Raw genomic sequence first — 57487 nt, 5'->3', positions numbered from 1 at the left:
GCACGTGGACGTGAACATCGTGGAGAACGATGTGCTCGACGTGGAAGCCTTCAAAAACTGGCGCGAGGAGTACGCCACGGCTGAGTTCATCCTCGAAGACAACGGCACCTACGTGGTGGGTGTGGAAGTCGAGAAGATGTCGAAGTCGAAGTACAACGTGGTGAACCCCGACACGCTGATTGAGCGGTACGGGGCCGATGCGCTGCGTCTGTATGAAATGTTCCTCGGGCCGCTGGAGCAGTTCAAGCCCTGGAACACCAACGGCATGAGCGGCGTGGCGGGCTTCCTCAAGAAGCTCTGGCGCCTCTACCACCCCCAGGACGGCACCTTTGCCGTCACCGAAGCTGCTGCTGCTCCCGCCGAATTGAAGGCGCTGCACAAGGCCATCCGCAAGGTGGAAGAGGACATCGAGAAGTTCTCGTTCAACACCACCGTCAGCGCCCTGATGATTACGGTGAACGAGCTGACGGCCCTCGACTGCCACAAGCGCGCCATTCTGGAGCCGCTGGTGCTGCTGCTTTCCCCCTACGCCCCGCACCTGGCGGAGGAGCTGTGGCAGCAGCTCGGCCACCCGGCCGGCAGCATCAGCCACGCCCAGTACCCCGAGTTCCGGGAGGAGTATCTGGTGGAAGACACCATGAACTACCCCGTGGCCATCAACGGCAAGGTGCGCGAGACGCTGCAGTTCCCCGCCACCGCCACCCCCGCCGACATCGAAGCCGCCGTGCGCGCCTCCGACTTCCTGCCCCGCTTCGCCGAAGGCAAGGAGCCCAAGAAGTTCATCGTCGTGCCCGGCCGCATGGTGAACGTGGTGGTGTAGGTTTGGCTGTTAGCTGATGGCTATTGGCTATTAGCGAAAAAGGCCCGCCGGATTCTCCGGCGGGCCTTTTTCGCTTTATAAGAACGTCATGCTGAGCGAAGGCGCAGCCGCAGTCGAAGCATCTCTACCGCTGGCTAATCAACCTGATTATCCTGATTACCGCTCCATAGCCCAGGGTTTAAACCCTGGGCTAATGAACCGTGCAACGAAGCGGTAGAGATGCTTCGACAAGCTCAGCATGACGTTCGTGTTAGCTGTACCAACCCTAATACGCCGCCGTGAACCGCTGGCGGCTGTGCTTGGGCTGCTCTACTTCATCGAGGACTACTACGGCCAGGTCTTCGCCCGAGAGGATGCTGCGGCCTTCGGCGTTGAAGACCGGACTTTCGGTGCCGAGGCGGTAGTGGCCGGTGCGGCCGGTGTCGATGCCGGGGTGCATTTCGATGGCGGGGCTCAAGAACGTCCAGTCGAGTGTATCGTTCGATTTCAGCTCGTTGTGGTAGTCGCGGGCGGCCTGAGCGCCGGGCTTGATGTCGGCGGGGAAGTCCGGGCTGTCAACCAGCTGCTGGCCGTTTATGTAGAGGCTGCCGGCCCCACCAATGGCCACCAGCCGCGCCACGCCCGACTGTACGGTGGCGGCTTCGATGGCGCGGGCGCCTTCCAGAAAGTCGTGGTAGAGGTTGGGGTTGGTCCAGCCCGCGCTGAAGGCGTTGATGACCACGTCGTGGCCGGCCAGCTGACGGGCGGTTTCGTCGACGCGGGTTACGTCGCCGGTTACTACGGTCAGGTGGTCGGAGGTTTGGGTGAGCTTGGCGGGGTCGCGCACGAGGGCGGTTACGTGGTGGCCGCGCTGCAGGGCTTCGGCCAGGATGCGGGAGCCAACAAAGCCAGTGGCACCGATGAGGGCAATTTTCATGGAAGTAAAGGGTAAAGGGAAGAGAAACATACTGTAACCAATACGGTTACAATCAAGCGCAAAAAAAAAGTCAGGAAATAAGGGCTTTGGCGGCAATTTCGGTGGTGACTTGCTGCAGGGTGGTGTGGGCCAGCACCTGCTCCAGGGCCGTTTGGGCGCGCTGCAGCGTATCATCCAGCGCCGACTGAATGTGGCGGCCCACCAGGCAGGCCGGGTTGGGCTTGTCGTGGACGCTGAACAGCTGGCCTTCCTCCACCACTTCCACGGCCCGGTACACCTCCAGCAGCGTGATAGTGGCCGGCTGGCGCGTCAGGAACGTACCGCCCGAAGCCGGCCGCACTTCCACCAGCCCGGCCTTCTTGAGCTGCCCCAGAATCCGCCGAATCACCACCGGATTGGTGTTCACGCTGCCCGCCATGCGCTCCGAAGTCAGCAGCACACCATCCTGCTCCGGCAGTGCCAGCAGGGAAAGCACGTGTACGGCAACGGAAAAACGGCTGCTGATCTGCATAAGCAAGAAAGGCCCAACACAAACTGGCTGGGCTTATTTAAGACAAAGATACACATTGTAACCAATACAGTTACAACATGATTAAAAATCCATTCGACTGCCACTTATAACTACCGCATACTTTGCAGCTTGAGTTTCGCAAGCCACTCTGAGCATGCGCCGCACTTCGTTACGCCACCGGGCCGGAACCAGGCACAGGCTCTTTGTCGAGGCCGCAACGCTCCATAAACGCATTGGTAAAGACGCGGCGCGTAGGCGCATCGAGCAGCCGGTGGCGGCTGCAGAGCCAGCTGTTCACGGCCGCTTCGCCGTACATGCGGCGCAGCCGGTTTTCGGTCAGGTTGAAATTGATTTTGCCCCAATGTAGCGTGTAGGCAATGTTCAGAGTTTCGAGCCGGGCCCAGATCAGCTCCAGAAACCGGCGCGTATCCCGGCCCTCTACCCCATCAAACTCCAGCACCGCCGTCACCGGGAAGCGGGTGAAGCCGAGTGTGGCGCGGGTGCCTTTCACGAAGCGCAGCCCCAGGATTCCGGGAAACGGCTGCTGCTTGTTGAGCAGGTGAATTTCGGTGAGTACGCGCGGCACGTCGTGGTTGTCGAGGCCTATGGCGGCGCTGGCGGCTTTGCCCCGGATATTGGTGTTGTCGAAGGTTTCGCTCATGGTGCCCGCCGTGCCGTTGGTTTTCTCAAAAGCCAGCGGGTACAGCCGGTTTACCAGGGCCGGCACCAGCGCCGTGCTCAGGCCGCCCAGGTGGTCGAGTACGGTTTCAATGAGACCCAGCGTACTGTCGCCGTAGGTGAAGCCCGGCGCGGGCACAGGCCGGCGCGGATAGTCAGTTCGGTAGAGCGTTTTGAAGAGCAGCTGCACATACACGCCGCGCTCTGGGTCGGCGCCCGTGAGGTCGAATTGGTGGGGGTTGATGATGATGGTGAGGTGATATGGCTGCCGGGCGGGGTCCTGGAGCGGCAGCGGCAGCCAGGGCTGCAGGCCGGTCAGGTCGAGGTGGGTCATGAGCTGCTTCACTCCCTCGCGGTACGGGACACGGTAGGCGCTGAAATCTTCCAGCAGAAACAGCGGCTCCACTTCCAGCAGCACCCCATGGATGAACCCGAAACTCCCGAAGCTGACCAGCGCGGCATTGAACAGGTCGTCGTCGCGGAGCACTTCGGTTACGCCCAGCCACTCCGTGAACTTCGCCGAAGCCACCGGATACGAGGCGCGCTCCAGCCATACATGCCGGTCGGGCCCGGTCACGAGGTGCAGGCCCACCACGGTTTCGGGCAGTGCCCCGAAGCGGAATGCCCCGCCGTGCGTACCCGTAGATAGCGCCCCCACAATACTCTGCCCGTTGCTGGCTCCGGAAGCCCGAATCGACTTGCCGCGGGGTTCGAGCTGCTGCTCCAGGCCCACAATGCTCATACCGCACTCCGTGAAAAACAGGTTGTCGGCGGTGCGGCCGGCCGTCTGGTAGGCGGGCGCCACCATTGTGGGTTTCAGGGCAAACGACTGCCGCAGGGCCATGGTATCCACAAGCCCGCCATCCGTGACGGCCACTTCCGAAAACGACCAGCCTTTGCCCAACGCCCGCAGCCGCACGTTGTGCTCGATGCCGTAGCGGATCAGCCACTGAAAGTTGGCCGTGGTCTGGCGATACTGCTCCTGGCTGGTGGGCAGGCTCGGGCTGCGCAGCTTGAAGCAAGCGGAGGGCGTCAGGCGCTGCGTGAAGTTTTCGTGGCGGTTGGTCCATTCCGCCATCGGATGCGCCTCAATTCCGTTGGGTAGGCTCATGGCTTTCGAACTGCGCTTAAGGGCTGAGATGGCGCAGCCGGACCCATTCCCAACGTGTCTACGGCGGGCATATAAGGCGCGCAGCACCAGCTCACACGCTGTTTAGTCACGATGCCTACCGTCACGAGGGAAAGTAGGAAATGCCCGAACGTATTCGTTACGGTGACGCTATTGAGGTGGTTGGAGCGCGGGTCGCAAGGCGGCTTGATGTCCGTGGGTTGCTTCAGTCCCCAGAAATACGCCGTCACCAGCCGCGTGCTGTTCGGGTCGTTCACGACTCCGTCGCAGTCGTAGACGGTAGCAATCCGGGTGGTCATGCAGCCCGACAGGCCGCCGGCCAGCACCAGCGCGGCTATTGCTTGAAATGGCGTCATAGCGAAAGGGGATTTATATAGTATAATTTATATATAAAATCCAGGACTTCAAGCATGAACACCAAACAGAAAGCCGCTTCGGGAATACCAACTGGTACTCTCGAAGCGGCTTTTCTGCCCCAGGCATAAGGGGGCTATGCTATTTCATTTTCTAAGCATGTGCGCTGCTACTCCGCTTCAGCAAGCTCCTCGCGCAGCTTTTTTGGCAGCGAAGCGCGCACCAGGCCGTAGGAATGGTCTATCAGCTCCCGTAGCTGGCCGCCGGGAATGCCGGTGCCTATCAGCACGGTGTTCCAGTGCTTCTTGTTCATGTGGTAGCCCGGCAGCACGTAGTCATGCTGTTCGCGCAGCTCCTGGGCCCGCTCCGGGTCACACTTCAGGTTGATGCTACCGAACGTATCAATATCGGTGAGGGCGAAGACCTTGCCCCCAACTTTGAACACGAGCGTTTCGGGGCCAAAGGGGGTTTCTTCCGTCACGCCGGCTTTTAGCAGGCAATAGTCGCGGAAATCCTCGATGTTCATGCGGCCGGGCTTAGCGAATAAACCAGCGGTAGAGCAGCACGATAAAACCCACCAGGAACATGGCCATGCTCAGCTTATTGATGAAGTGCATGGTCCGCAGGTTGAAGTTGGTATGCCGGCCGGGGTCGTTTTTGCGGAAGAAGTAGCTGAAAACGGGGCCGAGGTTAAACAGGTCTTTGCGCATGAGGAAGTGGGGTATCGGGTCCGCTAAAGTAACATACGCGGCGGCGGAAAGATTTACCGGCGCCGGATATTATTCGCCGGCTGCTAGCGGTACAGCGCCTCAATGCGCTGCTGGTTGTTCTGGCGGATAATCTTGCGTTTCACCTTCATAGTAGGCGTCAGCTCGCCCGATTCCACGCTCCAGAGGGTGGGCAGCAGCGCTACCTTCTTGATCTGCTCCCACTGCGCGAAGGCGGCGTTGGTCTGCTGCACCAGCTGCTCGTAGAGGGCCTGCACCTGCGCGTGAGCGGCCAGGGCGGCATCGGACAGGTCGGTGGGCAGGTTGTGGCTTTTGGCCCAGGCGCGCAGCTCGGTGAAAGCCGGCACCAGCAGCGCCGAGGCAAACTTCTCGCCCTCGCCCACCACCATCACCTGCTCCACCAGCGGCGACTCCGAAATTCGGGATTCCAGCGGCTGCGGGGCCACGTACTTGCCGTTCGAGGTCTTGAACATCTCCTTTTTGCGGTCCGTGATTTTCAGGAACCGGCCCTGCACCAGCTCCCCGATGTCGCCGGTGTGCAGCCAGCCGTCGGCGTCGATGGTTTCGGCCGTGAGGTCGGGGCGGTTGTAGTAGCCCTGCATCACGGAGGGCGAGCGGGTCAGGATTTCACCGTCGGAAGCCAGCTTCAGCTCCACGCCCGGAATGGCGGGCCCCACGGCCCCGATGAGGTTGCCGCTGGCTTCGGGCTGACTGGCGGCAATAACGGGCGAGGTTTCGGTCATGCCGTAGCCTTCCATCACCCGGATGCCGGCCGCCCAGAACACCCGCGCCAGCCGCGGCTGCAAGGCCCCGCCCCCGCTCACGATGTAGTGCACCTGCCCGCCCATGGCTTCGCGCCACTTGCTGAACACGAGCTTGTTGGCCAGCGCCAGCTGCGCGTTGTAAAGCACCCCCTGGTTTTTCTGGGTGTCGTATTTCAGGCCCAAATCCAGGGCCCAGAAGAACAGTTTTTTCTTGAGGCCGGTCAGCTCCTTGCCCTTGGCCACAATCTTGTCGTAGATTTTTTCGAGCAGGCGCGGCACGGTGGTAAACACCTGCGGCTGCACCTCACGCAGGTTGTCGGCAATGCGCTCCACGCTTTCGGCGTACCAGATGCTGAACCCCAGCAGCAGGTAGAGATAGGTGGCGGTGCGCTCGAAAATATGGCTCAGCGGCAGGAAGCTAAGGGCTTTCTGGCCGGGCGGCAGCGGCAGGTAGCCGGTCAGGTTTTCGCAGTTGTAGAGAATGTTCCGGTGGCTGAGCATCACGCCTTTAGGCCGCCCGGTGGTGCCGGAGGTGTAAATCAGCGTCAGCAAATCGTCGGGCTGCACGGCGGCTTTCAGGGGCTCCAGCGCGGCTGGGTCGGCGGCCTGGCCGGCGGCCAGCAGCTCGGTGAAGCAGCGGCTGCCGGGCACCTCATCGAAGGTGAAAACGTACTCGGGGCCGTGCGCCAGGCCCGCTACGGCTTCCTGCACCCGCGCCAGCAGCTTTTTGTCCTCCACGAGCACCACCCGCACGCCGGCATCCTGGAAAATATGGCGGTAATCTTCCACCGTAATCGTCGGGTACATCGGCACGCTCACGGCCCCGAGTTGGGCAATCCCGAAGTCGGCAATCACCCATTCGGGCCGGTTAGCGGAAATGATAGCCACTTTGTCGCCGTGCCCGATGCCGAGCTGCGCCAAGGCCAGGCTCACGCGGTTGCTCAGCTCCTGCACCCGCGCGGTGCTGAGCGGCTCCCAGCGGCCCGCTTTCTTCTCAACCAGACAATCGGCCTGCGGGGTGGTAGTGGCCAGCTTGGCCAGCAGATCAAACGTGCGACGAATTTGCATAGGTGGGTAGTTGGGAACAAGTGGCCGACCAGGCCGAAAGGGCTACAAAAGTAGCTTTACTGCCCGGCTACCGCCGAATCAGACCATAATTTTACGAACAGCAGTATCTACGTTGCGGCCCGTAAGCCGACGCGGCTGTGATGTTTTTACGGTGTCCGCAACGCTACGGCCGTGGCTGGTGTCTATGCCGGCACCTAACTTGCTGCTTATGAAACTCCTGCCCCTCTCCGGTCTGCTTCTCTCCGCCACCGGCACCATGGCCCAGACGCCCGCCGCCGAAACCGAAGCCGTCAAGAAAACCGTACAGACCTTCTTCGACGGTATGCGCAAGGGCGACAGTACGCTGGTGCGCTCCGCCTTGGCGCCGGGTGCGGTATTTCACACGCTCAACACCCGCAACGGCACTACCCAGCTACACGCCGAAAACCCGTCGGACTTTGTGAAGGCTGTGGGCACAGCGCATAAAGACGTATGGGACGAGCGTATCAGCTTCGATAAGGTGCTGATTGATGCCAACTTGGCCAGCGTCTGGACGCCGTACGAGTTCTACCTCGGCAGTACCTTCAGCCACTGCGGCTACAACTCGTTTCAGCTGGTGAAGCTGGCCGGAGGCTGGAAAATTGCCCACATCATCGACACGCGGCGTAAGGAGAAATGTAAGTAGTGCAGCCGCCTGTCCTTTTGAGCGGCGTTTATCCTTTCGCCGCCGCCACAATATCCGGCACTTCCAGCACCGGCTTGGGGTAGCCGCGTTGTGCAACGTGCAGCATGGCCTGCCCCAGCTCCGCCAGCGTTGACGCGTACTTCGGACTCAGCCCGCGCACTACCGGATACAGCCAGCCGAAATACTTGTAGTACGACAGCACATGCTGCTGCCCCGACGTCGCTTTCAGGAAGCCCGGCCGGAACATGTACGCTTGCCGGAAGCCCATCTGCCGCAACTCGTTTTCAGTTTCGCCCTTCACACGCGCCCACATTTGCCCGCTTTTCAGGGTGCCATCGGTACCGGCGCCCGACACGTAGCAGAACGTCAGGTCGGGGTTCTGGGGTAGCAAGGTTTGAGCAAAGTGCAGCGTAAGGTCGTGGGTGAAGCGGCGGTACTCGGGCTCCTTCATTCCCACCGACGACACGCCCAGGCAGAAAAAGCACGCATTGTAACCCGCCAGCTGACCAGCAATGGGCGCGAGGTTCTGAAAATCCTTGTGAAGGATTTCCCGCAGCTTGGGGTGGCTGTGGCCGCTGGGCCGGCGGCTGATGCTCAACACCTGCTCCACTTCCGGGTCGTTCAAACATTCCAGCAGCACCCCCTCGCCCACCATGCCGGTGGCGCCAGTCAATATCACGCGTAGTTTCATAGTGGAGCAGACGCATAAGCAACGCGGATGTTTTACACGGCATTGCTCGTCACGCACCCTACTACATGATGGGTAACGCCAACGGAATCAGTATCCCGGTTCTTCCAGACCGAAATTTGCAGTCATCTTTGCGGTGTAGTATGCAACAGCCGCACGTGATGAACGCCACCGAACAGGAAGAGCGAGAGTATCTGGAGGAAATGAAGGAGCAGTTGATGCTGGCAGTAAAGCGGGTGGATGATTCCGTCCGGCAGTTTTCCGACGAGCTTCGCCAGAAAAAGCAGTACATCCACGAGCACCAATCCGGCATGGATGAGGCCGACATGGTGGCCGCCGGGCAGTCCATCGACCGGATGGCTTTTACGGGCGGGGCTGCTGTAGCCCGCAAGCGCAAGCTGCTCAAGCTCAGCCAGTCGCCCTACTTCGGCCGCGTCGATTTTGCCAGCGGCAATACACCGGCTGCGCCCGTTTACATCGGCGTGCATTCGTTCTTCGACGAGCAGCGGCGCCAGAACCTGATCTACGACTGGCGCGCGCCCATTGCGTCCATGTTCTATGATTTCGAGCTGGGCGAAGCGTCGTACGCCACGCCGTCTGGCACTATTCACGGCACTATTGAGCTGAAGCGCCAATACAAAATCCGCGACGGATGGATGGAGTTTATGCTCGACAGCGACGTGAATATTCACGACGACGTGCTGCAGCGGGAGCTAGCTAAGTCCTCGGACGATAAGATGAAGAACATCGTCGCGACGATTCAGCGCGACCAAAACGCCGTCATCCGCAACGAAACTGCCCAGGTGATGGTCATTCAGGGCGTGGCTGGCTCCGGCAAAACCTCCATTGCCCTGCACCGCATTGCGTTTTTGCTGTACCGCTACCGCGAAACCATTGCGGCCAAAGACATCCTCATCATTTCGCCCAACAAGGTCTTCGCCGACTACATCTCCAACGTGCTGCCTGAGCTAGGGGAAGAGCATATTCCGGAGCTGGGGATGGAAGAATTGGCCGCCGACCTGCTCGACAACCGCTACCCGTTTCAGACCTTTTTCGAGCAGGTATCGGCGCTGCTGGATCATCACGACGCGGCTTTTATAGAGCGGATCCGGTTTAAGTCGTCGTTTGAATTTCTCAGCCAGCTGAACCAGTATCTGCTGCACATCGAGAATACCTATTTCAACGTGACGGAGCTGCGAGTGGGCCCTGCCCTCGTGCCGCACGCGCTGATTCAGCAGAAATTTAAAGGCTACCACCGGGTGCCGCTCCTGAAACGGTTTGCGCTGGTTGCGGAAGATGTGCGGGCGTATGTGCGGGACGCTACCAAGCGTAAGCTGTCCGGCCGGGAGAAAGCCACGATTGGCGAAGCCATTCCCCGCATGTTCAAGCTAAACAACGTGCTGGAGTTGTACCGGGATTTTTACCGTTGGATTGGTCGGCCCGAGCTACTGCGAATGGGTCAGCGCCTGGAATACGCCGACGTGTTTGCCCTGATTTATCTGCGCCTGCGCCTGGAAGGCCTCACTGCCTACGACCATGTCAAACACTTGCTGGTGGATGAAATGCAGGACTACACGCCGGTGCAGTACGCTGTATTGTCGCGGTTGTTCAACTGCCGCAAAACCATCTTGGGTGATGTCAGCCAGACCGTAAATCCGTACAGCGCTTCCTCCGCCGAGACTATCGAGCGGGTGTTTCCGCAGGCCGATATCGTACGGCTCTACCGCAGCTACCGCTCCACCGTGGAAATTACGGCCTTCGCCCAGCGACTTATGCCCAACCCCCACATCCTGCCACTGGAACGGCACGGCCCAGAGCCCGACATCCGGCGCTGCCATACCCGCGACGAGGAGCTGGAAACCCTTCAGCAGCTGATTATAGCCTTCAGAAGCTCCGGCAACCACTCACTGGGCATTATCTGCAAAACCCTCCGTCAGGCTGAGCAGGTTTACGAAGCCCTACAGGCCTCCGACGTGCATTTGCTCACAGATGAGTCCACGTCGTTCAAGGAAGGTGCTATTATTACCACTGCGCACCTAGCCAAGGGCCTGGAATTCGACGCCGTTATCGTGCCCTTTGCCTCGGCCCGCACCTACAAGACAGAAGTTGACAAGAGTATGCTCTACGTAGCCTGCACCCGCGCCATGCACCAGCTCACGCTGACGTACACGGGGGAGCTGGCTGGGTTCTTGGTTGAACGAAATGTGGTGGGGCACCGGGTTACTTGAGACGAAGCTTTGATGCACCCGCATCAAAGCTGTGAACCGATTGACCGTTGGCCTTTAGCAAGAATTCAGTCACCATATCCCATGAGCCCGTATTGTTCGTCAACTGCCTTTTGCAGAATGACCATAAAAGCTTTGCGCTCTTCCGATAGAGAAACTATTTGAGGATTTGATTTTAGCCTCAGTAGCATACACGCCACAATTTCACTACCCCAGCGAAACGTGCCGTAATAATCATACCACGGTTCGATGATACCCTTCGCTTGTAGCTGAAAGAATAAGCCATCCTCTATCCCTCCGACCCGTTCTAGAACGAAGCCTTTGCTGGATGGATTTTGGTCGTCGTGAATTAAGTAGAAATCCAACATTTCTATCACTCAAGATGAGGCAGACTTATCCGAGTCCGCCTCGTTTGCCTTAAAACTACCCTACCACAGGCGCTTCCACTAACTCCTTTTCCACCCAGCGGCCGTCTTCGCGCATGAGGTCGATGAGTTGGTCTACGGCTTGTTCTTCGGGCACGGACTTCTTGATGACTTCCTGGCCGCGGTAGAGGGCAATTTTGCCTTTGCCCACACCCACGTAGCCGTAGTCGGCGTCGGCCATTTCGCCGGGGCCGTTGACGATGCAGCCCATGATGCCGATTTTCACGCCTTTCAGGTGGTCGGTGCGCTTGCGGATCATGGCGGTGGTTTCCTGCAGGTCGAACAGGGTGCGGCCGCAGCTGGGGCAACTGATATACTCCGTTTTGGACATGCGCGTGCGCGCCGCCTGCAGAATGCCGAAACTGAGCTGATTCAGCTGGTCCAGCGTCTGGAGCCACTCTTCCTTACTCCGCTCCGGCAGCAGCTCAGTGCTCAGCACTACCCCGTCGCCGAGGCCATCCAGGAGCAGGCCGCCCACGTCGGTAGCAGCGTAGAGCTGGGTTTGCTCGGGCGTGAGGGCTGGGTACTGGCGGTTGATGAGGACCGGGTTGGTGATGCCGTGGTTTAGCAGCTCGAAAAACGCGCGGCGTATTTCGGGCATGGCATGGGCGTTGTCGGTGTAGAGGATAATGACGGCCGTGGCGTCGTCGCGGAGCTGCGCCAGCGTAGCGGGCGTGAGCGAATCCAGGTTCTGGAATACGAAGTTCAGCTCCGAATGACGGATACCAGTGGAGGAATATTCAGCCTGAGTGAGCACCGGATAATGGTCGGAGCGCTGGCCAGCATCGAGCCAGGCGGCGTAGTCCACCACTTCCTTGAGTCCGTTGGGCAGCATAAACGGCACGGGGCGCTGGCCGCTATAGAGGTAGTCGGCCCCCAAGTCGTTCATCTGAAACTTGTCGAGGAAGGCCGAATACAAATGGCCCACCGCGCGCAAATCGGCATATTCTACTGACGAGAGGCGCGATACGTCTACCATCACACGGGGCACGTTCTGCCCGCCCATATTCAGCACCTCGCGCGTGATGCGGCGGTGGTACTGGAATGGGTCGGTGGGTACCTCAGTTACCGGCTTAATTGGCTTCGCCTCCGCTGCCCGGGTGGTATACCGGTCAATCAGGGCTTTGGCCACCGGGGCTTCGGCTTCGGGAGCTTCAGTCAGGCTCACGCGTACCGTGTCGCCGAGGCCGTCTTCGAGCAGCGTACCGATGCCAACGGCGCTTTTAATACGGCCGTCCTCCGCCTCACCGGCTTCTGTCACGCCCAGGTGCAATGGATACGGCTGCAGGCCTTCTTCATCAAGCTTCTGCACCAAGAGGCGGTAGGCCTGCACCATCACCTGCGTGTTGCTGGCCTTCATGCTCAGCACCACGTCGTAGTAGTTTTCTTCCTCGCAGAGGCGCAAAAATTCCAGCGCCGACTCCACCATGCCCAGCGGGGTGTCGCCATAGCGGCTCAAAATTCGGTCGGAGAGGGAGCCGTGGTTGGTGCCGATGCGCATAGCAGTGCCGTACTGCTTGCAGATCTGGACCAGCGGCCTGAACCGCTCCCGGATGCGGTTCACCTCATCCTGATACGTGACGTCGGTGTACTCAATGAAGTCGAATTTCTTCTTGTCGGCGTAGTTGCCGGGATTTACGCGCACCTTCTCCACGATGCGGGCGGCTAGCTCGGCGGCGTTGGGCGTGAAGTGGATATCAGCAATGAGGGGCACATTGCAGCCCCGCTTGCGCAGCTCCTTCCTGATTTCGAGCAGATTCTGGGCCTCCTTCACGCTGGGCGCCGTAATGCGCACATACTCGCAGCCGGCTTCTACCATGCGCAGTGTCTGCTCCACCGAGCCCAGCGTGTCCATGGTGTCCACGGTGGTCATGCTCTGCACCCGAATGGGGTTGAGGCCACCCATGGGCAGGTCGCCAATTTTGACTTCCCGGCTGAGGCGGCGCTTGTATTCAGTGAGGCTGGGGCAATACGTCTTGTTCATAGAAGGAAAACCGGCGGCGAAAGGCGAAAGTTGCGGTTGCGGGCAAAGGTACAAGGTAGCTGCTACGTTCGGCAGTAATCTGCCGGGCAAGTTCCCTCAGCGTGAGCGGCCGAATTGGCTACCTTGCCTGCCTGACGTTCCACTCCGCTACCCGCTGTCCGCATGCTCGTCCCGAAATTCTCGCGCCGCCATTTTCTAAAGCTCTCCGGCGTTGCCGTGGCTGCTCTGCCCTTGGCACTCGCCGGCTGGCCGGCAGTTGCGGCCGGCCGCAAAAGCCGGGACTATCTGGTGTATGTTGGCACCTTCGCTAAGCCCGGAACCGACAGCATTTTCCTCTACCGCCTCTCTCCTGCTACTGGTGCCCTCACCCGCCTGCGAGCCGAAAAAGGCGGGGAGAATCCGGCCTTTCTGGCTCTCGATTCAAGGCAGCAGTACCTGTACGCCGCCAACGAAATCAACGAATACCAGGGCGCGAAGAGCGGTTTTGTTACGGCCTTTTCCATCGACCGGCGCACTGGCAGCCTCACCCGCCTCAACGAGCAGCCTTCGGGCACCTCGGGGCCCTGCTATATCAGCCTCGACCGTACCAACCGGGCCGCGCTGGTGGCCAACTACGCCGGCGGCAGTGTAAGCCTGCTCCCGATTGAGAGCAGCAACGGCAAGCTGCGCCCCGCGTCGGCTACCGACCAGCACCGCGGCTCCGGCCCTAACAAAAACCGCCAGAACGAAGCCCACGCTCACTGTATCATTCCCGACCCAGCCAACCGCTTTGCCTTTGCCGTGGATCTGGGCACCGACCAGGTGCTCGGCTACAAGCTCGATGCCCGACAAGGCAGCCTCGTGCCGCTGCCTGTTCCTGCTTTCACCACGCAGCCTGGGGCCGGGCCGCGCCACCTCACCTTTCACCCCAACGGCCGCTGGGCCTACCTCACCAACGAGCTGACTTCGACGGTTTCGGCGCTGACCTACGATAACACGGCGGGCACTTTCCGCGAGCTGCACACACTGTCGGCCCTGCCCACCGACTTCAGCGGACCTAATACCTGCGCCGATATCCACGTGGCCCCAAACGGCCGGTTTGTGTACGCCACCAACCGCGGCCATGATAGTGTAGTCGTTTTTGCCATTGATGTTATGTCGGGTCGTCTGACGCCGGTGCAGCATGTCAGCACCCAGGGCAAAACGCCGCGCAACTTCGCCATCGCCCCTACCGGCGCTATTCTGCTGGTAGCCAACCAGAATTCTAACAGCATCGTCACCTACTTCATCAACGCCCAAACCGGCCTGCTAACTCCGACAGGCGTGGCGGTGGAAGTGCCCGCGCCGGTGTGCCTACAGGTAGTCCCTGATTTTCTGGCGTAGCCGAATTTGGCTAAGGTTTTTGGGCGCTTCCGGCAACTTCCGCTGCAGTCGGCTGTCTATGAGCTGATACTGCAGCCTACGTTACCTCATGAGCAAACTCCTCGTATTAGCACTGGCCGCGTTGTTGCTGGCATTGCCCGGCCGGGCGCAGCAGGTGGCCGTCATTAAGCTGCCGGAGCTGCAGAAGCGCCTGAGCCAGCCCAACGACACCACGTACATCGTCAACTTCTGGGCTACCTGGTGTGCGCCCTGTGTAAAGGAGCTACCTCATTTCGAGCAGCTCGGCCGCACTTATGCGGGCCAGAAGGTGAAGGTACTTCTGGTTAGTACCGACTACGTGTCGCAGCTGGAGAAGAAAGTGAAGCCGTTTGTGGCAAAGCGCGGGCTGAAATCAGAGGTGGTGCTGCTGAACGAAACCGACCCTAACTCCTGGATGGACAAGGTGGATACGCAATGGTCGGGGGCGCTGCCGTTTACCATGATGCTTAACAACAAGCGCCAGAAGCGCGCAACATTCGAGAAGGAATTCACGCAGCCTGAGCTAACAGCCGCGCTGCAACAGTTTCTGAAGTAGTCATTTCCCACTTTTCCCTAACTCATCCTCATGAAAAAGCTCCTTTCTCTTCTGGCTCTCTGCCTGCTGGCCCTGAGCAGCTTCGTGCTGCGGACGGCATCTCCTGGCTATCAGGTCGGTGATAAAGCCGTGGATTTCAAGCTGAAAAACGTGGACGGCAAGCTGGTTTCTCTGGCCGACAACAAAGCCGCCAAGGGATACATTGTGGTATTCACCTGCAACACCTGCCCCTACGCCAAAGCCTACGAGCAGCGCATCATGGACCTGAACACCAAATACGCGCCGCAGGGCTACTCCGTAGTAGCCATCAACCCCAACGACCCGGCTGTGGTGCCCGGCGACGCCTTTGCGGAAATGCAGAAGCGCGCCAAAGAGAAAAAGTATGCCTTCCCCTATTTGCAGGACGAGTCGCAGGAAATAGCCAAGCAGTACGGTGCCACCCGCACTCCGCACCTGTACGTGCTCAGCCGCAAGGGCGCGGACTTTGTGGTGAGCTATATCGGGGCCATTGACGACAATTCGGAAGATGCCAAGCTGGTAAAGACCAAGTATCTCGAAAACGCCATGACCGATATTATGGCAGGCAAGCCAGCTACTGTTAATTCAACGAAAGCTATTGGCTGCACCATCAAATGGAAGAAAGCCTAGGCTACGTCTGCCGTTGCACAAACAGAAAGAGCCAGCTCGAAAAGCTGGCTCTTTCTGTTTGGATAGGGTATGTTAAACTGCTGAATTGCTTGAGCCGTTTTCCGCGCGCCGGAAAACGTCTTCCAGCGTATCGGTCTGTACACCGGGCTTTTCGTCAAGAGCGGCATTGACCATGGCTTGGGCCACTTCGCGGCCGTGGATGGGGCGGTACTGCTGCAAACCGGGCAGGTAGCCAGCCAGGGCAGCCAGCGGCAGGGCCAGCCGCTCAGCCAGGCGCGGCTCGTGGCGGTGGCCAGCCAGCATACCGGGCTGCAGGATACGGATGCGCTGAAACGGCAGCCGCTTGATATCCTGCTCCAGCTTGCCTTTCATGCGTGAGTAGAATACAAACGCCTCCGTATCGGCACCGGCCGACGAGACCAGCACGTACGTTTTCACACCGTTCTGCGCCGCAGCTTCCGCCACCCGATACTGATAGGTATAGTCTACTTTGTACTGGGCATCATTGCCGCCAGCTTGCCGGAGCGTGGTACCCAGCGCTGAGAAAAGGACGTCGCCGGTCAGCAGATGCTGCCACTGCCCGGGGTGGTCGAAGTCAATCAGATGCTCCTCCAGTTTGCCGGGATTCTGGTAGCCCGTGGGCCGGCGGGTAAATACTTTTATCCGTTCGAAACGCGAATCGGAGAGCAACTGTCGCAGCAGGTAGTCGCCGACAAGGCCGGTAGCCCCAATAAGTAATGCAGTTTGCATAGCGCGAAACCAGAGAAAGGCGAGTAGCAGCAACGTGCCGCCGCAAGCAAAGAAAAGTCCTGGTGTACGGCGGCGGCGGGGGTTTGTTGGATAGTGAACACCGCCTCCCTGCGGAAAGCCCTCTATTGCAGCACCAGCAGCACTATTTTTCCGATATGGGAGCTGCTTTCCATCAGCTGGTGGGCGGCAGCCGCTTCTGCCAACGGAAATGTGCGGTAGAGCAGCGGCCGCAATTTTCCCTGGCCAAGCAGCGGCCACACCTGCTGCTCTACTTCAGTGGCAAGCGCGGCCTTAAACTCAGCAGAGCGCGGCCGCAGGGTACTTCCCGTAATGGTGAGGCGTCGGCGCATAATGTCCAGTGCATTAAACTCAGCCGCAGCCCCCTGCATAGCATTAATGAATACCAGGCGGCCATCGTCGCGGAGCAGGCGCAGGTTTTTGGCGGTATAGTCGCCGCCTATCATATCCAGCACCACATCGGCCCCTCCGGCGGCGCGCACCATCTCCTCGAAGTCCTGCGCTTTATAGTTAATAACCGGATCAGCACCCAACTGCCGCACCGCTTCGGCCTTAGCACTACTGCCTACGGTGGCTGCTACGCGGCTGCCACGCGCTACGGCAAGCTGCACAGCCGTAGTGCCAATGCCACTGCTGCCGCCGTGCACCAGTAGCAGTTCGCCGGGCTGCAGGTGCCCGCGCTGGAACACGTTGTGCCACACCGTAAATACCGTTTCGGGCAGGGAGGCGGCTTCTGCAAAACTTACACCGTCGGGGATGGGCAAACAGTGGCGGGAATCTACGGTGGCATACTCGGCATAGCCACCAGCTGCCAGCAGCGCGCACACCCGGTCGCCGGGCTGCCATCGGGCCACTGCCGAACCACATTTTTCTATTGTTCCGGCTACTTCCAGGCCCGGAATCGAGCCGGCTACCTCTCCGGCTCCGGCGTACTTGCCCTGCCGCATCAGTACATCGGGGCGGTTGATGCCCGCCGCGTGCACCCGAACCAGCACCTCGTGTGCAGCCGGTTCCGGCTGAGGGCGCTCCTGAAGCAGTAGCACCTCAGGGCCGCCGGGGGTCGTGATTACAATGGCATTCATAAAGAGCAGGAACAAGTGGCAGACGATACGAAAAATGCACCTCGCAGACAGCGCTGTGTGCTGCCCTGTACGCAGCCCATGGGCTGGCGAGTTGTACTAGTGGCCGACCGTCGTCTGTTTGTCGGGGTTTTGCGTACTTGCTTCAGCCATGAAAAAAGTCAGCCTACTCCCCCATTTCCTCCGCACAGCCGGCCAGCTTACGAGCATGGCCGCCTGGCAAACGGGCCGCCTGTTTCACAAGGCGGCGGCTTCCGCTCTGGAGGCCATTCAGGAAGTATTGCGGGCTGAAATCAAGAAAGGAAACCAGCAGCTGGTGGTTGATTTTCTGACCAATAAGGCGCTTCCTGCTGCTCGTGCCTTGCTGCTGGAGCGTATGGCAGCCCGCTTGCTGGTGCGCATTGGGCTGCGTGGAGTTCTGGCTTCCAGTGTGGTAGGCTGGATTCTGCCGTTCGTGCTGGAACAGATGATGAAGGTCGGGCACAAAACGGGCGTGTTCGAGAAAATCCGAACCCATAGCACGGTGCAGGACAGCCTGCGTCGCCTCGACGAGTTGAAGCTAGCCGTCTGGAAACGCCTAGCCCCCGACCATGGTACCAGCGCCGAGCTGCTCGATGACGACACGGAATTGCCACGCCAACTGCCGAGCTGAAACCAGGAGTAAACGCAGCTTTCGGCAGGATAATTCCCCAATGAATTTTTAGTGTTTTTTGCCTTTTTAAGTAAATCCGGGGGCTTTTTACCTGTCGTAGATGGGCCAGATGAACACACCGAAAGAACACAATCCTGCGCAGGTTGCGCAGGTCACGCTCCCCCTGACCCGGGAACTCCGCACTCTATATCGGAGTGCCCGTCACATTCAGCACAATGTTCCTTATGCAGCGGCACGCCTAGCCCGTATTGCCGATCAGGCCGGATATTTTCTGCAGCAGTGGCCTGATGAACAGTGGCCAACTGTTTCGCAGCCCGACTGGCCTATGCCAGCCAAAACGGTTCTTGTTGCTTGGCTGGACGCCGTGAAGCAGGAAACGGCGCCCTACGTAGCAGGCAATATCCTCTGGCCCTATGCCAGCTGGCGGCAGGCTACCACTACGCTGCTGGCCGCTCTGGTGCCTTTCACCTAACCGGCAGCGAGCTGCTGGTCCTGCGCTGTAGTCTGGGTCAGGAAAGCTATTCGGCCTGAAGCGCGGCGCTGATAAGCCCGGGGCATTCTGACTGTTGCCAGCACAAACTGTTTCGCGGCGGCCGGAAGCCCGGCACTGCCTGCTTCTGACGCATCCTGTGTTGTTTCTCCTTCCCCGAACGATTCATCTGCCATAGCCGATGCCTGATACTCCTGGTGCATAAGAGTGCTCCGCCCCCCCACCTTTCCTGCAAGGATATTGGGCAGTATCTGGAAGTCTAGTGGCATTACACTGAGCTTCAAAGAACATTCACCAGCTCACTTTATTCATATTTTATCCTGTTGTTTATTACTTATTTTCCATCTCGCTCCACTACTACATCCGAGCCATACAAGAAAATAAATACGCCTTAAAGGGCCTTAAAAGCTAGTTGAGTAAGGTTGGTACGGTTTTGGAAAACTACTATATACTGCCCCACGACTCTGGGAGCAGTGTGTATGTTTTTTTCTATTTCCATTCTTGCAAACCAACTCAGCCAATATGTTTGACCGCATTAGAAAGCACCTGATTCTCTTTGCCCGGCACCAGGTAGGTACTACCAGCTACCTGAATCTGATTCAGGAGGCCGACTTAGGATTGAACCTGGAGAATCCTCACGAAAAGAGCCGCCTGAAAGAGCTCTTAGCCGACATTTCGATGGCTGAGGTTGCCGCCGGGCGTCCTATTCTGAGCTGCCTGGTAGAAGTAAAAGGCCACAAGGGACAAGGCGACACCTTCTATAAACTCTGTGAGCAGCTTGGCATGGGCGAGTGGCGTGCGCTCCGGCGGCAGGAAGACCTGCTAAAAAACCTGCGGAGCGAATGCCGGGCCTTCTGGCAGGACGAGAACCAGTTTATGCAGCACAGCCAGCTTGCCGAGCAGCCTCAGCACATGTCCAGGACGTCGTAAGCACAACAGGAGCCTTTTGCGGGCAGCTAAGCAGATTATAGATATTCGTAAGCCAAGAAATACCAAGAGGCTTCTGTATTGCGCAGAAGCCTCTTTTTGCATTTAGCAGGTTCTTAGGATTGGCGCTTGCCCAAGTTGCGGGCTCTCTACTGGGCCGGGCGGGCCATCGCCTGCACCAGCTTGAACTCCCCAATCTGCGCCAGCTTGGTCGGGTTCGGAACAACTTCTGTCAGACCGTAGGTGGTATTGGGAATGCGCGCGCCAGCGGCAGCCATATCTCCCTGCAGATAATAGCTCTTGCCCGCTTCCAGAACCAGCGTCAACTCCGGTGTACGCCCCAGCGCCAGCACGGGCACTTTGGACAGTGCCGTGTTAGCAACGAATGTAGTGGGGCCAGCCGGCAGGCTTACCTCGCAATGGCTTTTTCGGCCCAGCCTGCATACCAGCTGGCCGTTGGCATACACCCGGTATTTGGGATAAATCAACCCGAAGGCTTTGCCCTGCACAAAATGCACGGTGGCAGCAGGAGCCGGAGTAGCAGCGGGCGCCTGAGCATTTGCACTGCCAGCCCAAAAGGCAACCAGCCCCACGCCTAGCCACAGTAGTTTATTGTTCATGATACCAGTGAATAAGTGTGTCCAGGTAAAGCGAACGGCTCCATCAGTATATATATTGCGAGACGTACAAGTACTGATATTGCCTTTCTGCTTATGCGTGTGTTGTGTTTTTTACTTCCTGTGGTGCTGCTCGTGTGTTCAGCACGCGGAGCAGGTTGGAAATAAACGACGTATGTCTCATGCTGACTCTGTTCTTTTAGAGAAGCGCCTGGTGCGCCTGCAAAACCGGCGCTTTCTCGATACAGCACGTTTCCAGACATTCTATCTGAGTACTTCGCTGCTGCACCAGAACTACAGTCTGGCCAACTTGCCGATCCGGCTTGATGAGTTGCAGGCAGATCAGAGAATTGCACCATGGCTTACGCTAGTGGCTCCGCACCGCGAGCAGGCCGCCTAAATCTTCTCACCAGCGTTCAGCAGCGAATGACGGCACAGGAGTTCCAACTCTGCACTGCACGGCTGCTCCCCCATGTCGCAGGCACGCCTTCTACCCGGGACTTAACCACCGGTATCCTGACCCTTTCCAACATCGTTGGCGCTTTGTAGTCGAGAGCCTCTTCAATGCATCTCATGATATGACCGTGTTGACCTATGGCTGGTACTGTGGCCCTAAATGCGGAGTTGGCGAAGTACTACTTGTCGAGAAAGCACAGGGCCGCTGGCACATCAAAAAAGCCGTAGGAACCTGGATATCATAAGTGGTCCACCTTTTCTCTAGCAACGCGAAACACACCTACCTTTGGGTGCACTTCCACCCTTCTGATCAGCAACATAATCCCCTTTGAGAACGATACTCCGTGCTTCCACCCTTCTATTTCTTTTCGCTTGTTCATCAACTAATGATGGGAAGTCAACTCCTACGCCCAAGAACGAACTTTTGGGGCGCTGGCAGGCAGTAAGCAGTACCGAAACGTATATATGACGCAACGGGCAGAACAGTACGCCAGTCCACATCTACGTATTCGCCGGGCTCTTTTAGTGAATACACGGAAAAGGAAGTACTGTATTACCAGGGCACTCAGTTGACCAGCCGCTCTGTTTATACCCGCCAGGATAGTGTTCTGCATATAGGTTACGGTACCCAACCCAGCAGCTATGAAACAATAAGAAAACTAGATGCCCATCTGCTCAGGCTGGTTTCTGGCCGGCACAACATTAGCACCGGCGAGCAGATGGATAATACAAGCGTATACTCGCGTTAATGAAGAAGGAGTGCAGGCGTAACGCCTGCACTTGGTGATACGATAGCGGCAACGGTCCGCGCACAGGACGCTGGAAGCGTTAGGCCACCTGGTGTTGCTCCCACTGCGGGTTGAATTTCCGGGTCCGTCCAAAAGCATCCGGATTCTGGCTATAACGCAAACATCCTCCCGGAACCATCTTTACTTCGGTAAGCTTTCGGAGTATTGCATGCCAGTGCCAGTACCTGAACCAGCATATTTTTGGTGCTGAGTGACAAAAATGGCGCCGACTGTTCCGGCAGTCACGCCAGTACTTGCGCTGATAAAAGGCACACGGCAACGGCCCCGAAAAACCTCGTTTTCGGGGCCGTTAAGACAGGCGCTGCAGGTATCCAGAATTCGTCGTCTTTTTACTTTCAGTATTTTCAGCGCCTAGCTCTTAGGGCCAAACAGGTACGCCAGTGAAAGCTGGAAGGCGTGGTTGCGGTACGTAGGCGGTTCTTGACTGGTGAGCCCAGGCGCATAGCTGGCCCCGAGGTTGCGCAGGCCCTGGCTGTAGCTGGCCTGCACCTGCAACCCGCTGGCGAAACCGTAGCCCAGGCCGCCTTGCAGGCCGGCATCCAGGCCCTGGGACACGTAAGGCGCGTCGGGGCGGTTGTTGTAGGTGTCACCGGCTTCCACGTCGCCCTTGCTGGACTGGCCGCGGGAGGCGCCGCTCCCGTACCGGCCGCTTTGCGTGGAGGTATAGCTACCGCCCAGCAGAAAGCCCACATACGGGCCCGCGAATACCTGGAGCCCCTGGCCACCGGACCGTTGGCTATAAACCAGGTTGATGGGCACAGCCAGGTAGTTGAAAAGAAAGCTGTATTCCCCCTCGTAGGAGTAATTGTAGGGAGCGTCGTAGGCCTTTTCAACGAAGCCAAAACCCTTCTGAGAATAGAGCACGGCCGGCTGCACAGCCCAGTGCCCGGACAAGCCGACCTGCGCCACAATGCCAGCTTCCACTCCGCTGCGCGAAGAATTGGTAACGTTCAGATAGTCATTGCCCGGGTATTCAAAGCCACCAAAAGACCGGTTATAACCCAGTTTGGGACCAATGTGGAATGTGGTCTGTGCGTGAACAACGGAAGTGGTCAGCACCAGACCAGCCATCAGCAGGGAAGAAGTAAAGGGAAGTTTCATTGGAGGAATGGAAGAATACAAGACGGGGCAATTGAGTGCCCAGGACAATAGAAGCGTATAGAATAGGGGGACGTCTATAGGTGCATTACGGCCTGGTTCAGGGCGCAAATATTGATTACACAACTGGCAAGTTCAAACTACTTCGCGCAAACCTCGCCTGACAAACACGTTTTGAAGACGTTTAGATGAAGTCAATAATAGTTTAGGAAACCAGGTAGAAGGGCTTTTGCGCAGCGCGGAAGCCATTTTGCTGTAGCGCACCCTGTAGCAGGGCACAAAAAAAACCGCTCCCACCCGGAAACGGCTTTTCTGAAATCGAGGCTCGGAGAAAATTCCCACCCAACTCCGGCCCGATTCTGTCCTTGGCTTAGTGCCGGAACAAAAGTTCGCGGTACTTCACCAAAGGCCAGTCCTCATCGGCTACCATCAGCTCCAGCTTGTCAACGGAGCGGCGAATGGTATCGAAATGCGTTTTGACAGTGTCGCAGTAGGCAATGGCCCGCTCGCGGGTGTCTTCAATCTTGTTGGCCACTTTGCGGCTGTTCACCATGCCATCTACCTGGGTTTTGATAGTTGAAATGTGGCGCGAAATAGCTTTGATTGTATTTACCGTCACTTCTGAGCTCTCATCATCGAGGCCCAGCTCCCGCAGGCCGCGCACGTTGTTGATGAGCTTGGTCTGGTAGGCTACGGCGGTAGGAATGATGTGGTTGATGGCCAGATCACCCATTACGCGGCTTTCAATCTGAATCTTTTTGATGTAGTCTTCCAGCAGAATCTCGTGGCGGGCATGTAGCTCGACGTGCGAGAAAATGTGGTGGCGCTCAAACAGCGAAGAAGCTTCCTGCTCCACTATGGCGTCCAGCGCCTGGGGCGTAGTAGGAATGTTCGACAGCCCACGCTTCTCGGCTTCGTCTTTCCACTCGTCTGAGTAGCCATTGCCCTCAAACCGGATTTTCTTGGAGCTGATAACGTACTCGCGGAGCACCTCCACAATGGCTACCTCCTTCTTCTTGCCCTGCTCAATAAGTGCATCGACGGAAGTTTTGAAGTCAATCAGTTGCTCAGCCACAATCGTGTTGAGCGTCGTCATGGCCGACGAACAGTTCGCCGAGGAACCCACGGCCCGGAACTCGAACTTGTTGCCGGTGAAGGCAAACGGCGACGTGCGGTTGCGGTCCGTATTGTCGAGCAGGATGGCCGGAATCTTATCGATGCCGAGCTTGAGGTAGATGTTGTCACCTTTGTCGAGAGGCACTTTAGCAGTGCGCTCCAACTCGTCCAGCACCGAATTCAGCATCGAGCCCACGAACACCGACATGATGGCCGGCGGCGCTTCGTTGGCCCCCAGGCGGTGGTCGTTGCTGGCCGAGGCAATGCTGGCGCGCAGCAAGTCGGCGTAGCGGTCTACGGCCTTAATGGTGGTGATGAAGAAGGCCAGAAACTGCAGGTTCTCTTTGGGACGGCGGCCGGGCGCGAGCAGGTTAACGCCCGTGTCGGTGCTCAGGGCCCAGTTGTTGTGCTTGCCCGAGCCATTCACGCCGGCAAACGGCTTCTCGTGCAGCAGCACTTTGAAATTGTGCTTATCCGCTACCCGCTCCATGATGTCCATCAGGAGCTGGTTGTGGTCGACGGCGAGGTTGGCGTCTTCGAAGGTCGGAGCGCACTCGAACTGGTGCGGCGCTACTTCGTTGTGGCGCGTGCGCAGCGGAATCCCCAGCTTGTTGGCTTCCTCCTCATACTCGAGCATGTAGGCGTGCACGCGGGCCGGAATAGAGCCGAAGTAGTGGTCATCCAGCTGCTGGCCTTTGGCCGGGGCGTGCCCAAACAGGGTGCGGCCGGTCATCACCAGGTCGGGGCGCGCATTGTACAGGGCACGGTCGACGAGGAAGTACTCCTGCTCGATGCCCAGCGTGGTGTTCACGCGGTTCACATCCTTATCGAAGTACTGGCACACATCCACAGCGGCTTTCTCCAGCGAAGCCAGCGACTTCAGCAGGGGCGCTTTGTAGTCGAGAGCCTCCCCGGTATAGGCCACGAAAATCGTGGGAATGCAGAGGGTTTTGGCGCCTGCGGTTTCAATGATGAAAGCGGGCGAAGTCGGGTCCCAGGCCGTGTAGCCGCGGGCCTCAAACGTGTTGCGGATACCGCCGTTCGGGAACGAAGAAGCATCCGGCTCCTGCTGCACCAGCGCGGACCCTTTGAAATTCTCAATCGGACGACCGTCCGAATTCAGGTCAAAGAACGAATCGTGCTTCTCGGCCGTAGCGCCGGTCAGGGGCTGAAACCAGTGCGTGTAGTGCGTGGCTCCTTTGGCCATGGCCCAGGTTTTCATTGCCGAGGCTACGGCATCAGCCACGCTGCGCTCTACCGGGCTGCCCAGCTTGATGGCGCTTTGCAGCTTCTTGAAATACTCGCCGGGCATGGTGGCCCGCATGGCATCCAGGTTGAAGACGTTCTTGCCGAAGCTGTCGGAGCGACGCTCACCGTTGCTCTCAACTGTGAGAGGCTGGCGCTGGTCAACCAGTTCAAGTGCTTTAAAGCGGAGGATTGCCATGAAGGAGGTAATCGGGGGATTTTGAGGTTGGGCAGGTTTGCTGCTCGCAAAGATCAATGGTGTTTCTCTAATTTCCAAACACCCCCTTATAAATGAAGGCCTTTTTGGGAATTCAACAGTACTATTACGGCATACCCCCTCAACGAAACATGCTATTTTCTCAATAACATCATCCATTACACTAGTTTCCCCTTAAAACCAGAAGGAAATATAAGACCGATGTACTGAGTAAGTAGTCACTAGCGGGCGTGGTAGCCCTCCGGTTTCAAAAGCTACTCTGTGAAGCACAATCACACTAAACTGCTCCTACCTTTGCTAGGTGAGAAACCGCTTCGCGTTTCAGCCGCGCTACTACCTGTTTTGGCTGCTCTTCTTCCTGGCATCTAAGGGACTGTTTTTGCTGTATCATTTCAGCAAAACGGCCTTGCTGCCTGCCGGCACTATTGCCGGCGTAGCGGGGTATGGTCTGCGGCTGGATGCCTCGGCAGCCGCATACATCAGCCTGCTTCCGTTTGTGCTGGTAGTGGGCGGTAGCCTGCTGGGCAGCCGCTTCGGCCTCGACCGGCTGGTGCGGTTTTATACGGCCGTAGTGGGCGTGGTCGTGGCGTTCCTCACCACCATCGACTTGGAACTGTACCGGACCTGGGGATTTCGGCTGGATTCTACTCCTCTGCAGTACCTCAACTCGCCGGCCGAAATGGCGGCCTCCGCCGGCAGCGCCCCGCTGCTGCTGCTGCTGGGCGCGTTCATAGGCTTACTGGCGCTGGGGTATCTCCTATATAATAAGGTGGTGGGTACGCTCCCCCTGCTCCCGGCGGGCTTTGGCAGGGGCCGGGCGGCGCTGGTGAGCTTGCTGTATGCAACGCTACTGATTGTACCGCTGCGCGGTGGGGTGCAGCAGATTCCGGTGAATCAGAGCGACGTGTATTTCTCCAGCCAGCCATTTGCGAACCACGCGGCCGTGAACCTGCCCTGGAACGTGGTAAATGCCCTGACCCTGAGCGGCACGGACGCCAGCCGCTACCGTTTTCTGACGGATAGTGTTAGCCGCAACCTCGTGCGCCCCCTTTATACCTATACAGATACCCTCGCTCCGGCGGCTTCCACCAGCCTTCTGCGCACTCCGCGGCCCAATGTGGTCTTCATTATTCTGGAGAGCTTCACGTCCAAATTTGTGGGCTGCACCGGCGGCGAGTCTGGCGTTACGCCCAACCTCGACAGCCTGGCCCGCACCGGAGTACTCTTCAGTAACCTCTATGCGGCCGGCGACCGGAGCCAGAAAGGGCTAGTGGCACTGCTTTCGGGCTACCCCAGCCAGCCCACTCCAAGCAGCATCATTAAGTTTCCGCGCAAAACCGAGCGGCTGCCGCACTTGTGCCAGTCGCTGAAACAAGCGGGCTACAGCTCACACTACTACTACGGAGGCGAGCTGGCCTTCGCCAACATGAAAAGCTACCTCATGACGGCGGGCTACGAGCAGCTCACGGAGCGGTCTGACTTTCCGAAAAGCCAGCAGAACTCGAAATGGGGAGCCCACGACCATGTGCTGTTTGACCGGGTGCTGACCGATCTGCGGACGCAACGGCAGCCGTTTTTCACGACTGCATTCACGCTGAGCAGCCACGAGCCGTTTGAGATACCCATTCCGCGCAAGTTTCGGGGCTCCGACGAAACAGCCCTGTTCCGTAACTCCGTGTATTATACCGACTGGGCGCTGGGGCGCTTTCTGCAGCAGGCTCGGCAGCAACCCTGGTACGACAATACGCTGCTGGTTCTGGTAGCCGACCACGGCCACACGCTGCCCGGCTTCAACGAAGCAGAAGAGCCCGCCAAATTCCGGATTCCGCTGGTGCTGGCCGGCGGCGCGCTCCGGCCCGAAGTCCGTGGCCGGGTCCTTTCCACGCTCGGCTCCCAAACCGACATTGCGGCCACGCTGCTGGCCCAGCTCCGGCTGCCCACCACGGCCTACCGCTGGAGCCGCGACTTGCTGCGCCCGGTGCAGGAGCCCTCGGCTTTCTACTGCTACACCGACGGGTTCGGGTTCGTGACGCCGGCTGGCACGCTCACCTTCGACAATATCTCGCGCCGCGAAACCAGCCGCACGCCGGGCGTACCGGACAAGCAGCTGCGCCAGGGCCAGGCCTATGAGCAGCTCAGCATGGAAGATTATCTGGCTAAATAAGCTGCCTCGATGTGGCTCCCGGCCTTATGAAAGAGTTGCTTTTCGTGTACAATGCCAACGCCGGAGTGCTGAACGGGGTGCTCGACACGCTCCACAAAACCCTCTCACCGGGCACCTATTCCTGTTCGCTGTGCGCCCTCACGTACGGCGCCTTCACTATGCGGCCGGAATGGGCGGCGTTTCTGCGGCAGCTGCCCGTCACGCCGGTTTTTCTGCACCGCGACGAGCTCCGCACACAGTACCCCGAGCTGGCCCGGCTACCGTTGCCGGCTGCCTTCCTGAGAAATGCCGCTGGCAACTGGGAGCAGTTTCTTACGGCCACGGAGCTGAATCAGGCGGATCTGGCGAGCCTGATGGCCCTGGTTCAGCAACGGCTACCAGCATAGGCCCCGGCAGTCTGAGTCTATGAGTGTCAGGGCTTTCTTGGGAGGGCCTATGGGAAACCCCGGCTTCGCCGTATCTTTGCGCCCTTGCTTATGGAAACGAGAAAAGTTGCCTTTTATACGCTGGGCTGCAAGCTCAACTTCTCCGAAACGTCGGCCATTGGCCGGCAGTTTGAGGAGCACGGCTTCGTAAAAACCTCTTTCGAGGACGCGGCTGATATCTACGTCATCAATACCTGCTCCGTCACGGACCACGCCGACCGGAAGTGCCGGAAGGTGGTGAAAGAGGCCCTGAAACATAACCCCGAGGCTTTCGTGGCCATTGTGGGGTGCTATGCCCAGCTCAAGCCCCAGGAAATTGCGGAGATACCCGGCGTGCATGCGGTGCTGGGCGCGGCCGAAAAGTTTCAGTTGGTGGAAACGCTGGCGGGCTTTCAGAAGCCGGCCGCCGGGCAGCCCGGCCATGTGTACGCCTCCCCTATATCCGAGGCCACGGAGTTTCATGCCGCGCACAGCTACGGCGACCGGACCCGCACGTTCCTGAAAGTGCAGGATGGCTGCGACTATTCCTGCTCGTTCTGCACCATTCCGCTGGCGCGCGGCAACAGCCGCTCCGACTCCGTGCAGAGCGTGATGGAACGCGTACAGAAGCTGGCCGAAACAGGCGTGAAAGAAATTGTACTGACGGGGGTAAACCTCGGCGACTTTGGCTTGCAAGGGCCGGAGCGCGAGCGGCGGGAAACGTTCTATGATTTGGTACAGGCACTTGACGAGGTAGAAGGCATCGAGCGGTTCCGCATCAGCAGTTGCGAGCCCAACCTGTTGTCCGACGAAATTATCCGGTTTGTGGCCCGCTCGAAGCGGTTTATGCCGCATTTCCATATTCCGCTGCAGTCGGGCTCCAACAAGATTCTGGGCCTGATGCGCCGCCGCTACCGGCGCGAGCTGTACGTGGAACGGGTGCAGCTGATCAAGCAGGTTATGCCGCACGCCTGCATCGGGGTTGACGTTATTGTGGGTTTTCCGGGCGAGACAGAGGAGGAGTTTCTGACCACCTACCAGTTTCTGAATGAGTTGGACGTGAGCTACCTGCACGTATTCCCGTATTCGGAGCGCGAAAACACGCTGGCACCCACCCTGCCCGGCCGGGTGCAGGACCGCCACCGCCACGAGCGGACTACCCAGTTGCGAGGCCTTTCGGAGAAGAAAAAGCGGCATTTCTATGAGCAGCACGTGGGCCTGGAAACAGCCGTGCTCTTCGAGGACGACGTAACCAACGGCCAGATGGAAGGCTTTACGCCTAATTATATCCGCGTAACGGCCAAATACGACCCGCTGCTGGTGGGCGAGCTGAAGCATCTGCGTCTTTCCGCCGTAACTCCGCAGAATCTGATGGAAGCGGAGGAGACAGGTATTGAAGTGTTGCAGCACTGAGGGCTTTGGTATAGGCATTAGCTTATGGCAAACACCTTTTACCATTGATTTCCATCACAAAAAAGCGCTGCTGCCGTCTGGCAGCAGCGCTTTTTTATAAAGCTGAATGCGGGCAGCTGGCAACACATGCCGTAGTCAGCTCTACATTTTCCGCTGCATGAGGTCCAGCATTTGCTGCATAAGGCGCTGCTGGTCCTGCAGATGTTGGTTTCGAAGTTCGGCCATAGCCAACTGGTGCGCCATCTGCTGCGTGTAGAGAGCAGCTTGCCACGCGGCTTCCGGTGCTGGTGCAGCCATCACTACTGGTGTAGGCGTTGCGGGCGGTACGGAGGGCACGGTAGCGGCGGAAGCAACAGGTGCAGGTTCTTCACCGGTACCCTCGCTACCCGAAGCCAGAGGCTGCTGAGGACCGGCAGCCACTTCATCTGCTGGCTCCACTGGCTTTGTCATAGATTTTGTCGCAGCAGGCGCAACAGCTTGCGGCGTAGCATGGGTAGCCGGAGTGGCAGAGCCAACTGGTAGCGCCGTAGTAGGTGTTTCAACTTCGGAAATAAGCATTGGTCCAGAGCCTTGTATCAACCATTCTTTTGATACATTTGGATACACTTCGAATACTTTACACAAAAGGTCAAATCCGGGTTTATTTCTCTCTTCTACAAGGTGTTGAACAACTGTTGCTGTCTTATCTAAGGAGTTAGCAAATGCGTTTTTACTTATACCCAAATGAGAAATAAGCTGTACAAAGCGCTGCCCTACTGTTGCTGATTCTGCCATGAGTCCAAATGGATTTACTTATACAAATGTATATAAACAATTACACTCTACACTCAGACTTTTCTATGCCGCTACGGCGCTGCATTAGACTGCTAGAATCAGGACTAGTCGTTGAGTAGAATGCTGGATCATCGCGCGCTTCATCTCCTGAGTAGAAGCACAGCAATTCATCGGCACGCAGTGCAACTTCGATACGTCGCAGCCCTATCCTTCACAATCTTCTCATGCGTTATACTGGACCGAAATAGTATCCTAAGCTGTAATGCTGTTCTAAGTGGCCGGAGAAACCCCGGGGATAGACGCTGAGTTGGCAGCCCCTACCCTTTCATACCGAAGACGCCGAGTAACAGTTTGAGGAAGCGCCAACATACAGGGGCGGGTAAATCCATTACCAAGTCGTGATAAAAAGAGAGTATCAGGTCTGCTGTTCAGCGTGAGACAGTGAGCGGCTGGTTTCGCTAGGCTTTGGCAGTTGCTCTACAAATCAACACTTGGCACCAACTTCTACCGGTTCATCAGCATTTCATACACTCCAACCCAGCTATCGTGGCGCGCAAGCTGGAGTGGTTTTCAGGGCGCATCGTTACTCTATTCACCTGTGAACTGGCCTAGTAAGCAGGCCGATTTCATCGGTAAAAGCGCATGTCCAGATTGATAGAGCGTGCTGTGGCACCTCCTCTCCCACTCATCACCAAGCTCAACTAAGTGTGCACTAAAAAGGACGTCCTGCCATATATGGCAGGACGTCCTTTTTAGTGCAGCTCATAAGTACAATGCAGCCAAACCTGCTGCATTTGGCGGGTACAACCGTACCGTCCCTACTCGTACCGTAGGCTTTCGATGGGGTCGAGGGCGGCGGCTTTGCTGGCCGGATAGTAACCCGAGGCCAGCCCCACCGTGATGCAGATTACCAATCCCATCGACATCCAGAGCCACGGCACAATGAAGGCGCCCTGGTCCATGAACAGCGTGAGCAGGTTGCCGCCACCTACGCCCAGCAGAATGCCGAGCAAGCCACCCAGCACGCAGATTACAATGGCTTCGATGAGGAACTGCTGCCGGATCTGGAGCGAGGTGGCGCCTAGTGCCTTCCGAATGCCGATTTCGCGGGTCCGCTCCGTCACCGACACCATCATGATGTTCATCAGGGCAATGCTGGCGCCCAGCAGCGTGACAAAGCCGACCAGGAAGCCGCCCACTTTCAGCCCGCCCGACAGCTCATCGAGCTTGGCGGCCATGGAGTCGGAGCGCTCCACCTCAAAGCTGTCTTCCTGCCCGAGCTGGTCGTGGCGCACGGCGCGCATGATGCCGGTGGCCTGGCCCGTGAGGTAGTTCAACTCGCCGGGACGAGTGGTAGCGGTTTTCACGTCGAAGGTGAGGGCCCGCTGCCGGGGCATCTGGTTGCCGGTTTCCAGCGGAATCAGCACCATCCGGTCGGCGCCGCCACCCTGGCCGCTGCTGCCGCTTTTTTCCAGCACCCCTACCACCAGAAACCGCCGCCCCAGCAAATACACGTACTTGCTGAGCGGACTTTCGGAGGGGTACAGCTTTTCCTGAATTTCTGAGCCGATGATGGCTACGTTGGTACCGTTGTCCAGCTCCAGCGGCGAAAACGTGCGGCCCTTTCCCAGGTTATAGCTCTGGATCTGCAGGTAATTTTCGTCGCCGGCAACCACCTGGATATTGGGGTTGGTTTTCTGGCCGTTGCCTTTCACTTCCGTGGCACCCGATATGAAGGCCGAAACCCCTACCTGCGCCTCGTCACCGAGGGTTTGCTTGTATTTTTTGGCTTGCAGCAGGCTAATGGGCGGATACACGCGCCCCTGCACGCCGCCTCGCCGAAAGCGGTTGGTGTAGCCTTTTGCCTTCATTTCAAAGGAATTGGCTCCCAGACTGGCAAAGGTCTGGTTCAGCGAATATTTCATGGCGTCGATGGCCGTGAGGATTCCGACCAGCGCCATAATTCCGATGCTCACAATGAGCGCCGTCAGAACGGTGCGCAGCAGATTGCTCTTAATGGAGCGAAAAGCTTCCCTGATGTTTTCCAGCAGATCCATACATCGAAAAATTGTGGCTAAGCTAAGGAATTGCGGTGGCTTTGCGGCCACTGCCCTGTGGCCGGCCCGCCCGGGTGCGGCCGTATATGCAGCCTCCGGGCAAAAGGCGTTATCTTTCCCTTACCGGCCCGGGCAAAATTTGCCGCCACTGCCCGCCGACGCTGTTATTTCCGCTCCTGCCCGAACCAAGAAGCCTGCCTCGTCCGTTGCGGGGACAGCGCCTATCTTCTTGCCATTACGCATCCGATGAAAAATACCTTGTTCAACTACCGCACCCTGCTGGTGCTCTTGCTGCTGGCCTGGCTGGCCCCGCTGGGTGCCTGGGCCAATCATGTTCTTATCCCGATGGACAACACCCAGAAGGAGCACCTGAAAGCCTACGGTATTGCGTATTGGCTGCTGGGCAAGCAGATTGAGGTGGAATGGCTGCTGAACTACCGTGGCGGCTCCTTTGCCTGCGAAGTAGCGCCCGGCGTGGAGAATGAAATGGCCGTGCGCGGCGTCACGTATCAGGTAATTTCGGGGGCGCAGTACACCAGCATCCTGTCGGAAATAGCTGACCCCAATGCTAATATGGATGTGATGAAGTTGGAGAAGGTGCCCAAAATTGCGGTGTACACCCCCAAAGGCAAGCAACCCTGGGACGATGCCGTGACGCTGGTGCTGGGCTACGCCGAAATTCCCTACGACGAAATCTACGATGATGATGTGCTGGACGGCAAGCTGCCCAAGTACGACTGGCTGCACCTGCACCACGAGGACTTTACGGGCGAATACGGCAAGTTCTTCGCCAGCTACCGCAACCGGCCTTGGTATCAGCAGCAGCAGCGCGACTCCGAAGCGGCGGCCAAGCGCCACGGCTTCAAGAAGGTCAGTGAGATGAAAGCGGCCGTGGTGGTGAAAATGCAGGAGTTTATTGCGGGCGGCGGCTTCCAGTTTGCCATGTGCTCGGCCACGGATACCTACGATATTGCGCTGGCCGGCCTGGGCGTAGACATGGTGGAAAGCATGTACGACGGCGACCCGGCCGACCCCACCGCTCAGTCCAAGCTCAACTTCAACCGTACGCTGGCCTTCAAGGACTTCCAGCTCGTGCGCGACCCGTACCAGTACGAGTACAGCAACATTGACATGCAGCCCCAGGAACGCGGCGTGTACGAAGACAACGACTATTTCCAGCTTTTCACCTTCTCGGCCAAGTACGACCCGGTGCCCACCATGCTTACCCAGGACCACGAGAAGACCATCAAGGGCTTTATGGGCCAGACCACGGCCTTCCGCAAGAGCCTTGTGAAGTCCGATGTGGTGGTGATGGGCGACAACAAGGCTTCCGGCGAAATCCGCTACATGCACGGCACGCTCGGCAAAGGCACCTGGACCTTCTATGGCGGCCACGACCCCGAAGACTACCAGCACCTAGTGGAAGAAGAGCCCACCGACCTGGCCCTGCACCCCAACTCCCCCGGCTACCGCCTGATCCTTAACAATGTGCTGTTTCCGGCGGCTAAAAAGAAAAAGCAGAAAACCTGATCCTGATTAGTGCTGCCATTCGCTCTGAACGAGCAGACAGCGCAAAGTGTGCCTGGTAAAGCCAGCCGAAACCTCAGTGGGGTTTCGGCTGGCTTCTTTTTGGCGGCCAGCGTTCGGGCGGCGTCGCAACGCAGACTGCGCGCAGGCCGTTAGTGCGGTTGTATCTATCCCCGCGAGGGCCAGATTTCACCCCAGGCACACTGCGTATGAGCTTTGATCATCCCAACTACGGCCTTTCTGAAAGCCAGGAAGAAGACTTTCAGCCGGCGTCACTGGACAATCCACTGCCCCGGGCCGTGCTCCGGATGAACAACTATCAGCTGCTGGACGGGGAATGGAATTTTGCCATCGACACGACGGATAGCGGACTGCGCGACGGCTGGCATCTGGGCCACAGCTATGAGTATACGGCCCAATGGCCGGGAGCCGTAGAGGCACACATAGCGGAAGCCAAAGGTCAGCCCGGCACCTGGCACGACAAGGTGGTGGTGTGGTACGAGCGGGAGTTTACGCGACCGGAGCGCGACGTAGAGCAGATTCGGTCGATGCTGCAGCTCACATTCGGGGCCTGCGGCTACGAAACCCGCGTGTGGCTCAATGGCCGCCAGCTGCGCACCATCGAAGGCGAAGACATCCACTACGGCGGCTACACGTCATTCTCATACGAGCTGCGCGAAGAAAGCCTGCAGGCCGTCAACCGCCTCACGGTGCGCATTGCCGATACGATGGACGCCGAAACGCCGCGCGGCAAGCAGGAGTCGCACGTGTACAAGCGCGGCGGCATCTGGTACCAGACCTATACCGGGGCCGTGCGCAGCGTGTGGCTGGAAATGGTAGAGCGCAACCGCCTTCGCTCCCGTGTCGGAATAGTCAGCCTGGTAGAAGACCAACTGGTGCGTTTCAACCTGACACTCCGCATCCATGACCCAGGCGCCTACGTGATACGGCTACAGGTATTTGACCGCGACCCAGCAGCGACCGAGCCACTGGCTTCCTCCGATTTCCCGCTACGCCTAGAGGCTGGCCAGCGGGAACAGCGTGTAGCCATGGAAGTACCCGGCGCGCAGCTATGGTCGCCGGAAGAGCCGCGGCTATACCGGCTGGTAGCGCAGCTGATTGATGCAGAGGGCTACGTGGCCCAGATTGAGTCGCACTTTGGCTTGCGCAAAATAGAAGCTCGGGGAGCCTACGTGTACCTCAACAACCAGGGCATCTACCTTGATGGCATCCTCTACCAGCCCGGCCGCGCTACCTACGACGAGATGCAGAAGCACATGCACGCCATGAAGGAGCTGGGCTGCAACCTCGTACGGGTGCATATTGCCGGGGTCGATCCGCGCATTTACAACCTGGCCGACGAGCTGGGCCTGCTACTATGGGTGGAAGTACCAAGCCCACACAGCTCTACCCCTCGCAGCCGCCAGAACCACCGCGAGGAGCTTCTGCGCATGGTTGCGCTGATTGGCACCCATCCTTCTGTTGTCATCTGGAGCCTCTACAACGAAGATTGGGGCGCTCAGGACATTGCCACCAACCCCGAAACCCGCCAGTACATTGTCGACATGTACCACTACATGCAGATAGCCTATCCGCAGTTTCTGGTAGTTGATAATGACGGCTGGCACCATATTTCCTGGCTCGGCCGCCTGAAGTCAGACCTGCTGACGGCTCACCTCTACACCCCCGACCTGAACCGGTGGAGAGAACTGCTTGACCGGCTGGTGATGGGCGAAATGGAAGGCACCGCCGCCTTTCCACTCGTCGTCGGCGACCCATTTTTCTACCGCCGCCAGGTGCCGCTGATCGTCAGCGAATGGGGCGGTTTCGGCTTCCCCGACTACGGCGGGCCGCAAGACTCGGCTACCCGTGCCGAGAATATTCGCCTCTTCAAGCAGGAACTCCGCAAACGCTCCATTGCCGGCGACGTCTACACGCAGGCCACCAACATCGAAGATGAGCGCAATGGCCTGATTGACCCACACACCGGCGCCCTTGACGTGCCGGCTGGGCTCTTACGCTCCCGAGTAGAACCGTAAAGATGCGGTCTAGGGCCGGGCTACTTTGAAAGGTGTACAATCTGGCGGGCTACTTCCGGCAGATCAGCAGTTTTTTCGGGGTCGAAATCCAGTGTCAGCTGCACCACTACGGGCTGGCCTTTGGCAGTACCGTAGAAGATGAGCTGATACGCCAGGCCGGTTTCCGTTGCGTAGCTGAGCCGGTAGCCTTTGGCCGGCATATCCAGGATAAACCCGTCGAACGTCTGTTGTTCGGCGGGTTTGTGTTTTTTCTTCTCCGTCCGCACCAGGTCCTCCACCACCGGCAGCAGCTGGCCCCGGTCGAGATAGAGCCAGCCCAGCTGGTAGTTGTCGCAGCGGAGTTCGTATTTTGATTCCGGCGTGCAACCAGCCGGAACGGCCAAGTTGACGCCACAGAAATTAAGCGTGGCTTCAGGGGAGCTGGTTTGCGCAAAAGCCAGGCTTGGTAGCAGCAACCAGGCAATCAACACTACTTTCTTCATGCGTAAGGGAAGATAAAACACGTCCAATATAGCGCAACGCCCTGCAACGGCAAAGGCGAACATAAGTGGGCCCGTGAGAATTAGTGCATCCGGTCGTCGCGAACGGGCAGGCTGGTTACGATTTCGCCTTCAATCTTTAGTAGCTCCTGCAACCGCAGCTCTACCTCTTTGGGGTCGCAGTATTCCTTGGCCAGCTCCACGTAGCTTACAAAATGGCCGGCTTCGGACACCATCAGCTCATAGTAGAACTTGCTCAGCTCAGGGTCCGGAATATGCTTCCAGAGCAACTTGAACCGCTCACAGCTGCGCGCCTCAATCAGGGCTGATACCAGCAGCTGATCCATAAGCTGCCGCTCACGGGGGCCGCCTTTGCGCACGTGCGTCAGCAGTTGCACCACGTACTCGTCGCGGCGCGGGCGGCCCAGCTGGTGGCCGCGCTTGCGCAGTTCCAGCAGCACCCGCTCGAAATGGCTCCATTCCTCAGCCACCAGATCCGTCAGCTCATCCACGAGGCGGGTTTTCTCCGGATAGTGAACAATCATGCTGATGCCGGTGCTGGCCGCCTTCTGCTCGCACCACGCATGGTCGACGAGTATATCCTCGATGTTCTTGCTGGCAATATCCACCCAGCGCGGGTCGGTATTGAGCTTAAGCTTGAGGATGGTTTTTTCCTTGTCCTTGGGATCCATAAGGTAGAATAGCTGTACGTCGGCAGCTAGTTTGGGAGCCGCCGTGCCTTATCAGTCGAAAAACTGCCACCGAATGCCCAGCTCGAAGCGGCGGGGCAGGCCGGTGTAGTAGGGTGTCACGAAGTACCCGTCGCGCAGGATTCCCTGGTTGACGTAGGCCATTTTCAGCAGCACGGCCACCGTACGGATGTCGGCCGTCAGAAACACATCAGCCACGGCGAAATTGGCCGCCGTGAAGTGGTTCTGCACGTAAAACTGCTGGTTGCTGGGGCTGTAGTCGTAGGGCCGCCACGTTGATTGGTAGTACACCTCCGCACCAATCTGCCCAAACAGCGCCTTCCTGAACACGTAGCCCTGGTAGTAAACTTTGCTGTTCGTGACAAGAGCCGGAATGCGCAGGCCTTCCTCGTCGCCGCCGCTGGTAGCGTGGGCCTGGTTGTCGAAGAAGAAGTTGCCTACGTTGAAGCGGTACCGGGCCGAAATAGTCAGCAGCCGTCGGTCGGTGCCAAGTTGAGCGGGCGCACCGCCTTCGTTGTAATACACCAAATCGGTGATATTGATGATGGCACCAGAGGCTTCCAGGCGGTGCCGGCCCAGCGTCTGGTCGAGGCGGGCCGTAAACTGGTTGATGAACGTATTGCGGAACTCATTTTTCCAGGCGTAGTGGTTGCCATCAAACTGCCGCTGCGTGAGCGTAGGCGAGAAGCTGGTACTCAGCGCCTCCCCCGTCAGCGGCCCTACCTTCGCGGCACCGCGCACCCAGTACTCCTGGTTCTGCGCGGGGTTGTTGATGTCGAGAGCAAACACCTCCCCAGCCGTTTCGATGGCGAAAATTTTGTAGTTGAACGCCGCCGAGCCGCCCACAAAAAGCTGGCTAAAATCCTGTCCGTCGTTGGCGGCAGGGCGTAGTTCGCCGGGCTCTCCTACCAGGTTGCGCGTTGCCAGCGACAGGGCACGGTGGCGGGCGTAGAGCTTGTACTCCACAGCCGTCGTGCGGCCCAGCACCCCGAACGTGTTTTCCACCTGCTGCACTTCGGCCCGGTCGTCGGTGGCCGTCTGACTCAGGCGGGCGCGGGGATAGTAGAGCAGGGTATTGGTGGTGGTGTTGACGGGCAGCTTCGTATCCTGGAAGCGGTTCATCTGGCGGTGCCAGTCCACCACGTGGTAGGCAGTGAGCCCCTTGCCTAGCAGGCGGTACGACTGCGCAAAGCGGATTCCGTCGCGGTGCTCCCGGTTGGAAGCCGTAAACAGCCAGGGGCGCTCTTCTCCATAGTCGAACAGCTCGCTCAGCTCCGTCGTGTCCGGGGTAGTGGTATTCGCGGACAGGCTGGGATTGATGCCACCCTGCTCCACCGCCAGGTGCCTGACGTTGTTATAGTTCAGCAGCGCGTGGTACCGCTCGTCGGTGCTTTGGAAGCGGGCAAAAACCAGAAAATTGCTGTGCTCCACCAACGACTCGCGCGGGTTGTTGGTGTATACTTTGTTTGCCGCAAACCGCTCGTAGGCAATACCTATGCTGGCGTTTTTGTTGATGCTGCGCGTGTAGGAAAGCTCGAATACCTGCTCGCCGTTGCCGCCCTGAATGAAGCGAAAAAACGTGTATGGCGACTTGGAATCGTAGTACGGAATGGTGGCCGGGTTGCGGGCGTACCGGTCGAAGGCGTTGCGGCCGAGGCGGGCGCCCAGCTCCGTGTTGGTGCGCCACAGCAGCGGCCGGCCCGCGGTGCCCACGTGCCCCAGGTCCTGGTAGAAGGTGCTGTCGTGGTACCAGTTGCGTGCCGAGGGCAAGTTGACGAGGGTCGTATCAATGATGCGGCCTTCGTTCTGGTCGCGCAGCAGGTCGGCTTCCCGAAGGACCCGGGTGGTGCGGGCGCCATAGAGCACCTTGGTAGAGTCGTCGAGCACCTGGGCCTGCACAGCAGCCGACGCGGTCAGCAGCAGGAAAACCACACTCCAGCCAGCCCGGCTCCGGGCAACCCGCCCCAGCCACCGCAGCGGCAGGCGATATACAAAAGACGAGAGCAACGACAGGTCAGACAACAGCTTGGGGCTTCAACGCGGCCGGGAGCAACTGGCGTAGGCGGGCGGCGCCATCAGCCAGAAACTTCACGGTAACAGGAATGTAGAAAACGGGCAGACGCGCTATTTCCGTATGCAGCGCGGGGGCCAGCAGGCGGGTAGCATCTTTCTGCGTCGTAAAAATACAGCGCCCGGGGCCGCAATGCGCAGCCACTCCCGCAATTTCCGCAGGTGTAAACGCATGATGGTCGGGAAAATCGGCGTGATGCACGATATGGTAGCCGGCAGCCATCAGATAATCGCGCAACGGCCCCGGCTGCGCAATACCCGTCAGCAGCACAATTTCTGGCCCACACGTCCCCGTTTTAGCGGCACTACCCGCCAGCGGCACTGGTTCGGAGTAGGCATAGGTCGAAAACAGTACGGGCACACCGGGCCGGGCATAGCGCCGGACGCGCTGCTCGATTTCCTGCTGCCGGGCCACGCTCAGGTCTGCGTCGCACTTGGTCACGATGACAGCATCGGCACGGCGGGCGCCGGTCCGGTTTTCGCGCAGCCGGCCGGCCGGCAGCACATAATCCTCATAAAACGGCCGGTGCTGCTCGGTGAGCAGAATGCTGAAATCGGGCTGCACCCGGCGGTGCTGAAAGGCATCATCCAGTACGACAGTTCCCACCTGCGGCTGCGCAAACAGCCTGCTCAGGCCGGTCAGGCGGTCTTCACACACCGCCACCGGTACCTGTTCCTTAAAATCCTGATAGTATTGCAGCGGCTCGTCGCCGAAGGTTTCGGCGGTTTCCTGGGGGCTGCCGAGCCGGTAGCCGCGGGTGCGGCGGCCGTAGCCACGGCTGAGAATGGCGGGGTGCTGGCCTCGGCTCAGCAGCTCGCGCACCAGCCAGGCCACATGCGGCGTTTTGCCGGTGCCTCCCACGCGCAGGTTGCCCACGCTTAGCACCGGTACCGGCCAGAAATTCCCGGACGACTTGCGCCCCGTATCGTACAGCCAGTTGCGCACAGCCATAACGCCGGCATACAGCCAGGCCAGAGGCATCAGCAGAAACGAAAGCAGACCGGACATGACGGGCAAAGGTAGCAGTTCATTTGTCCTGCCCGGCCACCGGTTCTACCGCTTGTCACGACGCCCTAAAACCAGCGGGTTGTCCGATTTCTCAGCCAATATGGGAGTCGTTTCTGGCGAGTGTCATTTCGGATTACTGACACGAAGTATCTTCAAGCCTTACCTGATACTTGGCCTCATACCGTATTACCTATAAATAGATTATGACTTACTCCGCCGAACAGATCAATCATTTCCTCACGACCTTTCCAGCCCCGCCTGCTTTGCCGGATGACGTGCTGGCCCATAACCCCTACCGGGAGCCGGAAGTCGCGGAATTGCTAACGCAGTTTGCCCAAAAATTTTACGCCGAAGACCGGCCGCGCGTGGCACTGCTGGGCATCAATCCGGGGCGGTTTGGCGCGGGCCGCACGGGGGTAGCTTTCACTGATCCGGCCATGCTGGCCGAAGTCTGTGGCATTACGAACAACCAGCCGCGGCAGCCCGAGTTGAGCAGCCAGTTCGTGTATCGGGTGATAGGCGCACTGGGAGGGCCGCAGGAGTTTTACCGCCATTTCTACCTTGGCTCGCTCTACCCGCTGGTGCTGCTGCGCCACGGCAAAAACTACAACTACTACGACTCACGGGCTCTGCAGCGCGCCCTGGAGCCAGATATCCGGGACTCGTTGCGGCGGCAGGTGGCAGAGCTGGGGCTGGCCCGGCACGCGGCCGTATGCCTCGGGCGCCGCAACGGGCTCCTTTTTGAGAAGATTAATACCGAGCTGGGCTTATTTGATAAGCTTGTGGTGCTGGACCACCCGCGCTACCTGATGCAATACAAGCGTCGTGCATTGGCCGAAAACGTAGCGCGGTACGTTGAAACGCTGGCGGGCCTGCTGGTGGAAACGGCGTAACCTTTGCCGCTATAATCCCAACTTGCGGCCGGCCGTCGGTTCGTTGCAGCCGCTGTTCCCAGTCTGTTTTTCCTTCCTTTCTATACACTCAATGCCTACCGTTCAGGACCTTGCCCGCGCGCTGGAAGCCGCCGCCCCCCTCGCCTACCAGGAATCCTATGACAATGCCGGCCTGCAGTGCGGCAATCCGCAGCAGGAAATCACCGGCGTCCTCATTGCCCTCGACTGCACCCCGGCCGTGGTAGACGAAGCCATTCGGCGCGGCTGCAACGTGGTAGTAGCGCACCACCCCATAATATTTAAGCCGCTGAAGCGCCTCACCGGGGCCAACGAAGTGGAACAGACGCTGCTCAAAGCCATCAAAAACGATGTGGCCCTCTACGCCGCCCACACCAACCTCGACAACGTGCGGCACGGTGTGAATCGCAAGCTGGCCGATAAGCTGGGGCTGCAACACCTGCGTATTCTCGACCCCAAAACCGGCACGCTGGCCAAGCTCATTACTTACGTGCCCGCCACCCACACCGAAGCGGTACTGCAAGCCCTCTATACCGCCGGCGCGGGCCAGATCGGCGACTACTCCGATTGCAGCTTCCGCATGGAAGGCATTGGCACGTTCACGCCGGGCACCGACACGAATCCGTTCCAGGGCCGGCCCGGTCAGCCTGAAACCACCCCCGAGCAGCGCGTGGAGGTGCTGTTACCGCTGCACTTACAGCGCGCCGCCCTTCGCGCGTTGCGGCAGGCGCACCCGTATGAAGAAGTAGCCTACGAAATAATCCGCCTCGAAAACGAGCATCAGGAGGTAGGCTCGGGCATGGTGGGCGAGCTGCCCGATGCTCTAAGCCCTCAGGAATTTCGGCAGCGCCTGAAAACAGCACTGGGCGTGCCCGTAGTAAAGCATACCGATTTCGACCGGCCCATTAAGAAGGTGGCTATCTGCGGCGGGGCCGGAAGTTTCCTCATCAATAAGGCCCGCGCTGCCGGGGCCGATGCCTACGTCACCGGCGACCTGAAGTACCACGAGTATTTCGGGGCCGAAGGGCAGTTGCTGCTCTGTGATGTGGGCCATTTTGAGAGTGAGCAGTTCACCGGCGAAATCTTCCGGGATTTGCTTACCGAGAAGTTTGGAAGTACTTTTGCGCTCTTCATTGCCGAGACTTACACCAACCCCGTCCGATATGACTGCTAAGACCGTCGCCACTGCCCCGGCCGATGCCCCAGTTGCCAGCAAGCTGGAAGCCCTGCTCAACCTGCAACGCATTGACTCGCAGCTCGACGAAATCCGGCGCGTGCGCGGCGACCTGCCCGAAGAAGTACGTGACCTGGAAGACGAAATTGCCGGCTACGAGGTGCGCGTAAGCAAATTCGATGAGGAGATTTCCGGCCTCAACGACCAGATCAAGCAGCGCAAGCAGAATGCCAAAGATGCTGACGGCCTCATCAAACGCTACGAGGACCAGCAGCAGAACGTGCGCAACAACCGCGAATACGAAGCCATTTCTAAGGAAATTGAGCTGCAAAAGCTGGAAATCCAGATTTCCGAGAAGAAAATCAAAGAAGCCCAGTACCAGATTGACATGAAGAATGTCGAAATCGGCGGTACGAAGCAGCGTCTGGAAGAACGCAAGAAAGACCTCGAGAACAAGAAAGGTGAGCTGAACGTTATCGTAGGCGAAAGTGAAGCCGATGAGAAGAAGCTGATGGATGAGCGCGAAAAGGCAACCCAGCCTATCGAGGAGCGCCTCTATACTGCCTATACCCGTATCCGCGGCAACGTACGCAACGGCCTGGCCGTGGTGACGGTGAAGCGCGACGCTTGTGGCGGCTGCTTCAACACGGTGCCCCCACAGCGCCAGGCCGACATCATTGCTCACAAGAAAATCATCGTGTGCGAGCATTGTGGTCGGGTTCTGGCCGATGTGGAAGCCCGTGTAGCCTAAGCTTCTCGGTTGACTACTACAAAAAGGAACGACTCACTAGTCGTTCCTTTTTTCTTGTCCGCTCCCATTTCCTCATGAAGAGTTCTGCTGACGTATGCGCCCCGGGTTTATGCCCCGTACTGCGGCGGACGGTCCTGCTGCTGGTCTTGCTGGCGCCATACCTTCCCTGCAGTTTCGGAGCCGAGAGGCAGCAGACGACAGCACAGCCGGAATCGGTGGCCGGCGGCAGCTTGCTGCTTCCACCTTCGGCCGCCCGTGCTTATGCGGAGCTGCTGAAGCTACGCCCCGGCCCGGCGCGGCAGCTGCTTCGGACTGAGCCGGGGCATGCAACTGCCACCTTACTCGTGCAGGACTGCATTGACTTCACGGAGCTGATGCTTAGCCAGGACGCCAGCCGCTATGGAGCCACAGTGGCGGCGCAGGACGCCCACCTGGCCCAGCTAGAGAAAAGCTCTGAAAAGGGTGCGCTACGGGAGTATGCTCGCGCCGAAATCAGGCTGCATCAGGCAGCAGCCCAGGTAACATTCGGGCACGAGGTGCAAGGTGCCTGGAGTCTGCGGCAGGCGTACCAGCAGATGCAGACCGTAGTAAAGCGCCACCCAACGTATCTGCCGGCCCGCAAAACCCTGGGCCTGATGCAGTTTTTCATTGGCTCGTTGCCGGAAGGCTACCGCTGGTTTCTGAAGCTGCTGGGGCTGCCGGGCAGCGTGGAGGCGGGCCTGAGCAACTTGCGCGCCGCCGCCCGCCAACCCAACGACTTCCAGCCCGAAGCCCGCATTTTGCTGGCACTGGTGGAGGAAACCTACTACAAGAAGCCGGAAGAAGCGCTGCAGCTCGTCACGCGCCTGCACCAGCAGCAGCCCGATAATCTGCTGTACTCGTACCTGCTCATCAGTCTCAACAAAAAGCAGCACCGCACTGCGGCCGCCTTAGCCGCTTATCGGGCCCGCCCCACCGGTGCCGGCTACGTGTCGCTGCCCTATCTGCGCCACATGGCCGCCGACCTGCTTCTCTACCAAGGAGACTATGCCGCCTCGCGCCGTGAAAACGAGTTGTTTCTGCAGGAGTTCAAAGGCCAGCACTACCGTAAGGATGCATTTTTCAAGCTCTATCTCGCGGCCTGGCTATCCGGGGAGGCCGTTGCAGCCGAACAATACCGCCGTCAGATAGCCAGTGGAGGACGCACGGTGGTGGAGGAAGACACCTATGCGCAGCGCTTCTTTGAAGGCAGGCTGCCGCTCAACCGCCTGCTGACCCGGGCCCGGCTGCAGATTGACGGCGGCTACTACCGCGAAGCCCTGGCCACCCTCGATGCTTTTCACAGTACTACCGCCACGCCCCTGCGCGACCGGCTGGAGGAGCCCTACCGCCGGGCCCGCGCCTGGCACCTACTTGGGCGCCTCGATTCGGCCCGCCTGCTCTATGCGCGTACTATTGCGCTGGCTGGCAACGCGCCCTACTACTTTGCCCCGCAGTCGGCGCTGCAGCTTGGGTTTCTCTACCAAGCCGAAGGACAGAGCAACACTGCCAAAGTCTATTTCCGGAAAGCGCTAAGCTACCCCAAGCACGAGTACAAGAACAGCACCGACACCAAAGCTAAGCTGGCGCTAAAAGAACTCGAATAAGCCACCGGCCCGGCATGGCAGCTATGCGGCGCCTTGCCTGCCCGTATCTTTGTGCTGTGTTATCTGCTCCGCTCACCGTTCCGCTCTCCAGCCTCCCCTCCGATTTTCGGGCCCGTGCCCTGCGCTGGGCAGCCGGTTTCGCGCACTGTGCCTACCTCGAACCCAATAACCTGGTTTATCCGCAGGGGCCTTTTGAGCATATTCTGGGCGTGGCCGACGACGCGCCCAACGCGCCCCGCACGCTGGACGAGTTGCGCCCGTGGCTGCGTAGGGCAACGGCTTCTGCGCCCGCTCTGGGTTTTCTGACCTACGACGTCAAGAATGAGATTGAGGCCCTCACCAGCCAGAATGTATCAGGATTGGAGTGGCCACAGCTTCATTTTTTCTCTCCTCAGACTTGGTTCTACTGGCGGCAACATGAGGTGGAATTACATGGCCACACGGCCGGCGTGCTGGAAGCCATACTCGCCACGGAAGTGCCGGTTGTGTCTACTCCTTCTGTCCCAGCCTTGGTACCTCGGATGCCTAAAGCGGACTACCTACGGGCAGTAGAAGCTGTGCGCGAAGACATCCTGAACGGCGAAGTGTACGAGCTGAATCTGTGCCAGGAGTTCTATGCCGAAAATGTGACGTTGGACCCCGTGGATGTGTTTCTGCGCCTCAATGCTGCTTCGCCCGCGCCGTTTGCGGGCTTCTTCCGTCACCACCACCATGTCCTGCTCTGCGCCTCCCCCGAGCGGTTTCTGGCCCGGCGCGGCCCGGCCATTTTTTCCCAGCCCATCAAAGGCACCATCCGGCGCGGCACTACTCCTACCGAAGACGAGCACCAACGCCAGACGCTGCTTCAGGATGAAAAGGAGCGCGCCGAAAACCTGATGATTGTAGACCTGGTGCGTAACGACTTGGCCCGCGTGGCTCAGACTGGCTCCGTGCAAGTGCCCGAGCTGTTCGGCCTCTACCCGTTCCGGCATGTCTGGCAGATGATTTCGACGGTGCAGGCTGAGTTGCGCCCCCAAGTGGACCTAGTAGATGTGCTGCGGGCCACCTTCCCGATGGGCTCGATGACGGGTGCCCCGAAAATCCGGGCCATGCAGCTTATCGAGCACTATGAGCAAACCCGGCGCGGCCTTTACAGCGGCAGCATTGGCTGCGTGTGGCCCAACGGCGACTTCGACTTTAACGTGGTGATTCGCAGCCTGCAGTACCGTCAGGATACTGGCTACCTCAGCTTCCAGGTCGGCTCGGCCATCACCTACGACTCGGTACCGGAACGCGAGTACGAGGAATGCCTACTCAAGGCCCGCGCCATCCTGGACGTGCTGGGCGCGGCCATAGGGTAGATTGGTAAGTTGGCGAAGAGTGGTCATCCTGAGCTTGCGCAGGATGCCAGCTGCATTTCGGTTATTGCGGCTTTCACCTACCCTTCAGTCGCCGCTCAAACTCCTGCAGAAACTGGCCCACATGGTAGCCATCGGCCAGAGCATGGTGCACATTCACAGCCACGGGCATCCAGGTGCTGCCATTTTCCTCATAGAGCTGGCCGAAGGAAATCTTGGGGCAGCTGTCGGGGTGCCGGAAGCTACGGGCGTGGGTGAGGCCGCTGAACCGCACCCACGGAATGGCAGAGCAATGCAGCACGTCGGCGCGGGCGGTGGTATCGTTCAGGCGCAGGCCGGTGCTGGCCTGCGTGGCCGCTATTTCGGACTGGGCAGCAGCCACGAAGCCAGCCAGCTCCGGATTCTGCTCAATGAAAGAAAAGGCAAACGTATGGTCAGGCCGGCCCAGCGTGGCGGAGGCGTGCACCCGGTCGTAGAGGTACACCTGCCCGTCCTCGATGCGCATGCGGAACTCCGGCACCGCATTGGCGGCTTCTACGGCGTGGTAGAGGTAGTACAGAAAAAACGATACGCCCAGCCGCTTGGCCTCGTCCTGCGCGCCGGTGCAGTTCACAGGAGCTACCAGTCCAAAAAACGGCTCCTCGAAGCTGGAGAAGAAGGCAAAATGTTCGCGGCGGTTCCAGGTAGAAAGGTCAATCTGCTGTTTCATGGGCGGCAAGTTCGATAACTTTGAGGGCCTTTTCCGCTGCTATTTCTTCCAGTGTTTCTAGCATGACTGCTACTCACCTTATTGCCTTCGACGCCGACGACACGCTCTGGCCCAACCAGCCCCACTTCGACCAGGTGGAAGCGCGCCTGTTCGAAATCATGGCCCATTGCGGCGACGCGGCCCACATCAGCACCCACCTCAATGCCACGCAGCGCCGCAACATGCAGCTGTTCGGCTACGGGGCCAAGTCGTTTATGCTTTCCATGATTGAAACGGCCATCCAGCTTACAAACGGCAATGTGCGTGGCTCCGATATTCAGGAAATTCTCGACATGGGCAAAGACCTGCTGCGCTACTCTATTGAGCCGCTGCCTGGCGTGGTAGAGGTGCTCACAGAGCTACGCCGCCGTGGGCACCGCCTGATGCTGCTCACCAAAGGCGACCTGTTCGACCAGGAAAGCAAAATTGCCCGCTCGGGCTTGGGCGAGCTGTTTGACCACGTGGAAGTAGTGAGCGAAAAAGACGAAGCCACCTACCGCCGTCTGCTGGCCCGCTATAATGCCACAACAGAGGAGTTTGTCATGATTGGCAACTCTCTCAAATCCGATATTCTGCCGGTGGCAAAGCTCGGGTTCCGGGCCGTACACGTGCCCTACCACGCCAACTGGATTTTTGAGCACGTCGATCCGGCTCTGCTGGAGGGCCTGGCGTTCCATACCGTGCAGGACGTACGCGAGGTGCTGGCGTATTTGAGGTGATGAGGTAAAGTGAACGTCATTCTGAGCTTGCCGAAGCATCTCTACCGCCAAGCCGTTCCATTCGCCCGACTCCCCCTCTCCTTTTCGGAGAGGGAGCCGGGGGGTGAGGCGAACTCACTAATTCAGTTCCTGCCATTCTGTCATTTTCGGGCTGAAAATTCTACCTTTGCCCTTCACTGAATTGTGAAGCTGACGCCCCTGAGGCCTTTTGAAATGTCCCAACCGCTGATTACGCTCGACTTCCTCGATACGCCCGCGCTGCCCACTCCGGCCGTGGACGCCACTACCCACGCCCACGAGCCTTCCGGCGAAGTGCGCGTGAACCCCGCTACCCGCACTGGCCGCACGCGCAAGCTCTATATGGAGAGCTACGGCTGCCAGATGAACTTCTCCGACTCTGAAATCGTGTCGAGTATCCTTTACAATGAGGGGTTCGACACGACTGAGGACCTCGCCAGCGCCGACCTGGTGCTGCTCAACACCTGCTCCATCCGGGAGAAGGCCGAGCAGACCGTGCGCATGCGCCTCTCTCAGATCAACAGTCATAAAAAGCGCAACCCAGCCATGCTGGTGGGCGTGCTGGGCTGTATGGCCGAGCGCCTGAAAAGCAAGTTTCTAGACGAGGAAAAGCTGGTGGACCTGGTCGTGGGCCCTGATGCCTACCGCGACCTGCCCCAGCTGATTCAGCAGGTAGACGGCGGCCAAAAAGCCGTAAACGTGCTGCTGAGCCGCGAGGAAACCTACGCCGACATCACGCCGGTGCGTCTGAACTCGAACGGCATCACGGCCTTCATCAGCATCATGCGCGGCTGCGACAATATGTGCTCGTTCTGCGTGGTACCCTTCACGCGGGGCCGCGAGCGGAGCCGCGACGCCCACAGCATCGTGCGCGAAGCCGAAGACCTGGTAGCGCAAGGTTATAAGGAAGTGACACTGCTCGGCCAGAACGTAGACTCCTACAAATGGGCTTCCGAAGATGGTCTGGAGCAGGTCAACTTCGCGCAGCTGCTGGAGCGGGTGGCCAACATCAGCCCCGAGCTGCGGGTGCGCTTCTCCACCTCCCACCCCAAGGACATCACCGACGAGGTGCTGCACACCATGGCCCGGCACGAGAACATCTGCAAATACATCCATTTGCCGGCTCAGAGCGGCAACTCGCGCATTCTGGCCCTCATGAACCGCACCTACGACCGGCCCTGGTACGAGGACCGGGTGCAGGCCATCCGCCGCATCCTCGGCGACGACTGCGGCATCAGCTCCGATATGATTTCGGGCTTCTGCTCCGAAACCGAAGCCGAACACCAGGATACGCTGAGTCTGATGGAACTGGTACGCTACGATATGGCCTACATGTTCTTCTACTCGGAGCGCCCCGGCACGCTGGCCGCCCGCAAGCTCGAAGACGATGTGCCGCTCGAAGTGAAGAAGCGCCGCCTGGCCGAAATCATTGAGCTCCAGCGTGAACACAGCCGGCTGCGCAACCAGCGGTCCGTGGGCCGGGTGCACCGGGTGTTGGTCGAAAACTTTTCCAAGCGCAGCCAGGAGCACCTGAGTGGCCGCAACAGCCAGAATCAGGTGGTCATCTTCCCCAAGAAGCACTATCAGAAAGGCGACTACGTGAACGTCCTCGTGCACGAGGCTACGACGAACACGCTGCTGGGCGAGGCAGTGGAATAGTGGCTATTAACACACCTTTTCCAAATGGCGAAGGCTAATACAACAAGAAAGAAAGCTAGACATTCTAACGCCTTCTTCTCTTTCATTAAAGAAAACAGGCTGTTTTCTTTAATGATATTCGCTGCCTTGGCTTTTGTCTTGAAAAATACGCTTCGTAATCATCTGCTTAGTATTAATGCAGTAGAGACTACGGCAACTGTTACAGATCACACGAACCCTATAGGCAATAATAATGTGGCTCGACAGTTCACCCATTCATACCTGTTTAAAATCCATGGTAAGGCTTATCATGGCAACACTCAATCTACGGAGTACAAACCTGGAGATATTGTTAAAGTAAAATACTTGCCAGCTTATCCCGATTTCAACGAGATAGTTGAATCCAGATAATATATAAGCAATCTACTTTTCAGCTGCTTACGACTTGACACCTTCCGAAATACAATCCATCAAACAGCGCTTTGGCATTATCGGCAATGCGCCCTCGCTGAACTACGCTATTCAGGTAGCGGCGCAGGTGGCCCCGACCGATATGACGGTGCTGATAACGGGCGAAAGCGGCTCCGGCAAGGAGTCGTTTTCGAAGATTATTCACTCGTTGTCGCCGCGCAAGCATGGGCAGTTCATTGCCATCAACTGCGGCGCCATTCCGGAAGGCACCATCGATTCGGAGCTGTTCGGTCACGAAAAAGGCTCGTTTACGGGAGCTCAGGAAGCCCGCAAAGGCTACTTCGAGGTGACTAACGGCGGCACTATCTTCCTCGATGAAATTGGCGAAATGCCGCTCGGCACCCAGGCCCGCCTGCTGCGCGTACTCGAAAATGGCGAGTTTATCCGCGTGGGTTCTTCGAAAGTGCAGAAGACTGACGTGCGCGTGGTGGCGGCCACCAACGTCAATCTGCTGGATGCCGTGCGCGAAGGCCGCTTCCGCGAAGACCTCTACTACCGCCTCAATACCGTTCCGATTACAGTTCCACCACTGCGTGAACGAGGCGACGATATCTACCTATTATTCAGAAAGTTCGTTACTGATTTTGCCGACCGTTACCGCGTGAAGCCGGTGACCCTGACGCCTGATGCGGTGCAGGAATTACAGCGCTTCCGCTTCCCCGGCAACATTCGCCAGCTCAAGAATGTAGCCGAGCAGATGTCGGTGCTAGAAACGGACCGCGACGTGGACATCCGCCGCCTGCGCCAGTATTTGCCCGTGCAACAGGCCAGCCAGCTGCCCATGTTGCTGCACGCCGCCGGCCCTGATGCCGCCGGCAATGGCTACTCGGAGCGTGACCTGCTCTATAAGGTGCTGTTTGATATGCGCCGCGACATGACGGACCTCAAGAAGCTGGTGCTGGAACTGGCCGCCGGTCAGCGCCCGCAGGACTCGCAGGAACTCCTGCGCCAGAACAGCCACCTGTTCACCAATCTCAACGCCGCGCCTTACGAGGGGGCCCGCCCGCTGCGCCAGCCTTCCCCGGACGGCGGTGCTACGGAATACATTCTCACCCCCGGAGCCCTCGACGACGCCACCGACTACGAGGAGGAAGATACCCAGCGCGTGGAAGACATTCCGCACGAAACCGAGGAGGAAACCCTTTCCCTGGAAGCCAAGGAGAAGGAAATGATAATGAAGGCGTTGAAAAAGCACCACAACAAGCGCAAATACGCCGCCCACGACCTGGGCATTTCGGAGCGCACGCTCTACCGCAAGCTAAAGCAATACGACCTTGAACAAGCGTAATCAGGTATCGAAGGCGTTTTTCTGGGTAGTGGGGCTGTTTCTGCTGCTCGGGTTGCATGGCTGCAAGGTGTACTCGTTCAGCGGCACCAACATCGATCCGGCCGTGAAAACCATTTCCATTGCCACCTTCCAGAACACCTCCAGCAACGGGCCCTCTTTTCTGGCACAGCGCTTCACCGAGGATTTTAAGGACTATTTCCAGCGCAACACTTCCCTCAAGCTGGTGCCGCGCGACGGCGACCTGCAGTTTGAAGGAGCTATTACGGCGTACGACTTCGCCCCGGCGGCCATCCAGAACCAGAACGGCATCGACCAGGCCGGCGTAAACCGCCTCACGATTCAGGTGCGCGTGAAGTTCATCAACACCAACGACCCCAAGCAGGATTTCGAGCAGACGTTCCAGAGCAACGGCGACTTTCCGGCCACGCAGGACATCACCCAGATCAACAACGACCCTACCGCCACGCGTCGCATCACGCAGAACATCATCACCGACGCCTTCAACAAATCGGTGGCCAACTGGTAGCGCGGCTGCGGTTCCCGGCCTAAATTGCCGTATTGTTGCGGCCCGCTGGTCAGCAGGCCCGGAACCGTCTGGTGCCCCGCCTCCTGATGACACCTTTGCCACTCAAGTAATTACCCCATGACCCGTGCGTCGCTGTTACATATTCTGGACCATGTAAGTCGGATTTCAGAAGCTGAAGTCCGGGAGCTGGAACAGTTGGCGACGACTTTTCCGTATTGCCAGACGGCCCATGTACTGCTGGCCAAGGCGGCTCATGACCGGGGCAGCATGCTGGCCAGCCAGCGCCTGCGCCGGGCGGCCACCTACGCCACCGACCGCCAATTGCTGCGCCAGCTGCTGGAACAGCCCGCTCAGGAGCCTGCTGCGCTCCTGGCAGACGCTGCTGACAGCACCCGGCCAGCCACGTTGCCGGCCGGTACTGCCACTACTTTCCTTCAGACCCTGGGTACTGAAGACGTGCAGGCGTTAGAAGTCAGTGAAGCTGAACCAACCTACCTTTCAGTGCCGGAGGATACAGGTGAGGAGCCTGTGGCCGCAAATACTACTTCCGCTGAGTTAGTACCATCCTCGGCCGAAGAAGAAGGTTCGACTTCTGAAGAATTAGCAGTCAACATTTTGGCTGCTGATAATTTAGAGGATGCTGCTGTAGAAACCCCACTGGCTGCGGAAGCGACGGAGTCAGCAACGGCCACTACAATAGAGGTTACCACGGCCCCAGCAACTGACCCGGTAGTAGCTCCTGCTGCCAGCGCCGAAACAGCAGCACACTCAGAAGCGGGTGTCGAAGTAGCAGATGATGAGCCTGTTGACACGACCGACGATTCCTCCGTTTTCGAGCAGCCTATTTCACTGGACGCAAACCAGCCGGCGCCAGCGGAAGCGGCGGTTGTAGAGCAGCCTGCTCCAGCGCTGCTGCCAGAGACTGATGAGCTTTTACCGGCTGTAGCGCCTCCTATTCGGCCGCCGGTAGAGGCCGGTATTTCCCGCTTTGAGTTTGGGTTGGGCGGGTCCGCTACCCCACCGGTTTCCGCGCTCTACCAGTTGCCTGGCGCCGATGAGGAGGAGGAGGAACCGCTGCCTGTCTCTCGGGAAACAGTGCCGTTGTTCCGCTCTGATGCGGAGCTAGCCTATGCGCTGCTAGGTGGCGGCAGCCGGCTGGGCTATGCGCTACAGATGCAGGATGGCGAACTAACCTCAGCGCTGCCCGCTGACGAGTTTTTTGCACCTGATGCGCTGCTGCATGCGCATGGAGTTGCTCATCGCCCCAAAGCCGAGCCTGGCCCGTCTCCGTTCGACCTGATTAACCGTTTCCTCAAAAATCAGCCGCGCCTGAAGTCGCCGGCCGTGCGGTTGTCGTTAGCCGAAGAGCAGACCGATTTGTCGGTGCGGAGTACCAGCGTAGTGCCGCAGCTCGCCTCCGAAAGCCTGGCCAAGATCATGGTAAAACAGGGCAAAATCGATAAAGCCATTGAAATATATGAACGGCTGATGGTGCGCCAGCCGGAAAAAAGCGCGTACTTTACCGACCAAATTCAACAACTGCAAACTCCGGAGTAGATGTACACTGCGCTTATTATTGTAATTCTTTTCGTGTGTTTCCTGCTTGCCCTGGTGGTGCTGGCCCAGAACCCCAAAGGTGGCGGACTGTCAAGCCAGTTTGGCTCGGGCGGCGCAGCCAACCTGATGGGCGTAAAGCGCACCGGCGACCTGCTCGAAAAACTCACCTGGGGCTTTGCCATTGCCCTGATGGTGCTCACGCTGGGCACGCACGTGCTTACGGGCACAACTGATGCCGGTCCCGGCCGTAGCGTAAACCAGCAAAAAGCTATGGAGACCCGCCTACCAGCCGCACCGGCTCCTACGGCACCTGGCGCAACGGCACCAGCCACGGCTCCCGGTACTGATGCCGCTCCGGCTCAGCAGCCAGCCCAGGCTCCCGCCGAAGCACCTGCACCGGCCAACTAGGCTTTCTGAAAAGCAATGTCTGAACGGCGGCTCCCTGTGTAGGGAGCCGCCGTTTTTCTTTGTAGTAGTCCTGAATGGCCGTTGAGAGGCAGTAAAGTCAAGCCCGCAATAATGCACGTTGCACGCTCTGCTATTCCCTTACCTTCGCCCTGTCGGGGTCCGGCATATCGGGCAGCACTGTCACCTAGTTGTGTCACGTTTGGCAGGCTGGCGTAGCAAGATGGCGGATTTTCGGCCTTTGTGGCGTTCATTCTGTCAGGTTCGGCGGGCTGGCATAAGAAGTGCAGGAGCGCCGACACCATCCCGTTTCAAGTAAACCTTTCAACCAAAACGTACAATATGTCGCTTAGCATCAAACCGCTGGCTGACCGCGTGATTGTCGCGCCGGCCGCTGCCGAGGAAAAAACCAAATCGGGCATCATCATCCCCGACACGGCCAAGGAGAAACCCCAGCGTGGCGAAGTAGTAGCCGTGGGCGAAGGTAAAGTGGCCGACAACGGCACCACCATCAAGCCCCAGGTAAAAGCAGGTGACCAGGTGCTGTACGGCAAATACGCCGGCACCGAAATTACGGTGGATGGCCAGGACTACCTCATTATGAAGGAGTCGGACATCTTCGCCGTACTGTAGGCCTCCCTTTCTCTCTTTCTGAATTCCCCATACCCGAATAACTGATGGCTAAGAACATCCAATTCGATACTGACGGCCGCGACAAGCTGAAACGCGGTGTAGACAAACTGGCTAACGCCGTGAAAGTAACCCTCGGCCCTAAAGGCCGCAACGTGGTTATCGACAAGAAATTTGGCGCGCCGAGCATCACCAAAGACGGTGTGACGGTAGCCAAGGAAATTGAGCTGAGCGACCCGGTGGAAAACATGGGCGCCCAGCTGGTGAAGGAAGTAGCCAGCAAAACCGCTGACCAGGCCGGCGACGGCACCACCACTGCCACCGTACTGGCACAGGCCATCTACGCCGCCGGTTCCAAGAACGTGGCCGCCGGTGCCAACCCCATGGACCTCAAGCGTGGCATCGACAAGGCAGTAATTGCCGTGGTTGCCAACCTGAAGGCGCAGAGCAAGAAGATTGAAAACTCGTCGGAAATTGCCCAGGTAGGCGCTATTTCGGCCAACAACGACATGGAAATCGGCAAAATGATTGCCGACGCCATGGACAAAGTGGGCAAGGAAGGCGTTATCACGGTAGAAGAAGCGCGTGGCACCGAAACCGAAGTGAAAACGGTGGAAGGCATGCAGTTCGACCGCGGCTACCTCTCCCCTTACTTCGTGACCAACCCGGAGAAGATGGAGGCCGAGTTCGACAACCCCTACATCCTCATCTACGACAAGAAGGTGAGCACCATGAAGGAGCTGCTGCCCGTGCTCGAGCAGGTGGTGCAGACCGGCAAGCCGCTGGTTATCATCTCCGAGGACGTAGACGGCGAAGCTCTGGCGACGCTGGTAGTAAACAAGCTGCGCGGCTCGCTGAAAATCGCGGCCGTGAAGGCTCCCGGCTTCGGCGACCGTCGTAAGGCCATGCTGGAAGACATTGCCGTTCTGACGGGCGGTACGGTTATTTCGGAAGAGCGCGGCTACAAGCTCGACAGCGCTACGCTGGAGTACCTCGGCACGGCCGAGAAAGTTATCATTGACAAGGACAACACGACCATCGTCAATGGTAAAGGTGAGAAGGAAACAATCACCGCCCGCATCAACGAAATCAAAGCCCAGATCGTCACCACCACGTCGGACTACGATAAGGAGAAGCTGCAGGAGCGCCTGGCCAAGCTGTCGGGTGGTGTAGCCATCCTCTACATCGGTGCCAGCACTGAGGTGGAGATGAAAGAGAAGAAAGACCGCGTAGACGATGCCCTGCACGCTACCCGCGCCGCCGTTGAGGAAGGTGTGGTACCCGGCGGTGGCGTAGCCCTGGTGCGCGCCCTCGATGCCCTGGAAGCAGTTGATACCCTCAACGGCGACGAGCGCACCGGCGTGAATATCATCCGCACGGCCCTGGAAGCTCCTCTGCGTACCATCGTGCAGAACGCCGGTGGCGAAGGCTCGGTAGTAGTACAGAAGGTGCGCGAAGGCAAAGGCGACTACGGCTACAACGCCCGCGAGGACCGCTACGAAAACCTGATGGCTGCTGGTATCCTCGACCCAACCAAAGTAACGCGCCTGGCGCTGGAGAATGCCGCTTCGATTGCCGGCCTGCTCCTGACCACCGAGTGCGTGATTTCGGACGAGCCCGAGGCTGACAAAGACCACGGCCACGGCGGTGGTGCCCCCGGCATGGGTGGCATGGGTGGCATGATGTAAGCATCAGCCGCTAAACCAAGAAGCCCCGCCGGACCAGTGTCCGGCGGGGCTTTTTCGTGTCCGATGAAAGTGTAAGTTACTTTTTTGCATCCGTTGACTACTGACGAAAAAGAGGATAATTATGCCCCCTATTGTGGCCCACTTTGGCCGTTTCAACTGTTCGTAGTCAGCAGGTAGTAGCGCGAACTTGGTAGTTCGCGTCTCCGCGCCGTCCGGACTATTCCGTTTTACTGGTCCTAGGGCGCGAACTACCAAGTTCACGTTACCATTCATCCGCCGAAATTTCACAAAAAAGCCCTGCCAGAACATTCTGGCAGGACTTTTCAATACTCAGTAAAGCCTTACGCAGCCGTAGCTACGGGCTCATTCATCATGGTGGTGAGCTTGCGGTAGAGGAAGAACAGCACCAGCGAAGCGGCGGCCGACAGCACCACAAAGATCAGGAAGAACTCGTAGAGGCCCGTGATTTCGAAGCCTACAAAGTGCGGAGCGGGCTTGCCGGGCTCCGGATACAGGCCGCTCAGTACGCCCGCAAACTTGTTGCCGGCGGCCGTAGCCAGAAACCAGACGGCCATCAGCAGCGAGGCGAAGCGGGCCGGAGCCAGCTTGTTTACCAGCGCCAAGCCAATCGGCGACAGGCATAGCTCGCCGAAGGTATGCATCAGATACATCGTAATCAGCCAGAACATGCTCACTTTGGTGCTGGCATCCACGCCCTTCACGCCGAAGGCAATGATGAGGTAGCCCACGGCCAGGAACATCAGGCCAATCGACATTTTCAGCGGCGAGGAAGGCTCCAGGCCGCGCTTGCCCAGCACCGTCCAGATAATGGCAAAGATGGGCGCGAAGATGATGATGAACAGCGCGTTGGCCGACTGGAAGTACGACGCCGGCACGCTATAGCTGGCCGTCAGCTGACGGTCCGTCTGCTCGGCGGCGAAAAACGTCAGGGAAGCGCCGGCTTGCTCGAACGCGCCCCAGAAGAAGATAACGAAGAAGCTCAGAATCAGAATCACGTAGATTTTCTCCCGCTCCCGCGACGTCAGCGAAGCATCTGACAGCACGGCCATCGGCATGACCACCATGGCCGAGAACACCAGCGCCCCGATCCAGTCGTAGTTCATAAACCAGGCAATAGCCGCGTACACTACCACAAAAATGCCGATGAGCTTAGGCAACTGGCTGGCGAAGCTGGTAGCCGGCTGCGCAATAGTTTCGGTGCGCACCGGCGAATCGGTGTTGACGGGCACTACGGGCGAGTGCTCCACGGTACGCTCGGGCTTGGCCCCCAGCGCCGCGCCTTCCGGCCCAACCACGTACTTATTCTTGAACAGCTCAAACGTCAGGCTGCCAATCAGCATTCCGATACCGGCCGCCAGAAAGCCCCATTTAAACTCCGAGGGCACGATGTTGCCGCTGGCGTCATACACCTCGCCCAGCGTACCGCACACCAAGGGTGAGAAGAATGCCCCCAGGTTGATGCCCATATAGAATATGGTGTAGGCCGCATCAATCCGGCTGTCGCCTTTGGGGTAGAGCGTACCCACCATCGATGAGATATTCGGTTTGAAGAAGCCGTTGCCGAAGATGAGCATTCCCAGTCCCAGGAAAAACAGCGCCATCTGTGCCGACGACACGGCCGTCTGGCCCGGCGTGTAGAGCGAAGCCGATGCAAACAAGCTAAACTGCCCCAGTGCCATCATCAGGCCCCCGATCAGAATAGAGCGGCGGTTGCCCCAGTACCGGTCGGCCATGTACCCGCCCAGCAGGGGCGTCAGGTAGACGAGGGAAGTGTAGTCGCCGTATATCCGGGAGGTCAAGGCCTTATCGAACAACAGCGCATTCGCCATGTAGAGCGCCAGCAGGGCGCGCATACCGTAGTAGCTGAACCGCTCCCACATCTCGGTGGCAAAGAGCACATAAAGGCCCTTCGGATGGCCGGTGGAAGCGGCCATCGGGGGCTGCTCCCGCGCAGCGGAGGTCGTTTGCATGAAATAGAAATGAAGTGATGGAAAGGAAAAAAGGCCGCCGGCTGCAACCGCACGGAGGTTGGTAAAGCTACAAAAGTTTCCTAACCCCGAAACAGCGCCCTGGATTTGCCGGCTTTGTTGTCCGCCGGCCACCGTCGGGCCAGCGAATTTTCGCAATAATTTTTCCGGCAACGTTGCCGGCCCGGCGTTTTGCCTATTTTTGTCTTACCGTTCCCCCATTTTCCCACCCAACCCAGTTTTCGGCTTCTGTTATGCTAGATTCCGCCGCTACTAATCGCCTGGCTCCGCTGGGCATCACGCAGGCCGCCCAGGTGCACCTGAACCTGACGCCTGAGCAGCTCACGCAGGAAGC

The 57487-nt window shown here is 58.7% G+C and carries 52 protein-coding genes (1 of these 52 cut by a window edge); 29 read left to right on the top strand and 23 right to left on the bottom strand.

What is annotated here, in order from left to right; all coding sequences use genetic code 11:
* On the top strand, window positions 1-820 hold the final stretch of the coding sequence (leuS, locus tag IC231_RS16310; protein WP_190785565.1) for a leucine--tRNA ligase. Its footprint begins 1958 nt before the window's first position; 820 of the gene's 2778 nt are visible here — the last part of the coding sequence; its start codon lies beyond the left edge, outside the window; the stop codon is at window positions 818-820.
* Window positions 821-1085: 265 nt separating this feature from the next.
* Here leuS and IC231_RS16305 read toward each other — a convergent pair whose 3' ends face one another.
* The 7 genes from IC231_RS16305 to IC231_RS16275 form a co-directional block, all read right to left on the bottom strand.
* On the bottom strand, window positions 1086-1736 hold the full coding sequence (locus IC231_RS16305; RefSeq protein WP_190785564.1) for an NAD(P)-dependent oxidoreductase: 651 nt from the start codon (window positions 1734-1736) through the stop codon (window positions 1086-1088).
* Window positions 1737-1806: 70 nt separating this feature from the next.
* Complete coding sequence (locus IC231_RS16300) at window positions 1807-2247, bottom strand: Rrf2 family transcriptional regulator (RefSeq protein WP_190785563.1); 441 nt, start codon at window positions 2245-2247, stop codon at window positions 1807-1809.
* Between the two features lie 169 nt (window positions 2248-2416).
* Window positions 2417-4036 (bottom strand): FAD-binding protein, encoded by a 1620-nt coding sequence (locus tag IC231_RS16295; RefSeq protein WP_190785562.1) that lies wholly within the window; start codon window positions 4034-4036, stop codon window positions 2417-2419.
* Window positions 4033-4410 carry a hypothetical protein gene (locus IC231_RS16290; RefSeq protein WP_190785561.1) on the bottom strand — a complete coding sequence of 126 codons (378 nt, stop codon included), beginning with the start codon at window positions 4408-4410 and terminating at the stop codon, window positions 4033-4035. The genes IC231_RS16295 and IC231_RS16290 overlap by 4 nt, the downstream gene beginning before the upstream one ends.
* A 167-nt stretch (window positions 4411-4577) precedes the next feature.
* Complete coding sequence (locus IC231_RS16285) at window positions 4578-4934, bottom strand: MmcQ/YjbR family DNA-binding protein (RefSeq protein ID WP_190785560.1); 357 nt, start codon at window positions 4932-4934, stop codon at window positions 4578-4580.
* 10 nt (window positions 4935-4944) lie between these two features.
* A complete protein-coding gene (locus IC231_RS16280) occupies window positions 4945-5118 on the bottom strand; it encodes a DUF6728 family protein (protein ID WP_190785559.1) in 174 nt (57 codons plus the stop codon).
* Window positions 5119-5201: 83 nt separating this feature from the next.
* A complete protein-coding gene (locus tag IC231_RS16275) occupies window positions 5202-6968 on the bottom strand; it encodes an AMP-dependent synthetase/ligase (protein ID WP_190785558.1) in 1767 nt (588 codons plus the stop codon).
* A 208-nt stretch (window positions 6969-7176) separates the two neighbouring features.
* Here IC231_RS16275 and IC231_RS16270 point away from each other — a divergent pair, with 208 nt between their 5' ends.
* Window positions 7177-7632 carry a nuclear transport factor 2 family protein gene (locus IC231_RS16270; protein ID WP_190785557.1) on the top strand — a complete coding sequence of 152 codons (456 nt, stop codon included), beginning with the start codon at window positions 7177-7179 and terminating at the stop codon, window positions 7630-7632.
* Between the two features lie 28 nt (window positions 7633-7660).
* Here the strand turns inward: IC231_RS16270 and IC231_RS16265 are convergent, their stop codons facing one another.
* The gene (locus IC231_RS16265; RefSeq protein ID WP_190785556.1) at window positions 7661-8323 is read right to left on the bottom strand and encodes a Rossmann-fold NAD(P)-binding domain-containing protein; all 663 of its coding nucleotides are present in this window, start codon (window positions 8321-8323) and stop codon (window positions 7661-7663) included.
* Window positions 8324-8463: 140 nt separating this feature from the next.
* On the opposite strand from IC231_RS16265, the gene IC231_RS16260 reads away from it, so the two are divergent.
* On the top strand, window positions 8464-10548 hold the full coding sequence (locus tag IC231_RS16260; protein ID WP_211539124.1) for a HelD family protein: 2085 nt from the start codon (window positions 8464-8466) through the stop codon (window positions 10546-10548).
* 65 nt (window positions 10549-10613) lie between these two features.
* Here IC231_RS16260 and IC231_RS16255 read toward each other — a convergent pair whose 3' ends face one another.
* On the bottom strand, window positions 10614-10913 hold the full coding sequence (locus tag IC231_RS16255; protein ID WP_190785555.1) for a hypothetical protein: 300 nt from the start codon (window positions 10911-10913) through the stop codon (window positions 10614-10616).
* A gap of 55 nt (window positions 10914-10968) precedes the next feature.
* Window positions 10969-12954, bottom strand: coding sequence for a (E)-4-hydroxy-3-methylbut-2-enyl-diphosphate synthase (gene ispG / locus IC231_RS16250; RefSeq protein WP_190785554.1), 1986 nt, complete (start codon window positions 12952-12954; stop codon window positions 10969-10971).
* A gap of 162 nt (window positions 12955-13116) precedes the next feature.
* On the opposite strand from ispG, the gene IC231_RS16245 reads away from it, so the two are divergent.
* The 3 genes from IC231_RS16245 to IC231_RS16235 all read left to right on the top strand — a co-directional run bounded on the left by IC231_RS16245 (window position 13117) and on the right by IC231_RS16235 (window position 15538).
* A complete protein-coding gene (locus IC231_RS16245; RefSeq protein ID WP_190785979.1) occupies window positions 13117-14316 on the top strand; it encodes a lactonase family protein in 1200 nt (399 codons plus the stop codon).
* A gap of 88 nt (window positions 14317-14404) precedes the next feature.
* On the top strand, window positions 14405-14890 hold the full coding sequence (locus IC231_RS16240) for a TlpA disulfide reductase family protein (RefSeq protein ID WP_190785553.1): 486 nt from the start codon (window positions 14405-14407) through the stop codon (window positions 14888-14890).
* A 30-nt stretch (window positions 14891-14920) separates the two neighbouring features.
* A complete protein-coding gene (locus IC231_RS16235; protein WP_190785552.1) occupies window positions 14921-15538 on the top strand; it encodes a thioredoxin family protein in 618 nt (205 codons plus the stop codon).
* Window positions 15539-15610: 72 nt separating this feature from the next.
* Here the strand turns inward: IC231_RS16235 and IC231_RS16230 are convergent, their stop codons facing one another.
* Together IC231_RS16230 and IC231_RS16225 are read right to left on the bottom strand one after the other, a co-directional pair.
* Window positions 15611-16288: an NAD(P)H-binding protein gene (locus tag IC231_RS16230; protein WP_190785551.1), complete on the bottom strand. Its 678-nt coding sequence runs from the start codon at window positions 16286-16288 to the stop codon at window positions 15611-15613.
* A 122-nt stretch (window positions 16289-16410) separates the two neighbouring features.
* Entirely contained in the window at window positions 16411-17388 is a 978-nt protein-coding gene (locus IC231_RS16225; protein ID WP_190785550.1) for an NAD(P)H-quinone oxidoreductase, read from the bottom strand.
* A 148-nt stretch (window positions 17389-17536) separates the two neighbouring features.
* On the opposite strand from IC231_RS16225, the gene IC231_RS16220 reads away from it, so the two are divergent.
* The 3 genes from IC231_RS16220 (at window position 17537) to IC231_RS16210 (ending at window position 19457) form a co-directional block, all read left to right on the top strand.
* On the top strand, window positions 17537-18037 hold the full coding sequence (locus IC231_RS16220; protein ID WP_190785549.1) for a hypothetical protein: 501 nt from the start codon (window positions 17537-17539) through the stop codon (window positions 18035-18037).
* 325 nt (window positions 18038-18362) lie between these two features.
* Complete coding sequence (locus tag IC231_RS16215) at window positions 18363-18509, top strand: hypothetical protein (protein WP_190785548.1); 147 nt, start codon at window positions 18363-18365, stop codon at window positions 18507-18509.
* Window positions 18510-19049: 540 nt separating this feature from the next.
* Window positions 19050-19457 (top strand): hypothetical protein, encoded by a 408-nt coding sequence (locus tag IC231_RS16210; RefSeq protein ID WP_190785547.1) that lies wholly within the window; start codon window positions 19050-19052, stop codon window positions 19455-19457.
* A 146-nt stretch (window positions 19458-19603) separates the two neighbouring features.
* On the opposite strand, the gene IC231_RS16205 is transcribed toward IC231_RS16210, so the two are convergent.
* On the bottom strand, window positions 19604-20074 hold the full coding sequence (locus IC231_RS16205; RefSeq protein ID WP_190785546.1) for a hypothetical protein: 471 nt from the start codon (window positions 20072-20074) through the stop codon (window positions 19604-19606).
* Window positions 20075-20246: 172 nt separating this feature from the next.
* Here IC231_RS16205 and IC231_RS16200 point away from each other — a divergent pair, with 172 nt between their 5' ends.
* On the top strand, window positions 20247-20471 hold the full coding sequence (locus IC231_RS16200) for a hypothetical protein (protein ID WP_190785545.1): 225 nt from the start codon (window positions 20247-20249) through the stop codon (window positions 20469-20471).
* 1216 nt (window positions 20472-21687) lie between these two features.
* Here IC231_RS16200 and IC231_RS16195 read toward each other — a convergent pair.
* Window positions 21688-22437, bottom strand: coding sequence for a porin family protein (locus IC231_RS16195; RefSeq protein WP_190785544.1), 750 nt, complete (start codon window positions 22435-22437; stop codon window positions 21688-21690).
* A gap of 367 nt (window positions 22438-22804) precedes the next feature.
* Complete coding sequence (locus IC231_RS16190) at window positions 22805-24994, bottom strand: glutamine synthetase III family protein (RefSeq protein WP_190785543.1); 2190 nt, start codon at window positions 24992-24994, stop codon at window positions 22805-22807.
* A 319-nt stretch (window positions 24995-25313) separates the two neighbouring features.
* On the opposite strand from IC231_RS16190, the gene IC231_RS16185 reads away from it, so the two are divergent.
* The 3 genes from IC231_RS16185 (at window position 25314) to mtaB (ending at window position 28993) form a co-directional block, all read left to right on the top strand.
* Window positions 25314-27176 (top strand): LTA synthase family protein, encoded by a 1863-nt coding sequence (locus tag IC231_RS16185; RefSeq protein ID WP_190785542.1) that lies wholly within the window; start codon window positions 25314-25316, stop codon window positions 27174-27176.
* 26 nt (window positions 27177-27202) lie between these two features.
* Window positions 27203-27562, top strand: a complete 360-nt coding sequence (locus IC231_RS16180) for a hypothetical protein (protein WP_190785541.1) — start codon at window positions 27203-27205, stop codon at window positions 27560-27562.
* Window positions 27563-27652: 90 nt separating this feature from the next.
* Window positions 27653-28993, top strand: coding sequence for a tRNA (N(6)-L-threonylcarbamoyladenosine(37)-C(2))-methylthiotransferase MtaB (mtaB, locus tag IC231_RS16175; protein ID WP_190785540.1), 1341 nt, complete (start codon window positions 27653-27655; stop codon window positions 28991-28993).
* A 141-nt stretch (window positions 28994-29134) separates the two neighbouring features.
* On the opposite strand, the gene IC231_RS16170 is transcribed toward mtaB, so the two are convergent.
* Window positions 29135-29767 (bottom strand): hypothetical protein, encoded by a 633-nt coding sequence (locus IC231_RS16170; protein WP_190785539.1) that lies wholly within the window; start codon window positions 29765-29767, stop codon window positions 29135-29137.
* A gap of 818 nt (window positions 29768-30585) precedes the next feature.
* Window positions 30586-31824 carry an ABC transporter permease gene (locus tag IC231_RS16165; protein ID WP_190785538.1) on the bottom strand — a complete coding sequence of 413 codons (1239 nt, stop codon included), beginning with the start codon at window positions 31822-31824 and terminating at the stop codon, window positions 30586-30588.
* 246 nt (window positions 31825-32070) lie between these two features.
* Here IC231_RS16165 and IC231_RS16160 point away from each other — a divergent pair, with 246 nt between their 5' ends.
* Both IC231_RS16160 and IC231_RS16155 read left to right on the top strand, forming a co-directional pair.
* Window positions 32071-33354 (top strand): hypothetical protein, encoded by a 1284-nt coding sequence (locus IC231_RS16160; RefSeq protein WP_211539123.1) that lies wholly within the window; start codon window positions 32071-32073, stop codon window positions 33352-33354.
* Between the two features lie 206 nt (window positions 33355-33560).
* On the top strand, window positions 33561-35390 hold the full coding sequence (locus tag IC231_RS16155; RefSeq protein WP_190785537.1) for a glycoside hydrolase family 2 protein: 1830 nt from the start codon (window positions 33561-33563) through the stop codon (window positions 35388-35390).
* Window positions 35391-35410: 20 nt separating this feature from the next.
* Here the strand turns inward: IC231_RS16155 and IC231_RS16150 are convergent, their stop codons facing one another.
* The 4 genes from IC231_RS16150 to lpxK all read right to left on the bottom strand — a co-directional run bounded on the left by IC231_RS16150 (window position 35411) and on the right by lpxK (window position 39658).
* The gene (locus tag IC231_RS16150; RefSeq protein WP_190785536.1) at window positions 35411-35872 is read right to left on the bottom strand and encodes a hypothetical protein; all 462 of its coding nucleotides are present in this window, start codon (window positions 35870-35872) and stop codon (window positions 35411-35413) included.
* An 80-nt stretch (window positions 35873-35952) separates the two neighbouring features.
* Window positions 35953-36561 carry a tRNA-(ms[2]io[6]A)-hydroxylase gene (gene miaE, locus IC231_RS16145; RefSeq protein ID WP_190785535.1) on the bottom strand — a complete coding sequence of 203 codons (609 nt, stop codon included), beginning with the start codon at window positions 36559-36561 and terminating at the stop codon, window positions 35953-35955.
* 51 nt (window positions 36562-36612) lie between these two features.
* Window positions 36613-38586, bottom strand: coding sequence for a putative porin (locus IC231_RS16140; protein WP_190785534.1), 1974 nt, complete (start codon window positions 38584-38586; stop codon window positions 36613-36615).
* 7 nt (window positions 38587-38593) lie between these two features.
* Window positions 38594-39658 (bottom strand): tetraacyldisaccharide 4'-kinase, encoded by a 1065-nt coding sequence (gene lpxK, locus IC231_RS16135; RefSeq protein ID WP_190785533.1) that lies wholly within the window; start codon window positions 39656-39658, stop codon window positions 38594-38596.
* A gap of 203 nt (window positions 39659-39861) precedes the next feature.
* On the opposite strand from lpxK, the gene IC231_RS16130 reads away from it, so the two are divergent.
* From IC231_RS16130 to pabB, 5 genes are all read left to right on the top strand, one after another.
* Window positions 39862-40551, top strand: a complete 690-nt coding sequence (locus IC231_RS16130; protein WP_190785532.1) for a uracil-DNA glycosylase family protein — start codon at window positions 39862-39864, stop codon at window positions 40549-40551.
* 91 nt (window positions 40552-40642) lie between these two features.
* A complete protein-coding gene (locus tag IC231_RS16125) occupies window positions 40643-41743 on the top strand; it encodes a Nif3-like dinuclear metal center hexameric protein (protein ID WP_190785531.1) in 1101 nt (366 codons plus the stop codon).
* Window positions 41733-42494: a zinc ribbon domain-containing protein gene (locus IC231_RS16120; protein ID WP_185889746.1), complete on the top strand. Its 762-nt coding sequence runs from the start codon at window positions 41733-41735 to the stop codon at window positions 42492-42494. Before IC231_RS16125 ends, IC231_RS16120 begins: the two co-directional genes overlap by 11 nt.
* A 230-nt stretch (window positions 42495-42724) precedes the next feature.
* Window positions 42725-44119: a tetratricopeptide repeat protein gene (locus IC231_RS16115; protein ID WP_190785530.1), complete on the top strand. Its 1395-nt coding sequence runs from the start codon at window positions 42725-42727 to the stop codon at window positions 44117-44119.
* Between the two features lie 56 nt (window positions 44120-44175).
* The gene (gene pabB / locus IC231_RS16110; RefSeq protein ID WP_211539122.1) at window positions 44176-45459 is read left to right on the top strand and encodes an aminodeoxychorismate synthase component I; all 1284 of its coding nucleotides are present in this window, start codon (window positions 44176-44178) and stop codon (window positions 45457-45459) included.
* A 73-nt stretch (window positions 45460-45532) separates the two neighbouring features.
* Here the strand turns inward: pabB and IC231_RS16105 are convergent, their stop codons facing one another.
* Complete coding sequence (locus IC231_RS16105; RefSeq protein WP_190785528.1) at window positions 45533-46165, bottom strand: chloramphenicol acetyltransferase; 633 nt, start codon at window positions 46163-46165, stop codon at window positions 45533-45535.
* Between the two features lie 62 nt (window positions 46166-46227).
* On the opposite strand from IC231_RS16105, the gene IC231_RS16100 reads away from it, so the two are divergent.
* From IC231_RS16100 to groL, 9 genes are all read left to right on the top strand, one after another.
* Window positions 46228-46923: an HAD family hydrolase gene (locus IC231_RS16100; protein WP_190785527.1), complete on the top strand. Its 696-nt coding sequence runs from the start codon at window positions 46228-46230 to the stop codon at window positions 46921-46923.
* Window positions 46924-47136: 213 nt separating this feature from the next.
* A complete protein-coding gene (miaB, locus tag IC231_RS16095) occupies window positions 47137-48600 on the top strand; it encodes a tRNA (N6-isopentenyl adenosine(37)-C2)-methylthiotransferase MiaB (RefSeq protein WP_190785526.1) in 1464 nt (487 codons plus the stop codon).
* A gap of 24 nt (window positions 48601-48624) precedes the next feature.
* Window positions 48625-48990: a DUF3592 domain-containing protein gene (locus IC231_RS16090; protein WP_190785525.1), complete on the top strand. Its 366-nt coding sequence runs from the start codon at window positions 48625-48627 to the stop codon at window positions 48988-48990.
* A 34-nt stretch (window positions 48991-49024) separates the two neighbouring features.
* The gene (locus IC231_RS16085) at window positions 49025-50338 is read left to right on the top strand and encodes a sigma-54 interaction domain-containing protein (RefSeq protein WP_190785524.1); all 1314 of its coding nucleotides are present in this window, start codon (window positions 49025-49027) and stop codon (window positions 50336-50338) included.
* Window positions 50325-50864 (top strand): LptE family protein, encoded by a 540-nt coding sequence (locus IC231_RS16080; protein WP_211539121.1) that lies wholly within the window; start codon window positions 50325-50327, stop codon window positions 50862-50864. Before IC231_RS16085 ends, IC231_RS16080 begins: the two co-directional genes overlap by 14 nt.
* A gap of 117 nt (window positions 50865-50981) precedes the next feature.
* Window positions 50982-52421, top strand: a complete 1440-nt coding sequence (locus tag IC231_RS16075) for a hypothetical protein (protein ID WP_190785523.1) — start codon at window positions 50982-50984, stop codon at window positions 52419-52421.
* Window positions 52422-52829, top strand: coding sequence for a preprotein translocase subunit SecG (secG, locus tag IC231_RS16070; RefSeq protein ID WP_190785522.1), 408 nt, complete (start codon window positions 52422-52424; stop codon window positions 52827-52829). It begins immediately after the preceding gene.
* A 339-nt stretch (window positions 52830-53168) separates the two neighbouring features.
* A complete protein-coding gene (gene groES / locus IC231_RS16065; protein ID WP_044017500.1) occupies window positions 53169-53459 on the top strand; it encodes a co-chaperone GroES in 291 nt (96 codons plus the stop codon).
* Window positions 53460-53503: 44 nt separating this feature from the next.
* Complete coding sequence (groL, locus tag IC231_RS16060; RefSeq protein ID WP_190785521.1) at window positions 53504-55144, top strand: chaperonin GroEL; 1641 nt, start codon at window positions 53504-53506, stop codon at window positions 55142-55144.
* 341 nt (window positions 55145-55485) lie between these two features.
* Here groL and IC231_RS16055 read toward each other — a convergent pair whose 3' ends face one another.
* Window positions 55486-57135 carry a peptide MFS transporter gene (locus IC231_RS16055; protein WP_211539120.1) on the bottom strand — a complete coding sequence of 550 codons (1650 nt, stop codon included), beginning with the start codon at window positions 57133-57135 and terminating at the stop codon, window positions 55486-55488.
* Window positions 57136-57487: the final 352 nt, after the last annotated feature.

The sequence above is a fragment of the Hymenobacter duratus genome (assembly GCF_014698995.1).
Taxonomy (GTDB): Bacteria; Bacteroidota; Bacteroidia; order Cytophagales; family Hymenobacteraceae; genus Hymenobacter; species Hymenobacter duratus.
This window is presented reverse-complemented; position numbering and strand designations above follow the sequence as displayed.

Coding starts and splice junctions, on each gene's coding strand:
- IC231_RS16305 (WP_190785564.1), bottom strand. CDS start 1,736: ATGAAAATTGCCCTCATCGGTGCCACTGGCTTTGTTGGCTCCCGCATC.
- IC231_RS16300 (WP_190785563.1), bottom strand. CDS start 2,247: ATGCAGATCAGCAGCCGTTTTTCCGTTGCCGTACACGTGCTTTCCCTG.
- IC231_RS16295 (WP_190785562.1), bottom strand. CDS start 4,036: ATGAGCCTACCCAACGGAATTGAGGCGCATCCGATGGCGGAATGGACC.
- IC231_RS16290 (WP_190785561.1), bottom strand. CDS start 4,410: ATGACGCCATTTCAAGCAATAGCCGCGCTGGTGCTGGCCGGCGGCCTG.
- IC231_RS16285 (WP_190785560.1), bottom strand. CDS start 4,934: ATGAACATCGAGGATTTCCGCGACTATTGCCTGCTAAAAGCCGGCGTG.
- IC231_RS16280 (WP_190785559.1), bottom strand. CDS start 5,118: ATGCGCAAAGACCTGTTTAACCTCGGCCCCGTTTTCAGCTACTTCTTC.
- IC231_RS16275 (WP_190785558.1), bottom strand. CDS start 6,968: ATGCAAATTCGTCGCACGTTTGATCTGCTGGCCAAGCTGGCCACTACC.
- IC231_RS16270 (WP_190785557.1), top strand. CDS start 7,177: ATGAAACTCCTGCCCCTCTCCGGTCTGCTTCTCTCCGCCACCGGCACC.
- IC231_RS16265 (WP_190785556.1), bottom strand. CDS start 8,323: ATGAAACTACGCGTGATATTGACTGGCGCCACCGGCATGGTGGGCGAG.
- IC231_RS16260 (WP_211539124.1), top strand. CDS start 8,464: ATGCAACAGCCGCACGTGATGAACGCCACCGAACAGGAAGAGCGAGAG.
- IC231_RS16255 (WP_190785555.1), bottom strand. CDS start 10,913: ATGTTGGATTTCTACTTAATTCACGACGACCAAAATCCATCCAGCAAA.
- ispG (WP_190785554.1), bottom strand. CDS start 12,954: ATGAACAAGACGTATTGCCCCAGCCTCACTGAATACAAGCGCCGCCTC.
- IC231_RS16245 (WP_190785979.1), top strand. CDS start 13,117: ATGCTCGTCCCGAAATTCTCGCGCCGCCATTTTCTAAAGCTCTCCGGC.
- IC231_RS16240 (WP_190785553.1), top strand. CDS start 14,405: ATGAGCAAACTCCTCGTATTAGCACTGGCCGCGTTGTTGCTGGCATTG.
- IC231_RS16235 (WP_190785552.1), top strand. CDS start 14,921: ATGAAAAAGCTCCTTTCTCTTCTGGCTCTCTGCCTGCTGGCCCTGAGC.
- IC231_RS16230 (WP_190785551.1), bottom strand. CDS start 16,288: ATGCAAACTGCATTACTTATTGGGGCTACCGGCCTTGTCGGCGACTAC.
- IC231_RS16225 (WP_190785550.1), bottom strand. CDS start 17,388: ATGAATGCCATTGTAATCACGACCCCCGGCGGCCCTGAGGTGCTACTG.
- IC231_RS16220 (WP_190785549.1), top strand. CDS start 17,537: ATGAAAAAAGTCAGCCTACTCCCCCATTTCCTCCGCACAGCCGGCCAG.
- IC231_RS16215 (WP_190785548.1), top strand. CDS start 18,363: ATGCCAGCCAAAACGGTTCTTGTTGCTTGGCTGGACGCCGTGAAGCAG.
- IC231_RS16210 (WP_190785547.1), top strand. CDS start 19,050: ATGTTTGACCGCATTAGAAAGCACCTGATTCTCTTTGCCCGGCACCAG.
- IC231_RS16205 (WP_190785546.1), bottom strand. CDS start 20,074: ATGAACAATAAACTACTGTGGCTAGGCGTGGGGCTGGTTGCCTTTTGG.
- IC231_RS16200 (WP_190785545.1), top strand. CDS start 20,247: ATGTCTCATGCTGACTCTGTTCTTTTAGAGAAGCGCCTGGTGCGCCTG.
- IC231_RS16195 (WP_190785544.1), bottom strand. CDS start 22,437: ATGAAACTTCCCTTTACTTCTTCCCTGCTGATGGCTGGTCTGGTGCTG.
- IC231_RS16190 (WP_190785543.1), bottom strand. CDS start 24,994: ATGGCAATCCTCCGCTTTAAAGCACTTGAACTGGTTGACCAGCGCCAG.
- IC231_RS16180 (WP_190785541.1), top strand. CDS start 27,203: ATGAAAGAGTTGCTTTTCGTGTACAATGCCAACGCCGGAGTGCTGAAC.
- mtaB (WP_190785540.1), top strand. CDS start 27,653: ATGGAAACGAGAAAAGTTGCCTTTTATACGCTGGGCTGCAAGCTCAAC.
- IC231_RS16170 (WP_190785539.1), bottom strand. CDS start 29,767: ATGGCAGAATCAGCAACAGTAGGGCAGCGCTTTGTACAGCTTATTTCT.
- IC231_RS16165 (WP_190785538.1), bottom strand. CDS start 31,824: ATGGATCTGCTGGAAAACATCAGGGAAGCTTTTCGCTCCATTAAGAGC.
- IC231_RS16160 (WP_211539123.1), top strand. CDS start 32,071: ATGAAAAATACCTTGTTCAACTACCGCACCCTGCTGGTGCTCTTGCTG.
- IC231_RS16155 (WP_190785537.1), top strand. CDS start 33,561: ATGAGCTTTGATCATCCCAACTACGGCCTTTCTGAAAGCCAGGAAGAA.
- IC231_RS16150 (WP_190785536.1), bottom strand. CDS start 35,872: ATGAAGAAAGTAGTGTTGATTGCCTGGTTGCTGCTACCAAGCCTGGCT.
- miaE (WP_190785535.1), bottom strand. CDS start 36,561: ATGGATCCCAAGGACAAGGAAAAAACCATCCTCAAGCTTAAGCTCAAT.
- lpxK (WP_190785533.1), bottom strand. CDS start 39,658: ATGTCCGGTCTGCTTTCGTTTCTGCTGATGCCTCTGGCCTGGCTGTAT.
- IC231_RS16130 (WP_190785532.1), top strand. CDS start 39,862: ATGACTTACTCCGCCGAACAGATCAATCATTTCCTCACGACCTTTCCA.
- IC231_RS16125 (WP_190785531.1), top strand. CDS start 40,643: ATGCCTACCGTTCAGGACCTTGCCCGCGCGCTGGAAGCCGCCGCCCCC.
- IC231_RS16120 (WP_185889746.1), top strand. CDS start 41,733: ATGACTGCTAAGACCGTCGCCACTGCCCCGGCCGATGCCCCAGTTGCC.
- IC231_RS16105 (WP_190785528.1), bottom strand. CDS start 46,165: ATGAAACAGCAGATTGACCTTTCTACCTGGAACCGCCGCGAACATTTT.
- IC231_RS16100 (WP_190785527.1), top strand. CDS start 46,228: ATGACTGCTACTCACCTTATTGCCTTCGACGCCGACGACACGCTCTGG.
- miaB (WP_190785526.1), top strand. CDS start 47,137: ATGTCCCAACCGCTGATTACGCTCGACTTCCTCGATACGCCCGCGCTG.
- IC231_RS16090 (WP_190785525.1), top strand. CDS start 48,625: ATGGCGAAGGCTAATACAACAAGAAAGAAAGCTAGACATTCTAACGCC.
- IC231_RS16075 (WP_190785523.1), top strand. CDS start 50,982: ATGACCCGTGCGTCGCTGTTACATATTCTGGACCATGTAAGTCGGATT.
- secG (WP_190785522.1), top strand. CDS start 52,422: ATGTACACTGCGCTTATTATTGTAATTCTTTTCGTGTGTTTCCTGCTT.
- groES (WP_044017500.1), top strand. CDS start 53,169: ATGTCGCTTAGCATCAAACCGCTGGCTGACCGCGTGATTGTCGCGCCG.
- groL (WP_190785521.1), top strand. CDS start 53,504: ATGGCTAAGAACATCCAATTCGATACTGACGGCCGCGACAAGCTGAAA.
- IC231_RS16055 (WP_211539120.1), bottom strand. CDS start 57,135: ATGCAAACGACCTCCGCTGCGCGGGAGCAGCCCCCGATGGCCGCTTCC.